At 70.5% G+C, this 56,958-nt stretch carries 46 protein-coding genes and 1 pseudogene (2 of these 47 cut by a window edge); 24 read left to right on the plus strand and 23 right to left on the minus strand.

The window, feature by feature from the left end; all coding sequences use genetic code 11:
* The 5 genes in view from cydB to ACYVLP_RS03935 are tightly spaced (at most 12 nt apart) and all read left to right on the plus strand, a layout consistent with a single transcriptional unit that may run on beyond the window.
* A protein-coding gene (gene cydB, locus ACYVLP_RS03915) for a cytochrome d ubiquinol oxidase subunit II (protein WP_460626027.1) crosses the window boundary here: on the plus strand, nt 1–141 show its final stretch. It extends 909 nt beyond the left edge of the window; the window shows 141 of its 1,050 coding nt (coding positions 910–1,050); the start codon falls outside the window, past its left edge; its stop codon occupies nt 139–141.
* A gap of 12 nt (nt 142–153) precedes the next feature.
* Nucleotides 154–1,863: a thiol reductant ABC exporter subunit CydD gene (cydD, locus tag ACYVLP_RS03920; protein WP_460626028.1), complete on the plus strand. Its 1,710-nt coding sequence runs from the start codon at nt 154–156 to the stop codon at nt 1,861–1,863.
* Nucleotides 1,860–3,803, plus strand: a complete 1,944-nt coding sequence (locus ACYVLP_RS03925) for an amino acid ABC transporter ATP-binding/permease protein (protein ID WP_460626029.1) — start codon at nt 1,860–1,862, stop codon at nt 3,801–3,803. The genes cydD and ACYVLP_RS03925 overlap by 4 nt, the downstream gene beginning before the upstream one ends.
* Nucleotides 3,804–3,815: 12 nt before the next feature.
* A complete protein-coding gene (locus ACYVLP_RS03930) occupies nt 3,816–4,262 on the plus strand; it encodes a BlaI/MecI/CopY family transcriptional regulator (protein ID WP_460626030.1) in 447 nt (148 codons plus the stop codon).
* A gap of 3 nt (nt 4,263–4,265) precedes the next feature.
* Entirely contained in the window at nt 4,266–5,159 is an 894-nt protein-coding gene (locus tag ACYVLP_RS03935; protein ID WP_460626031.1) for a M56 family metallopeptidase, read from the plus strand.
* 98 nt (nt 5,160–5,257) lie between these two features.
* Here the strand turns inward: ACYVLP_RS03935 and ACYVLP_RS03940 are convergent, their stop codons facing one another.
* On the minus strand, nt 5,258–5,629 hold the full coding sequence (locus ACYVLP_RS03940) for a hypothetical protein (protein WP_460626032.1): 372 nt from the start codon (nt 5,627–5,629) through the stop codon (nt 5,258–5,260).
* Complete coding sequence (locus ACYVLP_RS03945; RefSeq protein ID WP_460626033.1) at nt 5,626–5,934, minus strand: PadR family transcriptional regulator; 309 nt, start codon at nt 5,932–5,934, stop codon at nt 5,626–5,628. Before ACYVLP_RS03945 ends, ACYVLP_RS03940 begins: the two co-directional genes overlap by 4 nt.
* A gap of 180 nt (nt 5,935–6,114) precedes the next feature.
* On the opposite strand from ACYVLP_RS03945, the gene galE reads away from it, so the two are divergent.
* Entirely contained in the window at nt 6,115–7,131 is a 1,017-nt protein-coding gene (gene galE, locus ACYVLP_RS03950) for a UDP-glucose 4-epimerase GalE (protein WP_460626034.1), read from the plus strand.
* Nucleotides 7,132–7,330: 199 nt separating this feature from the next.
* Here the strand turns inward: galE and ACYVLP_RS03955 are convergent, their stop codons facing one another.
* Together ACYVLP_RS03955 and ACYVLP_RS03960 are read right to left on the minus strand one after the other, a co-directional pair.
* Nucleotides 7,331–8,698 carry an MFS transporter gene (locus ACYVLP_RS03955; protein ID WP_460626035.1) on the minus strand — a complete coding sequence of 456 codons (1,368 nt, stop codon included), beginning with the start codon at nt 8,696–8,698 and terminating at the stop codon, nt 7,331–7,333.
* Between the two features lie 9 nt (nt 8,699–8,707).
* Nucleotides 8,708–9,244 (minus strand): nuclear transport factor 2 family protein, encoded by a 537-nt coding sequence (locus tag ACYVLP_RS03960; RefSeq protein WP_460626036.1) that lies wholly within the window; start codon nt 9,242–9,244, stop codon nt 8,708–8,710.
* Between the two features lie 94 nt (nt 9,245–9,338).
* Between ACYVLP_RS03960 and ACYVLP_RS03965 the strand changes: the two genes are divergently transcribed.
* The 4 genes from ACYVLP_RS03965 to ACYVLP_RS03980 all read left to right on the plus strand — a co-directional run bounded on the left by ACYVLP_RS03965 (nt 9,339) and on the right by ACYVLP_RS03980 (nt 12,585).
* A complete protein-coding gene (locus tag ACYVLP_RS03965; RefSeq protein WP_460626037.1) occupies nt 9,339–9,863 on the plus strand; it encodes a low molecular weight protein-tyrosine-phosphatase in 525 nt (174 codons plus the stop codon).
* Between the two features lie 36 nt (nt 9,864–9,899).
* Nucleotides 9,900–10,676, plus strand: a complete 777-nt coding sequence (locus tag ACYVLP_RS03970) for a VOC family protein (protein WP_460626038.1) — start codon at nt 9,900–9,902, stop codon at nt 10,674–10,676.
* A gap of 128 nt (nt 10,677–10,804) precedes the next feature.
* On the plus strand, nt 10,805–12,217 hold the full coding sequence (gene purB, locus ACYVLP_RS03975) for an adenylosuccinate lyase (RefSeq protein ID WP_460626039.1): 1,413 nt from the start codon (nt 10,805–10,807) through the stop codon (nt 12,215–12,217).
* 5 nt (nt 12,218–12,222) lie between these two features.
* Entirely contained in the window at nt 12,223–12,585 is a 363-nt protein-coding gene (locus ACYVLP_RS03980) for a VOC family protein (protein WP_460626040.1), read from the plus strand.
* Nucleotides 12,586–12,632: 47 nt separating this feature from the next.
* On the opposite strand, the gene ACYVLP_RS03985 is transcribed toward ACYVLP_RS03980, so the two are convergent.
* Genes ACYVLP_RS03985 through ACYVLP_RS03995 form a run of 3 tightly spaced genes read right to left on the minus strand, consistent with a single transcriptional unit; the run spans nt 12,633 to nt 14,836 of the window.
* Nucleotides 12,633–13,238 (minus strand): hypothetical protein, encoded by a 606-nt coding sequence (locus tag ACYVLP_RS03985; protein WP_460626041.1) that lies wholly within the window; start codon nt 13,236–13,238, stop codon nt 12,633–12,635.
* Between the two features lie 2 nt (nt 13,239–13,240).
* A complete protein-coding gene (locus tag ACYVLP_RS03990; RefSeq protein WP_460626042.1) occupies nt 13,241–13,924 on the minus strand; it encodes a hypothetical protein in 684 nt (227 codons plus the stop codon).
* A gap of 21 nt (nt 13,925–13,945) precedes the next feature.
* On the minus strand, nt 13,946–14,836 hold the full coding sequence (locus ACYVLP_RS03995; protein ID WP_460626043.1) for a DUF2589 domain-containing protein: 891 nt from the start codon (nt 14,834–14,836) through the stop codon (nt 13,946–13,948).
* A 96-nt stretch (nt 14,837–14,932) separates the two neighbouring features.
* Between ACYVLP_RS03995 and ACYVLP_RS04000 the strand changes: the two genes are divergently transcribed.
* On the plus strand, nt 14,933–15,841 hold the full coding sequence (locus ACYVLP_RS04000) for a peptidoglycan-binding domain-containing protein (protein ID WP_460626044.1): 909 nt from the start codon (nt 14,933–14,935) through the stop codon (nt 15,839–15,841).
* A gap of 203 nt (nt 15,842–16,044) precedes the next feature.
* On the opposite strand, the pseudogene ACYVLP_RS04005 reads toward ACYVLP_RS04000, so the two are convergent.
* From ACYVLP_RS04005 to ACYVLP_RS04015, 3 genes and pseudogenes are all read right to left on the minus strand, one after another.
* Nucleotides 16,045–18,447, minus strand: a pseudogene (locus ACYVLP_RS04005) (heavy metal translocating P-type ATPase).
* Nucleotides 18,447–19,427, minus strand: coding sequence for a hypothetical protein (locus ACYVLP_RS04010; protein ID WP_460626045.1), 981 nt, complete (start codon nt 19,425–19,427; stop codon nt 18,447–18,449). Before ACYVLP_RS04010 ends, ACYVLP_RS04005 begins: the two are co-directional and overlap by 1 nt.
* Nucleotides 19,424–19,639, minus strand: coding sequence for a heavy-metal-associated domain-containing protein (locus ACYVLP_RS04015; RefSeq protein ID WP_460626046.1), 216 nt, complete (start codon nt 19,637–19,639; stop codon nt 19,424–19,426). The genes ACYVLP_RS04010 and ACYVLP_RS04015 overlap by 4 nt, the downstream gene beginning before the upstream one ends.
* A gap of 269 nt (nt 19,640–19,908) precedes the next feature.
* On the opposite strand from ACYVLP_RS04015, the gene ACYVLP_RS04020 reads away from it, so the two are divergent.
* From ACYVLP_RS04020 to ACYVLP_RS04035, 4 genes are read left to right on the plus strand one after another with little or no spacing between them, the layout of a single operon-like run.
* Complete coding sequence (locus ACYVLP_RS04020) at nt 19,909–20,319, plus strand: MmcQ/YjbR family DNA-binding protein (protein WP_460626047.1); 411 nt, start codon at nt 19,909–19,911, stop codon at nt 20,317–20,319.
* 50 nt (nt 20,320–20,369) lie between these two features.
* On the plus strand, nt 20,370–20,651 hold the full coding sequence (locus ACYVLP_RS04025) for a metal-sensitive transcriptional regulator (protein WP_452268093.1): 282 nt from the start codon (nt 20,370–20,372) through the stop codon (nt 20,649–20,651).
* A 38-nt stretch (nt 20,652–20,689) separates the two neighbouring features.
* Nucleotides 20,690–20,911, plus strand: a complete 222-nt coding sequence (locus ACYVLP_RS04030) for a heavy-metal-associated domain-containing protein (RefSeq protein WP_460626048.1) — start codon at nt 20,690–20,692, stop codon at nt 20,909–20,911.
* The gene (locus ACYVLP_RS04035) at nt 20,908–23,349 is read left to right on the plus strand and encodes a heavy metal translocating P-type ATPase (protein ID WP_460626049.1); all 2,442 of its coding nucleotides are present in this window, start codon (nt 20,908–20,910) and stop codon (nt 23,347–23,349) included. Before ACYVLP_RS04030 ends, ACYVLP_RS04035 begins: the two co-directional genes overlap by 4 nt.
* 80 nt (nt 23,350–23,429) lie before the next feature.
* On the opposite strand, the gene ACYVLP_RS04040 is transcribed toward ACYVLP_RS04035, so the two are convergent.
* Both ACYVLP_RS04040 and ACYVLP_RS04045 read right to left on the minus strand, forming a co-directional pair.
* On the minus strand, nt 23,430–24,065 hold the full coding sequence (locus ACYVLP_RS04040; RefSeq protein ID WP_452268096.1) for a VOC family protein: 636 nt from the start codon (nt 24,063–24,065) through the stop codon (nt 23,430–23,432).
* A 117-nt stretch (nt 24,066–24,182) separates the two neighbouring features.
* Nucleotides 24,183–25,070, minus strand: coding sequence for a TrmH family RNA methyltransferase (locus tag ACYVLP_RS04045; protein WP_460626050.1), 888 nt, complete (start codon nt 25,068–25,070; stop codon nt 24,183–24,185).
* A gap of 122 nt (nt 25,071–25,192) precedes the next feature.
* On the opposite strand from ACYVLP_RS04045, the gene ACYVLP_RS04050 reads away from it, so the two are divergent.
* The 4 genes from ACYVLP_RS04050 to ACYVLP_RS04065 all read left to right on the plus strand — a co-directional run bounded on the left by ACYVLP_RS04050 (nt 25,193) and on the right by ACYVLP_RS04065 (nt 29,673).
* Entirely contained in the window at nt 25,193–25,756 is a 564-nt protein-coding gene (locus ACYVLP_RS04050) for a cysteine hydrolase family protein (RefSeq protein WP_460626051.1), read from the plus strand.
* Nucleotides 25,757–25,876: 120 nt separating this feature from the next.
* On the plus strand, nt 25,877–26,347 hold the full coding sequence (locus tag ACYVLP_RS04055; protein ID WP_460626052.1) for a DUF6325 family protein: 471 nt from the start codon (nt 25,877–25,879) through the stop codon (nt 26,345–26,347).
* 56 nt (nt 26,348–26,403) lie between these two features.
* Complete coding sequence (locus ACYVLP_RS04060; protein WP_460626053.1) at nt 26,404–26,718, plus strand: SHOCT domain-containing protein; 315 nt, start codon at nt 26,404–26,406, stop codon at nt 26,716–26,718.
* Between the two features lie 207 nt (nt 26,719–26,925).
* The gene (locus ACYVLP_RS04065) at nt 26,926–29,673 is read left to right on the plus strand and encodes a LuxR C-terminal-related transcriptional regulator (RefSeq protein ID WP_460626054.1); all 2,748 of its coding nucleotides are present in this window, start codon (nt 26,926–26,928) and stop codon (nt 29,671–29,673) included.
* Here ACYVLP_RS04065 and ACYVLP_RS04070 read toward each other — a convergent pair.
* Nucleotides 29,670–29,873 carry a hypothetical protein gene (locus ACYVLP_RS04070; RefSeq protein WP_460626055.1) on the minus strand — a complete coding sequence of 68 codons (204 nt, stop codon included), beginning with the start codon at nt 29,871–29,873 and terminating at the stop codon, nt 29,670–29,672. The genes ACYVLP_RS04065 and ACYVLP_RS04070 overlap by 4 nt on opposite strands.
* The gene (locus ACYVLP_RS04075; RefSeq protein ID WP_460626056.1) at nt 29,873–30,400 is read right to left on the minus strand and encodes a DUF6325 family protein; all 528 of its coding nucleotides are present in this window, start codon (nt 30,398–30,400) and stop codon (nt 29,873–29,875) included. The genes ACYVLP_RS04070 and ACYVLP_RS04075 overlap by 1 nt, the downstream gene beginning before the upstream one ends.
* Nucleotides 30,401–30,638: 238 nt before the next feature.
* Between ACYVLP_RS04075 and ACYVLP_RS04080 the strand changes: the two genes are divergently transcribed.
* Nucleotides 30,639–31,370 carry a response regulator transcription factor gene (locus ACYVLP_RS04080; protein WP_460626057.1) on the plus strand — a complete coding sequence of 244 codons (732 nt, stop codon included), beginning with the start codon at nt 30,639–30,641 and terminating at the stop codon, nt 31,368–31,370.
* Nucleotides 31,370–32,806: a sensor histidine kinase gene (locus ACYVLP_RS04085; protein WP_460626058.1), complete on the plus strand. Its 1,437-nt coding sequence runs from the start codon at nt 31,370–31,372 to the stop codon at nt 32,804–32,806. Before ACYVLP_RS04080 ends, ACYVLP_RS04085 begins: the two co-directional genes overlap by 1 nt.
* Before the next feature lie 95 nt (nt 32,807–32,901).
* Here the strand turns inward: ACYVLP_RS04085 and ACYVLP_RS04090 are convergent, their stop codons facing one another.
* Nucleotides 32,902–33,477: a hypothetical protein gene (locus tag ACYVLP_RS04090; RefSeq protein WP_460626059.1), complete on the minus strand. Its 576-nt coding sequence runs from the start codon at nt 33,475–33,477 to the stop codon at nt 32,902–32,904.
* 99 nt (nt 33,478–33,576) lie between these two features.
* Nucleotides 33,577–34,818 (minus strand): RNA polymerase sigma factor, encoded by a 1,242-nt coding sequence (locus tag ACYVLP_RS04095; RefSeq protein WP_460626376.1) that lies wholly within the window; start codon nt 34,816–34,818, stop codon nt 33,577–33,579.
* Between the two features lie 215 nt (nt 34,819–35,033).
* On the opposite strand from ACYVLP_RS04095, the gene ACYVLP_RS04100 reads away from it, so the two are divergent.
* Nucleotides 35,034–37,853 (plus strand): ATP-binding protein, encoded by a 2,820-nt coding sequence (locus tag ACYVLP_RS04100; protein ID WP_460626060.1) that lies wholly within the window; start codon nt 35,034–35,036, stop codon nt 37,851–37,853.
* An 89-nt stretch (nt 37,854–37,942) separates the two neighbouring features.
* On the opposite strand, the gene ACYVLP_RS04105 is transcribed toward ACYVLP_RS04100, so the two are convergent.
* Nucleotides 37,943–47,428, minus strand: a complete 9,486-nt coding sequence (locus ACYVLP_RS04105; RefSeq protein WP_460626061.1) for a SpvB/TcaC N-terminal domain-containing protein — start codon at nt 47,426–47,428, stop codon at nt 37,943–37,945.
* A 447-nt stretch (nt 47,429–47,875) separates the two neighbouring features.
* Nucleotides 47,876–48,298 (minus strand): VOC family protein, encoded by a 423-nt coding sequence (locus ACYVLP_RS04110; RefSeq protein ID WP_460626062.1) that lies wholly within the window; start codon nt 48,296–48,298, stop codon nt 47,876–47,878.
* A gap of 148 nt (nt 48,299–48,446) precedes the next feature.
* On the opposite strand from ACYVLP_RS04110, the gene ACYVLP_RS04115 reads away from it, so the two are divergent.
* Entirely contained in the window at nt 48,447–50,498 is a 2,052-nt protein-coding gene (locus ACYVLP_RS04115) for a glycogen debranching protein (RefSeq protein WP_460626063.1), read from the plus strand.
* A 20-nt stretch (nt 50,499–50,518) separates the two neighbouring features.
* Here the strand turns inward: ACYVLP_RS04115 and ACYVLP_RS04120 are convergent, their stop codons facing one another.
* The 5 genes from ACYVLP_RS04120 to ACYVLP_RS04140 all read right to left on the minus strand — a co-directional run bounded on the left by ACYVLP_RS04120 (nt 50,519) and on the right by ACYVLP_RS04140 (nt 55,737).
* The gene (locus ACYVLP_RS04120; RefSeq protein WP_460626064.1) at nt 50,519–52,291 is read right to left on the minus strand and encodes a hypothetical protein; all 1,773 of its coding nucleotides are present in this window, start codon (nt 52,289–52,291) and stop codon (nt 50,519–50,521) included.
* Nucleotides 52,292–52,674: 383 nt separating this feature from the next.
* Complete coding sequence (locus ACYVLP_RS04125) at nt 52,675–53,256, minus strand: dihydrofolate reductase family protein (protein WP_460626065.1); 582 nt, start codon at nt 53,254–53,256, stop codon at nt 52,675–52,677.
* A gap of 9 nt (nt 53,257–53,265) precedes the next feature.
* The gene (locus tag ACYVLP_RS04130; protein ID WP_460626066.1) at nt 53,266–53,706 is read right to left on the minus strand and encodes a YciI family protein; all 441 of its coding nucleotides are present in this window, start codon (nt 53,704–53,706) and stop codon (nt 53,266–53,268) included.
* 101 nt (nt 53,707–53,807) lie between these two features.
* Complete coding sequence (locus ACYVLP_RS04135; protein ID WP_460626067.1) at nt 53,808–54,665, minus strand: HAD family hydrolase; 858 nt, start codon at nt 54,663–54,665, stop codon at nt 53,808–53,810.
* A gap of 100 nt (nt 54,666–54,765) precedes the next feature.
* The gene (locus ACYVLP_RS04140; protein ID WP_460626068.1) at nt 54,766–55,737 is read right to left on the minus strand and encodes a helix-turn-helix transcriptional regulator; all 972 of its coding nucleotides are present in this window, start codon (nt 55,735–55,737) and stop codon (nt 54,766–54,768) included.
* Nucleotides 55,738–55,798: 61 nt separating this feature from the next.
* On the opposite strand from ACYVLP_RS04140, the gene ACYVLP_RS04145 reads away from it, so the two are divergent.
* Nucleotides 55,799–56,958, plus strand: the 5' portion of a protein-coding gene (locus ACYVLP_RS04145) for an epoxide hydrolase family protein (protein ID WP_460626069.1). The gene runs 100 nt beyond the window's last position; 1,160 of the gene's 1,260 nt are visible here — the first part of the coding sequence; it begins with the start codon at nt 55,799–55,801; the stop codon falls past the right edge of the window.

The raw sequence follows: 56,958 nt of genomic DNA on the forward strand, positions 1-56,958 counted from the left end.
CTCAAGGTCATGACGATCGTGGCCCTGATCTTCACGCCGATCGTGCTGATCTACCAAGGGTGGACGTACTGGGTCTTCCGGAAGCGCTTGAGCACCAAGCACATTCCCGAGGACGCGCCGCTCGAGCCGGCGGCGCACTGAGGTAGCGCCGTCGTGAAGCCGTTCGACCCGCGACTCCTCCGGGCGGTCCCCGCCGCCCGGAGGCCCGTCGCTGTCCTCGCGGTGATGGGAGTGGTCAGCGGCCTCACGACGATCGCGACGGCCTTCGCCCTCTCGGCGGTGGTCGTCGCGGTCGTCGACGGCAGTGACCTGATCAAGCCGCTCGGGTGGCTCGTCGGGCTGTTCGCGGTCCGGGCACTCCTCGCGGCCGGCAACGAGTGGGTCTCGGCGTGGGCCGGGGTCTCCGTGTCGTCGGCGCTGCGCGCCGCTCTGCTGCGTCGCTGGGGGACGCTGGATGCCGACTCGCGCCTCGAGCCGGGTGCCGCCATCTCCCTGGCGACTGCAGGCACCGCGGCCGTGGAGCCGTATGCCGCCCGCTTCCTCCCGACGCTCGTGACGGCGTCCGTCGTGCCCGTCCTCGCCGTGGCGACGCTCTTCGTGGTCGACTGGCCGAGCGCCGTCGTGGTCGTGCTGACCCTGCCGCTGCTGCCCGTCTTCGCGGCGCTCATCGGCAAGGCTACGGCCGAGTCGACAGAGCGTCGGTGGTCAGCGCTCGCCTCGCTGTCGGGGCACTTCCTCGACGTGGTCCGTGGCCTGCCGACGCTGGTCACGTACGGCCGGGCGCGGCGACAGGTCGAGACGGTGAGCACGGTCAGCGAGCGCCACCGCCGGGCGACGATGGACACCCTCCGCATCGCCTTCCTGTCGTCGGCCGCGCTGGAGCTGCTCGCGACGATCTCGGTGGCGATCGTCGCCGTCATCGTCGGGCTCCGGCTGTCGCACGGGTCGATGACCCTCGGCGCGGGGCTCGTGGCGATCCTGCTGGCGCCCGAGGCGTTCTGGCCGGTGCGCCGCGTCGGTGCCGAGTTCCATGCGGCGGCGGATGGCGCCGTGGCGCTCGACGAGATCCTCGCCCAGCTCGAGCCCTTGGCGCCTCGCTCCGCTCCGGCGCGTGCCGCGGCGCCTGGTGGGCGTTGCCTTCCTCCACTGCGCTCGCTCGTTCCTCCCACGCAGAGCGTGGGACCCAGCTCGCTGCGCTACGTCCAGGCAACGCCGGCGCCGCGGCTCTATGCGACTTCGACGCCGGCACCGCGGCTCGGTGAGGTGCGCGTGCAGGGTCTGACCTATGCGTATTCCGCTGGGCTGGCTCCCGTCGTCCGCGACCTCGACCTCGTGGCCGGGCCTGGCTTGACGGTCGTCACCGGGCCGTCCGGTGCGGGGAAGACAACGCTGCTCGACCTGCTCGCCGGCCTGCGCCGGCCCACCTCGGGCGTGGTCGAGAGCCCGCCCGCCCACTATGTGACGCAGCGGCCCTTCCTCGCGGCCGGGTCGGTGCGCGACGCCCTGACCATCGGGCACCTGGCCACCGACGACCAGCTCTGGGAGGCGCTCCGAGCCGTCGAGGTCGACGGCACCGTGGCGGCACTGCCGGGCGGGCTGTCGGCGAGCCTCGGCGACGACGGGTTCGGCCTCTCGGCCGGTCAGCGGCAGCGTCTCGCTCTCGCTCGCGCCTGGCTGGCACCCGAGACCGTCCTGCTGCTCGACGAGCCGACCGCCCACCTCGATCCCGAGGGCGCGGAGCGGATCGCGCTCGTCATCGCCGAGCTGGCCGAGCGCCGCGTCGTCATCGCGGTCACCCACCGACCCGAGCTGCTCGCACACGCCGACCACCACCTCCGGCCGTTCGAGGTGGTCCCGACATGACTCCCCCCTTCGCAACACACCCGGTAGCCGCGAACATCGACGGAAATAACCAGCAGGGTCTGCGACTGCTCGGTGTGTTGCGCCGATCGAGGCTGCGGAGTCGGGTCTGGTGGCCGTCGTCCGGAACCGTCCGAGGCGGGCTTCTCGGCGGCATCGCCACCGCGGCGGGCATGGCCCTGACGGCGACCTCCGGCTGGCTCATCGTCCGGGCATCCGAGCAGCCCGTCATCCTCACTCTGCTGACGGCCATCGTCGCCGTCCGCGCGTTCGGCATGGCCCGGCCCGTGTTCCGCTACTGGGAGCGCCTCGTCAGCCACGACGCCGCCCTGGCGCTGCTCGCGCGTCGACGCACGGCGGCATACGGAGCACTGATCCCGCTGACGCCCGCCAGGCTGGGTCGGCGGCGCCGCTCCGATGTGCTGACCGGCGTCGTGGACGACCTCACGGACGTCGTCGACGCGCAGGTCCGAGTCACGGTGCCGGTCATCTCGACCGCGATGGCAGGCGGCATGGTCATCGCGCTCACGGCGGCGCTGGCTATGCCGGTCGGCCTCGTGCTCCTTGCCCTCGCCGTGGTCGTCGTGTTCGTCTGCGCGCTGGCCGCACATCTCGAGTCCCGTTCCCTTCCGGACCTGCTCGCCGCGCGCGCCGAGGTCACCCGAGTCGCCGAGCTGATGGCGACGCAGGCGAGCGAGCTGCGGGCCGTCGGCGGCTGGGGCACTGCGCTCGGTTGGCTCGACTCGGCCCACGACCGGCTCGCTCGGGTCACCCGGCGGATCAGCCTGGGCCGGGCCGTGGCGGCTGCCCTGTTCCTCGTGGCTGTGGGCGCCGCTGTCGCAACCTGTGCTGTCATCGCGCAGGGGCTGGCCGTGTCGGCACCGGTCAAGGCGCTCCTCGTGCTGGCCCCGGTTGCCGTGTCCGAGGCGATCACGCCGCTCGTCGACGCCATGCGCGCGCTCGCCCGCGCTCGGGGCAGCGAGCGCCGCATCGACGCGTTGCTCGACCTGCCTCCCGCCGTCAAGGACAGGACGGTCAGCACCGACGGTGAGGACCAGCAGGGCGAGGACCGGCCGGGCGAGGACCCGAGCGGCCGGGTGGTCCCGGTCCCAGGGAGTGTCGAGATCGTCACCCGAGGGGTGACCGCGTCGTGGGGTGCTCCCGGAGACGCGAGCCGCTCGGCGGTCGTCGCCGTCGGCGCCGCGCCCACCGACCTCGCGCCCACCGACCTCGCGCCCACCGACCTCGCGCCCACCGACCTCGCGCCCACCGACCTCGACCTACCGCCCGGCCGGCGCCTCGTCGTCACCGGACCCAACGGCAGTGGCAAGTCGACCTTGCTCGCCGTGCTCGCCCGCCAACTCGACCCCACGGGCGGGGAGTACCTCCTCGACGGCACGGACGCGCTCGACGAGCCCCTCGAGACCAGCCGGTCTCGGATCGCGTTCGTCGACGCCGAGACCCATGTCTTCGCCACCACATTGCGCAACAACCTCACCCTGGCCCGACCCGATGCGACCGACGCGGACATCCTGGTTGCGCTCGAGAGCGCCGGGCTCGGCGGCCTGGTGGCCGGTCTGCCCGACGGTCTCGACACGACCCTCGGGGCCGGCGGCCGAGGCCTCTCCGGAGGAGAGCGGGCTCGCCTCGGCATCGCCCGGGCCCACCTCAGCGGCCGTCCGGTCGTCCTGCTCGACGAGCCGGTCGCCCACCTCGACCCCCCGACGGCACATGCCGTCGTGGCGGATCTCACGCGCCGGACCGGCGTGTCCGAGGAACTCAGCACCCCTGCCCGAACGCTCGTCATGGTGACGCACCGTGACGAGGGCACAGACCTGTTCGACGAGATCCTCGAGCTGCATCACCCGGCATCAGGCACGATGCCGTCCACACCCGTGGTCGCCGCCGACCACGCGCACGAAGCCGACCCACCCCGTCGGTAGATTGGAACAGCCATGCCCAGCACCCCCCGCAACCGCCTCGGCGACCTCGAGCGCGCCGTCATGGAGAATCTCTGGAGCACATCCGAGATCCACCCCGAAGGCCGGACCGTCCGTGACGTCCACGACGACATCGGCGTCGACCGTGGTCTCGCCTACACGACCCTCATGACCGTGCTCGACCGGATGGCGAAGAAGGACCTCGTCCACCGCGAGCGCGACGGCCGCGCCTGGCGCTACACCCCCGCCTCGACGCGCGCCGAGCTCACCTCGGAGACCCTGCACCACACGCTCGGCGAGCTCGCGGGCGACACTCGGCGCAGCGCGCTGCTGCACTTCCTCGACGAGTCGACCCCGGAAGAGATCGACGAGCTCAAGGCGGCGCTCGCCGAGCTCGAGGCCCGGCGCCCCGACCCGGCCGGCGACGGGCATCACCGCGTCGGCCGAAGCACCTCAGCCTGACGCATGCTCGTCGTCGCCGCGCTCGTCGTGCTTGCCGCGCTGCTCGCATGGCCGGCGCCTCGCGCGCTGGCCGCTGCGACCGCACTGCGCCGCGAGCCGCGCGCGGCGCTCGTCCTGTGGCAGGCCACCGCGGTCGCGGCCGTCCTCGCCGCGCTGCTGGCGGCACCGGCCGCGATCCCCGCCATCGTCGGCCCGAGCACCTCGATCGCGGACCAGTGGCCCACCCTCGTCGTCGCCGCCGTCCTGACCGCCCTCGTCGCCGGCCGGCTGCTGCTGTCGGGTGACCGGGTCGGTCGCAACCTGCGTGCCGCGCGACGCCGTCACCGCGAGCTGGTCGACCTGCTGGGCGACGACCACCCGGGCGACCGGCACACGCGGGTGCTCGAGCACACGACGCCGACGGCATACTGCGTGCCTGGGGTCCACCGTCGAGTCGTGCTCACGCAGGGCACCATCGCGCGCCTCCGCCCGGACGAGCTGGATGCCGTGCTCGCCCACGAGCGGGCCCATCTCGGTGCGCGGCACGACCTCGTCATGGAGTTCTTCACGGTCGTCCACGAGGCGGTCCCGCGGTTCGTGCGCTCCGAGGCCGCGCTGCGCGAGGTGCACCTGCTCATCGAGGTTCTCGCCGACCGCGCGGCCGTGCGCCGGGCGGGCGTGCTGAGCACCGGTCGTGCCATCGTCGCGATGGCCGACGCCCCGAAGCCCACCGGCACGATGGCGATGCGCGAGAGCACCGCCGACGCCAAGGCCCGGATCGAGCTGCTCGATGCCGGGCGGATCGCCGGGCTCCCGCCAGCCGTCACGGCCACCGCGATGTATGCCGTCTCGATCTTCGTCGTCGCCGCACCCCTCGCCCTGTTCGCCCTCGGCATCGCCGACTTCGCGCTCTCCTGACCCGAGCGCCGGGCCGCTCACCACCCCGATTCCGGGCCCGGCCCTCGGGTCGAGGAGCACTTTCCTACGATCGAGCCGCCGGGGGTCTCCGGGTCAGATCACCCTCCGATCATCCCGGCCGTACCGGTGCTGATGTACTCCTTGCGACACCGGGCGCAGGCCATGTACCGGCCTCCGTCGTCGGCGCCGTACCACTTCCAGACGTGGTGGGTGTTCGTGCGGCAGGCGAGCGGAGGCTTCGCCACCGGCGCAGGCTGTGGACCCCCGTCGGTCAGGGCCGCATGCATCGAGTGACCCGACAGGGCCACGCCGACGGCATACCGCCACGCGGCCAGCCGCCCGAGGCCGTGCATCTCGGCGACGAGCTCGTCGTGGTATCGGTCGCGCTGCTCGGACGGCAGCCCGTGCGTCGCCCGCTCCATCGCTCTCACTGCAAACCTCACGGAACCCCGTGTCTGCTTCTTCCTCATGTCAAGCCCCCTTTGGGCACAGGAGCAAAGCCGGCCCTCGGCCGGCGCGCGGTTTCCATGGCTCGACGGGCCTGGGCCGCCCCAGACTCCGTCAGCCGGTAGTACCTGCGCGCCGGCCGCCCCTCCCGGCTTGGGTCGATGTCCTCCCACCTCGACTCGAGCCAGCCGACTCGTTCGAGGCGCGCAAGGATCGGGTGGACAGTGCCGCTCGGGAGCCCGGCGGCCTGCCCGATCTGTGAGCCGTACCAGTCCGCCGCGAGATCGCTCATCAGCACGCCCAGGACCAGCTGGGTCGCGAGAGTCATCCGCGGGGGCATAGTCGTACTCTACCTAGGGTCGATGGGTCTGCTCAAGGGATCGCGACCAACCCGGCCTACGCCGTCCAGCCCGGGCGGGACGGCGTAGGCGGTTCGCGAGTCCTGGCCCCCGACACCCAGCCGCGGCTGGATTCTGTAGGCCCCGGGGGCGTCGATAGGGTTGCGGGCATGCGCGTACTCGTCAGCGGCGGCGCCGGCTACATCGGCTCGCACACCGTGGTCCAGCTCGTCGCGGCAGGACATGACGTCCTCATCGTCGACAACTTCGCCAACAGCAAGCCCACGGTCGTCAACCGTCTCGAGGCCCTGACGGGCACCCACCTGCCGGTTCACGGCTTCGACCTGTGCGACGTCGACAAGACGGAGCACCTGTTCGCGCACGAGCAGATCGACGCCGTCATCCACTTCGCCGGCCTCAAGGCTGTCGGCGAGAGCGTGGACAAGCCGCTCGAGTACTACGAGAACAACCTCGGGTCCACCTTCTCGCTCGTGCGTGCGATGCGCCGCCACGGCGTCGACAAGCTGGTCTTCAGCTCCTCCGCAACGGTCTACGGCACCGACCAGGAGGCAGCGACCGAGGACCGCCGGACGTTCGCCACGAACCCGTACGGCTGGACGAAGGTGATGCAGGAGCAGGTGCTGCGCGATGTCGCCCTCGCCGACCCGTGGATGCGGATCGCCCTGCTGCGCTACTTCAACCCGATCGGTGCCCACGTGTCGGGCACTCTCGGTGAAGACCCGCAGGGCATCCCTAACAACCTCGTGCCCTACATCGCGCAGGTCGCGATCGGCCGCCGCGAGTACCTGTCGGTCTACGGCGACGACTACCCGACCAAGGACGGCACGGGCGAGCGCGACTACATCCATGTCGAGGACCTCGCCGCCGGCCACCTCGCCGCCCTGACCCGGCTCGGCACGATGGACGAGCCCGTCGGCACCTGGAACCTCGGGACCGGGCACGGGACCTCGGTGCTGGAGATGCTGCACGCCTTCGAGCGGGCTGTCGGGCGGGAGCTGCCCTACCGCGTGGTGGCGCGCCGGCCCGGCGATGTCGCAGTGTCGTTCGCCGACCCGAGCCGGGCTAACGCGGAGCTCGGCTGGACCGCCGAGCGGACCATCGACGACATGTGCGCCGACTCGTGGCGCTGGCAGAGCGCGAACCCGAACGGCTACCCCGACGCGTAACATTTGCGCCTCGCTTCGCTGCGGCGCGTGCCACGGCGCCTGGTAGGCGTCGCCTTCCTCCGCTCCGCTCGCTCGTTCCTCCCACGCAGAGCGTGGGACCCAGCTCGCTGCGCTGCGTCCAGGCAACGCCGGCGCCGCGGCTCTGCTGGCTGGCTCCTCGCGCCGCAGCGAAGCGAGGCTCAGACAGTTCAGCGCCAGATTATGGCTGGGGGTTCAGGGCGTCGTAGTCGCGGAACGAACGCACCCGCGCGACGGACAGCGTGACGAGGACGACGACGAGTATGCCGCCGACGACCGGGGGCACCCACGTGGCCGTCAGCGTCGCAAGCGTCCCGGCGAACATCTGCCCGAGCCTCGGACCTCCCGTCACGACGACGGTGAACACGCCCTGGGTGCGCCCGCGAAGGTGGTCGGGGACCGCGGCCTGAAGGATCGACGTCCGGAAGATCGCGCTGATGTTGTCGGACCCGCCGGCGATGGCCAGGAACAGGGCGGCAAGCGCCAGGGCGACGGCGTTGACGTCGCCGAAGTCCATCGACGCGACGGCGCTGCCGGTGAGCTGGATGACGGCGAGCACAAGGCCGAAGCCGACGATGGCCAGGCCGTAGGAGACGATCGCGTTGCGGATCGCCAGGCCCTGCCAGCGCAGCCCCGTGAGCCGACCGGAGACGAGGCTGGACAGGATGCCGCCGACGGCGAAGGCCGCGAGGAGCAGGCCGGCGGTGACCGAGCCGCCGCCGATGATGACCGCGCCGACGGCGGGCAACAGGACCATCGGCTGCCCGAACGTCATGGCGATGATGTCGACGACGAAGCTCATCCGGACGTTGGGCGCACGCCGCAGGTGAGCGAGGCCGTCCAGGACGGAGCGGAAGCCGCTCGCGACGTGATGCTCGCCCTCCGGCTTGATGCGCGGGAGGGTCCAGAGCCCGAAGAAGCCAGCGAGGAACAGCAGGACGTCGACGGTGTGGGTCCATGCGAACCCGGCCCGGGCCACGAGCACGCCCGCCACGCCGGGCCCGACGGTGACCATGACCCCGCCGGAGATGCCCATCAGGGCCGCCGCCTTCGGCAGCAGCTCGTTCGGCAGCAGCCGCGGCGTGATCGCCTGCCTCGTCGCCGAGGCGATGGTCGCGGCGACGGCGTTGACGGTGGTGATGATGTAGAACGGCCAGACCACCTCGACGTGGGCCCAGGCGATCGTGGCGAGGGCGATGGTGGAGAGCCAGGCCAGGGTCGAGGACAGGATCGCCACGGTGCGCCGGTCGAACCGGTCCGCGATGGCGCCGCCGTAGAGACCGGCCACGATCATCGGCAGCAGGCTGAACCACGCGACGAGCGACACCATGAAGGTGGAGTGCGTCAGGTCGTAGATGTGCAGTCCGACGGCGGTGTTCGTCACGAAGGTGCCGATGCCGGCCAGGGTGTTGCCGAACCAGAGCCTCGCGAAGGGCGGGCTGACCCGCAGCGGTGTGAGGTCGACGAAGTGTGACCGGTGCCCCGCGGCCGATGCGGTGCCCGACTCGTGCTCGGGCGGTGCGTCGGTCTCGGGGGGTCGTTCACTCACACGAGGAACCTACGCCACGGCCGCATGTGCCCCGAACTCGTGCCCAGAGGCCGGCTCGTCGACCGGCTCGGCCCCAAGGCCGGAGCCCAGGTCCGCCGTGTCCGCCGTGGCGGAGAAGCGGCCGGCATGCGCCACGTCGACCTCACGCAGCCGCGAGCCGTCCCGCACCCAGACCCAGCTGCCGTCGGCCTCCCGGCGCGCGACCTGGGTCTGCACCGTCCCGTCGGGCGAGGTCGACGTCGTCATCGCCAGGTCGCCGCACCGGATCACGCGTGCGGCGCGCCGCGCGGTGCCGGCATCCAGCGCCCCGGCATCCAGCGCCCCGGCCTCCGGCGCGTCGGCCTCCAGGGCGCCTGCACCCAGTGCAGCCGCGAACGCGGCGCGGATCGCCGCGTGCCCAGCCGCCTCGCGACCGCGCGGCAGACTCACGACGGCGTCAGCGGCATACAGCCTCAAGATCCCGTCGAGGTCGCCGTGCGCGACGCACTCGGCGAAGCGCAGCTCGAGGAGCTCGGGGGCAGGGACACCGGCGGCTGTCGTCGTCATGGCCACACCGTTGCACCCGCCACCGACACCCCGGCGACCCCCGCTGTCGGCAAGGAGGGCATCGCCTCTTGATCGGAGGTGTTGAATGGGGCTCATGTCGTCTCGCCCACTTCACGTCACGTTCGTGTGCAGCGGCAACATCTGCAGGTCGCCGATGGGCCACGTGATCCTTGAGCAGCTGGTCGACGATGCGGGCCTGAACGGCCGGGTGACGGTCACCTCGAGCGGCACCGGCGACTGGCACGTCGGAGAGCACGCCGACCCCCGCACCGTCTCGGTCCTCGCCGAGCACGGGTACGACGGATCCACCCACCGGGCACGGGAGTTCGACCCTGCAGAGTTCGACGACCTCGACCTGGTCCTCGCGTCCGACGAGGGTCACGTGCGCGCCCTGCAGCGGCTCGCGCGCACGCCCCACAACCGCGCGAAGATCAGACTGGTGCGAGAGTTCGACCCCGAGGCGGTCGCCGCCGGGACGCTCGAGACGAGCGACCCGTGGTACGGCGGCGACGAGCACTTCGCGCGGTGCTTCGACGAGGTCGAGGCCGCCTGCCATGGCATCCTCGACCACGTCAGGGAGCAGCTGAACCACGAACCAGAGCCCGAGAACCTGAGCTGAGCCAGACCAGAGCGAGACCAAGAGCGAGACCAGAACGTGAGTGTGCCCGACTACCCCTATGGAGCTCCCTGCTGGGTCGACCTGCTCGTGAGCGACGTCGACCGAGCGAAGACCTTCTATGCCGACCTCTTCGGGTGGCAGTGGCTGGCGGGGGACCCCGCGACCGGCGGCTACACCATGGCGCTGCTCGGGGGGCAGCCCGTTGCCGGGATCAGCCACAAGCCCGACAGCGCGCCGATCGCCAGCCAGTGGACGACCTACCTGCGGGTCGGTGACATCAACGCCGCCGCCGACGCCATCAACGCCCACGGCGGGCGCACCCTTGGACATCCCGTCGCCATCGGTGCCCTCTCCCGGACCCTCATCGCGCTCGACCCAGGTGGTGCGTACTTCGGCGTCTGGGAGCCGGGCGACCTGCCTGGATCCGGCGTCCTCGACGAGCCCGGCTCGCTGACGTGGAACGAGCTGCTCACGCGCGACTACGACCGGGTGCAGGCCTTCCAGCTCGGTGTCTTCGGGCACGAGTTCACCGACGAGACAGAGCCCGGCGGGCCGCGTTGGGCCACCGCGCACACGGGAGACGGCAACCCGGCATACGGCCTCTCCGAGATCGACAACGGGTGGCCGGCCGCGATCCCCGCCCACTGGGTCGCGTCGTTCGCCACCCACAACGTCGTGTCCGCGCTCGCCCGGGCCCTCGACCTCGGCGCCAAGCTCCTGCAGGGGCCCTTCGACGGCCCCTACGGCGTGGGCGCCGTCCTCTGCGGCCCCGAGGGCGAGGTCTTCTCGATCCTCGTGCCTGACCTCGACTGACGTCGACTCGCGTCGTCGCTGCCCGCGACACCGCTGGGTACGCCGTCGGCACCGTTGCGCTGATCGCCTCCCCGGCGGTCGGCTGGACGACGGCCAGCGCCGCGCGCACGCTCTGGGAGAATGCCGGCATGGCATCTCTCGCTGACGCGAACCCGCCCATCGCGCTCGGGGCGCTCGACGGCCGCTACCGCGGTGCAATTGCTCCGCTCGTCGACCACCTCTCCGAGGCAGCGCTCAACCGCGAGCGCGTCCATGTCGAGGTCGAGTGGCTCGTCTTCCAGACGACGCACGGCGTCGTTCCCGGGGTGCGCAAGCTGAGCGACGACGAGGTCCGCGCGCTACGAGCCGTCGTCGACGCCTTCGGGCCCGCGGAGGTCGCCGAGCTGGCCGAGATCGAGCGGGTCACCGTGCACGACGTCAAGGCGATCGAGTACTTCCTCAAGAAGCGCCTCGCCGAGATCGCGCCGGCACCCGAGGACCGGGGCCTGGCCGAGCTCATCCACTTCGGGTGCACGAGCGAGGACATCAACAACCTGTCGTACGCCCTGATGGTCCAGGGCGCGGTGAAGCACGTCTGGCTGCCCCGGGCGACCGCTCTCGTCGGCCAGCTCTCGACGATGGCGCGGGAGCTCAAGGACGTGCCGCTGCTCGCCCACACCCACGGCCAGCCCGCGACCCCGACGACGATGGGCAAGGAGCTCGCAGTCCTCGCACACCGGCTCCGCCGACAGCTGCGCCGGATCGGCGGACAGGAGTATCTCGGGAAGTTCAACGGCGCGACGGGCACCTTCGGGGCGCACGCGCTCGCCCTGCCCGACGTCGACTGGCCCGCGGTGTCGCGGGAGTTCGTCGAGGGGCTCGGCCTCACGTGGAACCCGCTCACGACCCAGATCGAGAGCCATGACTGGCAGGCCGAGCTGTATGCCGACATGGCACGCTTCAACCGCGTGCTGCACAACGTGTGCACCGACGTCTGGACCTACATCTCGATGGGGTACTTCGCCCAGGTCCGTGGGCAGGGCACGGTCGGCTCCTCGACGATGCCGCACAAGGTCAACCCGATCCGCTTCGAGAACGCCGAGGCCAACCTCGAGGTCTCCAACGCGCTGCTCGACGTGCTGGGCTCGACGCTCGTGCAGAGCCGCCTCCAGCGCGACCTCACCGACTCGTCCATGCAGCGCAACATCGGCACGGCCTTCGGCCACTCGCTGCTGGCTCTCGACAACGTCTCGCGCGGGCTGGCCGGGCTCGACGCTGTGCCCGAGGCCATGGCCGCAGATCTCGAGGCCAACTGGGAGGTGCTCGGCGAGCCGATCCAGTCCGCAATGAGGGCCCTTGGCGCACAAGGGGTTCCGGGCATGGAGGAGCCTTACGAGCGGCTCAAGGAGCTGACCCGCGGGCGACGGATCACAGGCGACGACCTCCGCGAGTTCGTCCGGGGCCTCGGGTTGCCGGCGGACGTCGAGGCTCGGTTCCTCGCGCTGACACCCCAGACCTACACGGCCCTTGCCGCCCGCCTCGTCGACGACTACCTCGGCTGACTCTCGTGCTCACGTCGCTGATCCCCAAGGTGTTCTACGACGACCTGAGCGTCGGGCTGGACCTGTTCGTGGACGGGATCGGCATGGAGGTGCTCCATAGGTCCGGGGACTTCGTGGTCGCCGGGCGCGATGCGTGCAAGGTCTACCTCGTCGAGGACGGGGAGTACGCCGCGAAGGACCGCCCGGAGCTGGCCATCGAGACGGACGCGATCGACGAGGTGTACGCCGACATCGTTGCGAGGCGGCCGGACCTGCTGCATCCGACCTACCCGTCGGGGGGTGGCATCATCCGGCGCGAGTACGGCGCCAGGGAGTTCGCGTTGCTCGACTCGACCACCGTGTGCGTCGTCTTCCGCGACTGGACCTGACCGGAGGCCGACTGATCGGCTGCGCGCTCGGGCGCGCGGGCTCGGGTTCAGCTCAAGGCCTGTAGCGCGCGGTCGAAGAAGACCAGTACGTCCGTCGTGCCGACCAGGGCCAGCAGGTGCGTGTACACGCCGGCCAGGTCAGCGTCTGCCCTGATGGTTCGTTGCAGACGGGTGAGTCTTCCGGGGCCTGCCTCCTGCTCGGTCTCATGACCCGCTTCGCGATCGGCTACTCGCTCAGTGGGGTCAGGGATCATCCCTTTGGCCTGCGCGATGGCGAGGACCTGTCGGGCGATGCGCTCTGCCTCCTGGAAGACCGCCTGCCGCTCGACGATCACGGTGTTGAGGACGTCGGTGCCACGCTGGAGTACCAGCGCTGCTGTCGCGTCACGAACCTTCCGCGGGCTGGGCCGACCCGAGATGTCGAGCTCCTCGAGTCGGACGCCCCTCGTGGCCTGGATCAGCACCGCGCGGCCCGTCGCGATCTGCGAGACGGCCGGGATCCGGTTGTTCTCCAAGGCGACCTCGCAGTCCTTCAGCCAGTGCTGCACCCCGTCTGCAAACTCGGAGTCACGCGCTTCGAGCTTGTCGACGAGGCCGGACACGCGCTGCAGCAGCGAGACGATCTCTTCGTACTGCATCAGGTTGAGGGCCACGGTCACTCCGGAGTGAGGCGGAAGCCGTCACCGTCGGGCTCCTCGAGGATCTCGTAGGCGTCCTCGGTCACGTTGAGCCGGATGCGAACGACATTCGCGCTGTCGGCCCTTGCTCTGATCTCTTCGGCACCGACGATGACCTCGACCGATGGCGACAGCATCCGTTTGCTGTCGAACAGCTGGTTCAAGGACGCGGCGGCAGACTCGGGGAAACCCTGGAGGTCCGGGGCCATCGCGGCGCCCTTCGCCGAAGCCTTCACCGTGTCGACCGCAGCATCGGCGACCCTGGTCGCCAGACCCTGCGGAGTGAGCAACCGGTGCTCGCCCTCGGCGAAGACCCTGTCCACCGCATCGACTGCTGCCGCGACCACGCTTGCGCTGTCGGGGCGAGGCAGCCTCAGACGCGACTCCGTCATGGCGCTCCGGACCGCCTTGGTCACCTCACCGGCGGTCGGCTTGGCGACCGACCAGCCCATGGCCTTCTCCTCGCCGACACCGATGTCCGCAATGAGCAGTGGAAGGTCGACGACCACCTCGGGCAGCCGGATGCGAGGGATGGACAGGAGCTTCATGACAGGGTCCGAGCTGTAGGCGCGCGCAATCCTCACTGCCTCGAGATCCGCCGCGGCCCGCGCCTGGGCCACATTGGACAGCAGCGCTCCGATGACCTCCCCAAGGGACGGCATGTCAGCCCACGTCAGGACGGCTCAGGCTTCGACCGCAGCAGGCGCCTTGACCGGCTGAGCCTTGATGGCATCCTCCAAGATGCCGAGCAGCTTCTCCATCCCCGCAGGCATCTCGTCCTGCGTCGCCCTGATGTGGACGGCCATCGAGTACGTTCGGTCGACCTTCGTGCCCGTCTGGGTGTTCTTCTGGTAGGACGTGGACACCTTCAGGTTGACCGACGCGACCGCGAAGAGCGGCGGGTACTTGACGGTGGTGTCGAGAGAGGCGTCGAACTTGAAGGTCTCGTCCGTCTTGACCTCCTCGACCGAGTTGATCTTGGCGTTGAAGTCGATGGTGGTCTCTTCGATCCGGATGAACGGGATCGGCAACATCGTGAGGATCGGCACCTCGAGGTGCATCGTCTGGAACTGGGCCGGCTGGGCAGCGGTCGCGGCCTGGAACGTCGCCGTCGCCGTCGCCGAGCTGCCCCCGGGAGACGCTTGGATGGTGATACTCGGAGCTGCCGTATAGCCGGTCCCGGGGTCGGTGATCGTGACCGAGGCGACCGCTCCCGCGGCGCCGAGCTGCGCGGTCAGGGCCAGGCCGGAACCGCCGCCACCGCTGGCGGTGACCGTGGGTGCGGTGGTGTAGCCGCTGCCGCCGTCCGTGACCTGGATGGCGCTGACCCGCGCAGCCACCGCTGGCTGGTAGGGCGCGACCTCTTTCGGATACTTGAACGATACATATATTGGATCGCCAGTCTGCGCCTTGGTCGGGTCGTCCGCACTCCCCGGTTTGAACCCCACCGCCTTGATGAAGTTCACCGAGCTCATCGCGGCTTGTGCCTGTGCATCGACGACGGCAATGAGGGGCCCGCCGAGCATCGAACGGAAGTCGATCGACGAGAGTTCTCGCCCTGGTTCGCTTGCCATGAATTCCCCCTGAATCGCTGTGTGGCTTGCTTCCCGCTGTAACAATCAACGTTACGGCGCTCGGATCCACGCGTCTGAAGAACAGGAAGAAATGACATGGCAGAAATCGAAGGATCCGTGGGACAGGGCGGTGACAACCTCGAGCGTGACGTGCGCACGGTGCAGGACCTGCTCAACCGGCAGGACCTGACACCCCTTCGGTCCTTGTCCGTGGATGGCCGCTCGGGACCACGCACCATCGAGGCGATCCGGCATTTCCAGACGCGCAGCCTCGGGATCCAGAGCCCTGACGGCCGCGTCGACCCGGACAGCAGGACGCTCCGGGCACTCGGCTCGGGGCCCGGGACCCGGGGATCCGGTGAGAACGCCGAGACGAGGGCGGTCGACCGCCAGATGCGTGCCGAGCGGGTCGACTCCCGGGTGCAGGAGACGGCGGTGACGACCCGCATCATCGACAACCTGGTCCCACGCTTCGGTTCGTTGCGGGCGAAGATCATCGGCGGGTATCTCTCTGACTCCGACCAGTTCTGGAAGGTCAACTACCACTGGGAGTACTTGCTCCAGATGGCGGAGCACGCCCTCACGCTCCCTCTCGACAAGCAGGACCGCGACGACGTGCAGAACATCCGCTCGAACCTCGTCGCGTGCGCCCCCGACCCGTCGTCGGGTTACACGTCGAGCCCGGTAGGCAAGCCCGAGGACCGCTCGAGCGCGGAGGACGCCTTCCGGCGCTACGAGGTGCTTCGTGGCGCCAAGGAGAGCTTCGGCAGGGTGACTGCGAGGGCAAACCTCAAGGAGAAGAGCAAGAAGAGCCCGACCACATTCGACCTCGCTGCCGCCCCGGTTGCCTCGCCGGGCAAGAGCAAGCACGGCTCGGGCTACGCGCTTGACATCGAGGGCGACAACAGCGGCATCAAGTCTCTGTGCCAAGGACTCGGAGCGACCTTGGTATTCGACGAAAAGAGCCACGTGCACGTCGAGTTCAAGAACGGGCTCGGTCGATAGGACTCAGAAACCACTCCTGTCCCGTGAGGCCACATCGCTACCGCGTCAATGCGTGACCTTTCAATTAGTGCGGGAAATGCGCACCGGTTCAGAAACGCCGGACGTCTGGTCGCCAGTCAGGTCGCCATCGGTGTTGCTATTGCGGCACCTACGGCGACCTGACTTGCGATGTGACGGGGCGCTCACTCGACGAGAAAGGGGGCTCACTCGACGTGGGGGGTGAAGCGCCGGAGACGGAGACTGTTCGACACGACGAAGACCGAGCTGAACGCCATCGCCGCGCCGGCGATCATCGGGTTGAGCAGGCCCGCCGCCGCCAGCGGAAGCGCGGCGATGTTGTACGCGAAGGCCCAGAACAGGTTGCCCTTGATCGTGGCCAGCGTCCGGCGCGAGAGCCGGATCGCGTCGGCGGCCACGCGCAGGTCGCCACGGACCAGCGTCAGGTCGCTCGCCTCGATCGCCACGTCGGTGCCGGTGCCCATCGCGAGCCCGAGGTCGGCCTGGGCCAGGGCTGCGGCGTCGTTGACGCCATCCCCGACCATGGCCACGACGAGGCCCTGCGCCTGCAAACCCGTGATGACGTCCACCTTCTCCGAGGGCAGCACCTCGGCGATGACATGGTCGGTCTCGATCCCGACCTCTGCGGCCACGGCGCGGGCGGCGCGCTCGTTGTCGCCGGTCAGCAGCACCGGTTGCAGACCGAGCGCCTAGAGGTCCGACACGGCGCGCGCCGACGTCGGCTTGACCTCGTCGCTGACGACCAGGACACCGCGAGCCGCACCGTCCCAGGCGACGACGACCGCCGTGCGACCGGCGGCCTGAGCTTCGTCGACGGCCCGCTCCAGCTCGGCCGGCAGCGCCACCGCCCAGTCCGCCACGAACCGCGGACGGCCCACGACGACCGCCGTCCCGGCGCCCGCGGCCGGACCGTCCGCCGCGCCTGCGGCCGCACCGTCCGCCGCGCCCACGCCGACCGGCGCGGCCACCACTCCCTGGACGCCGAGACCGTCGGTGGTCGCGAAACCGGTCACCGCCGGCAGCGACCCGAACCGGGCCCGGGCAGCCTTGGCGATGGCCGCCGCGATCGGGTGCTCGGACGCGTCCTCGACCGCCCCCGCGAGGCGCAGCACGTCGTCCGGCTGCTCGCCGTCCGTAGCCGCGACCGACTGCAGGACCATCCGGCCCGTCGTCACGGTCCCGGTCTTGTCGAGCACGATCGTGTCGACCCGCCGGGTCGACTCGAGCACCTCGGGGCCCTTGATGAGGATGCCGAGCTGGGCGCCGCGCCCCGTGCCGACCATCAGCGCTGTCGGGGTCGCGAGGCCGAGCGCGCACGGGCAGGCGATGATGAGCACGGCGACGGCAGCGGTGAAGGCCGCCGACGCACCGGCCCCGGTTCCGATCCAGTAGCCGAGCGTCGCCACCGCGAGCGCGATGACGATCGGCACGAAGATGCCGGAGACGCGGTCGGCCAGGCGCTGCACCGGCGCCTTGCCGTTCTGGGCGTCCTCGACGAGCCGGGCCATCTGCGCCAGCTGCGTGTCCGCCCCGACCCGGGTCGCCCGGACGACGAGCCGGCCCCCGGCGTTGACGGTCGACCCGACGACGGCATCGCCAGGACCCACCTCGACCGGCACCGACTCGCCCGTGAGCATCGAAGCGTCCACCGCCGAGGTGCCCTGTTCGACGACGCCGTCGGTCGCGACCTTCTCGCCGGGCCGGACGACGAACCGCATGTCGACCGCGAGCGAGCCCACCGGCATACGCTCCTCGGTCGGTCCGTGCGGCCCGTCGCGCAACACCGAGACCTCTTTGGCGCCCATCTCGAGCAGAGCCCGGAGTGCGGCGCCCGCCCGGCGCTTGGAGCGTGCCTCGACGTACCGGCCCGCGAGGATGAACGTCGTCACGCCGGCCGCGGCTTCGAGATAGATGTTCCCCGAGCCGTCGGTGCGGGCGATGGTCAGCTCGAACGGGTGGGTCATGCCAGGCATCCCGGCCGTGCCCCAGAAGAGCGCGTAGACCGACCACCCCAGCGCGGCGATGGTGCCGAGCGAGACGAGCGTGTCCATGGTCGTGGTGCCGTGGCGCAGGTTGGTCCAGGCCGCGCGGTGGAACGGCCAGCCGCCCCACACCACGACCGGGGCCGCGAGCGTCAGGGAGAGCCACTGCCAGCTCGTGAGCTGCAGGGCCGGGACCATCGCCATGGCAATGACCGGGACCGTGAGCAGCGTCGACACGACGAGCCGCTGCCGGAGCGAGCGCACGTGCTCGTATGCCGCCTGGCCGGGCTCCTCGCTCCCGTGGCCGTCCGCGCGGCCCCCGGTCACGCTGCGCTCGGCATCCTCGCGCTGCGAGGTGACGGGCGGGGGCACGGTCGCGCCGTATCCGGCCGCCTCGACGGTGCTCACGAGGTCGTCGAGCGACAGGGTGCCCGGGAACTGGACCTTGGCCTTCTCCGTGGCGTAGTTGACCGTCGCCGTGACGCCCTCGAGCCGGTTGAGCTTGCGCTCGATGCGGTTGGCGCACGACGCGCAGGTCATGCCCGTGATCTCGAGCTCGACCGCGTCGGTTGCCGCGGGCAGGTCGAGTGGGCTGGTCGTGGCCATCAGTGCCCTCCTCCGTGGCTGTCGGTGGTCGTCGTGGGCGCCGGGCCACCTTGTGGCGCAGCGCCACTCGCGCGGACCACGAAGGACGCGGTGCGCACGACGCCCTCGTGCTGGAAGTCGAGGTGCAGCCGGTAGGTGCCCGCACTCGGCGCGGTGGTGTGGAAGACGACGTCCGGGCCGGGGCGGGTCTGCCCGTCGCCGGGCTCGCCGTCGGGATGCACATGCAGGTATGCCAGGTCGCCGTCGCGGAGGGCGACGAGGTGGCCGTAGGCGCCGAGGTAGGGATCGAGGTCGGTGACCGGCTTGCCGTCCTTGGTGACCGACAGGGTGAGCCGTGCGTCCGCGCCGGCGACGAGGTCGCCCGCGAGCGTGACGGCATACCCGTCGACGTATGCCGTCCGCGACTCGGCGGGGGTGGGCACCGGCTGGAAGTCGCCGGCCACCGACAGGTCCGCGCCCAGGGTCAGGGGCGAGGCACCGGTGGCGGTGAAGTCGGCGAAGACACGCCACGTGCCCGGCTGTAGGTCGAGGCTGGTCGACCAGGTGCCGTCGGCGGCCAGCGTCGGGTGGACGTGCTGGAAGCCGGACTGGTCGCGGCGGACGGCGATGAGGTGCAGCCGCTTCTCGTGGGCGATGTCGAATGCCGTGACCGGCTTGCCGTCGGGCCCCGCGATCGTGAACGAGACCGGCACGCCGGCTCCGGCCGCGGCGGTGGGCGCCGAGAGCCGCAGGGCGTACCCCTGGTGGGCGACCGCGAGGCCGCCGGGCAGATCGCTGGTGGGCTGGTTCGGGGAGCCCATGGATGGAGAGCCGTGTCCGTGGGCGTCGGCACCGGACTGGTCGTGGCCCGCGGTCGCCGTGGTCGCCGGGGTGTCCGACCCGACGAGCGACCCGACGCCGAGTGCGACCGCGAAGACCGCGGCCAGCCCGACCGCGAACCCGGTGACCTTGGTCGTGGTCGACAGGTCGTCGATCCTCATGAGGCATCCGCCAGCGTGTAGCCGGCCTCCTCGACGGCGGCGCGGACCGACGCCGCATGGACCGGCGCGGTGCTCGTCACCGTGAGCTGCCCGGAAGCGAGGTCGACGACGACCTCGTGGACGCCCGGGATGGCCCCGACCTCCTCGGACACCGACGAGACGCAGTGCCCGCAGGTCATCCCGAGGACGGTGTAGGTGCTGGTCTGGCTCATGGTCGTGCCCCTTCGAGTCGGTGTGACGCACATCTCTTAATACCCCTAGGGGGTACCAGTGCACCCCACCATAGCGCGTCCTCGACATACCCGCTAGGGGTATCCCTGGCAGGCGTCGGCCCGGTCGGTAGGCGGGTTCGGCGCGATGTCAGGGCGCGCCGGACACGCGAGCGGAGCGAGCGCCAGCGAGCGAGTCGAGGAGGGAAGGCGCGCCGAACAGGGCGAGCGGAGCGAGCCAATGTGATGGTGCCGGGCTAACGTCCAGAGGCATGGCTCGCTCCCGCAAGGCAGGTCTGGCCGACATCGACGAGATCGCGCTCGCGCTGCCCGAGGTCACGCGGGACCCTCCGAGCGGGGGCCGGCCGTCGTACCAGGTCGGCGGCAAGGTGTTCGCCTTCGCGCGCGGCCCACGCAAGGACGCCTTCGACCCCGACACCGGCGAGCCCTACACCGACGTCCTCGCCTTCCAGTGCACCCCCGAGGACAAGCAGTCGATGGTCGCCGACGCGGACTCGCCGTGGTTCACGACGCCACACTGGAACGGGTACAACGCCGTGCTGCTCCTGGAGCGCGACCTCGGCCGCCTCACCGTGGCCGAGCTGCGCGAGGTGATCACCGACGCCTGGCTGAGACGGGCACCGAAACGGCTCGCCACCGCCTACCTCGCCGGCGAGCCATGACGGAGAAATACCCCGCCTGGGTATGATGTTGTCGTCCACGAGGAGGTGCCATGCCTGGATACACCGGCAGCAAGGACGACTACCTGAAGCGGCTGCGCCGTATCGAGGGGCAGGTGCGCGGCGTGCAGAAGATGGTCGACAGCGACACCTACTGCATCGACATCCTGACCCAGGTCAGCGCGATCACCAAGGCGCTGCAGGCGGTGAGCCTCGGCCTGCTCGAGGACCACGTCTCGCACTGCGTGGTGGACGCTGCCCGCGAGTCCGACGAGGCGGCCCAGATCAAGGTCCGCGAGGCGGCCGACGCGATCGCTCGCCTCGTGCGGAGCTGAGCCGTCTCCGGCACCCACCGACCGACCGAGGAGGACCCATGACCGTAAGCACCCTGGCCGAGATCACCGTCGCCGGCATGACGTGCGGGCACTGCACGGCCGCCGTGAGCGGCGAGCTGTCCGCGATCCCGGGCGTGACCGCCGTCATGGTCGACCTCCGCCCGGGGGCCGACTCTCCGGTGACCATCACGAGTGAGGGGCCGCTCGACCCATCCGTCATCGAGGCCGCCGTCGCCGAGGCAGGCTACGCGCTCCGATGAGCAACGGCGAGGCGCCGGTCAACCCGCCCAGGCCCGAGGCAGCCGAGCCCTCGGGGCAAGTCCGCCTCGCGATCACCGGGATGACCTGTGCGTCCTGCTCGGCCCGGATCGAGCGCAAGCTCGCCAAGGTCGCGGGCGTCAGGTCGGCGACCGTCAACCTCGCGACGGAGAAGGCGTTCGTCAACTACTCGGCCCCCGTCACCGCCGACCAGATCGTCGCCGAGGTGGAGAAGACCGGCTACGGCGCCCGCGTCCTGGACGACACCGGATCGGGCCACAGGCCGGCCGCCGGCGCCCTCCTCGAGAAGCTGCGTGCCTCCCAGGCGCCGCGCACCGGACCAGCCCGCGGGCAACCTGGTCACGCGAAGCGCTCTGAGCCCTCTGAGCCCTCTGAGCACTCGGGTCACCCTGGGCACGACGCGCACGCGGGACACGACGCGCACGCGGGACACGACGCGCAGGCTGGGCCCCGGCACCCCGACCACCCTGGGCATGGAGCGAGCCACCTCGACCACCCGCCTGCGCAGACGTCTCTCCGTCCCCGCCTTCTGGTCGCGGTCGCGCTCACGGTGCCGCTGGTCGTGCTCGGCATGCTGCTGCCCGACCATTCGGTGAGCGCCTGGCTGCAGCTCGTGCTCGCGACGCCCGTCGTCGTGTGGTGTGCCTGGCCGTTCCACCGCGCCGCGACCATCGCCGCGCGGCACGCCGGGTCCACGATGGACACCCTCGTCTCGATCGGCGTGCTCGCGGCATACGGCTACTCCCTGGTCGAGCTCGTCACCCACCCCGGCGGAGGCGGGACCCTGTACTTCGAGGTGGCGGCCGTCGTCACGACGTTCCTGCTTCTGGGGCGGTACCTCGAGGCGCGCGCGAGGGACTCCGGCAAGGAGGCGCTCCGCTCGCTCCTGGACCTCGGCGCCAAGGACGTCGCCGTGCTGCGCATCGACCCTCGGACCCGGACCACGAGCGAGCTGAGGATCCCGGTCGAGCAGCTCGTCGTCGGCGACCAGTTCCTGGTGCGGCCCGGCGAGAAGATCGCCACCGACGGGGTCGTGCTAGACGGCAACAGCGCGGTCGACGCCAGCCTGGTCACCGGCGAGTCGACGCCGGTCGACGTCACCCCGGGCGCCGAGGTGCCGGGCGGCTCGGTCAACACCACGGGCCGGCTCGTCATCGAGGCCAGGCGAGTCGGCTCCGACACGATGCTGGCCGGCATCCAGCGGCTCGTCGAGCAGGCCCAGACCGGCAAGGCGGACGTGCAGCGCCTGGCGGACAGGGTGTCCGCGGTCTTCGTGCCTGTCGTCCTCGTCGTCGCGCTCGGCACCTTCGTCGCGTGGCTGGTCACCGGCCACGACCTGGCCCGCGCCCTCGCGGTCGCGGTGACCGTGCTCATCATCGCCTGCCCGTGCGCCCTCGGCCTCGCCACTCCGACGGCCCTGCTCGTCGGCACCGGCCGGGGCGCGCAGCTCGGCACCCTCATCAAAGGCCCGCAGGTCCTCGAGAACACCCGCCGGGTCGACACCGTGGTGCTCGACAAGACCGGCACCGTGACCACCGGCGAGCTCCGGCTCAGCAGCATCGCCGTGCTCGGCCGGCTGTCGAAGAAGGCCGCACTCACCGCGGCCGCTGCGGTCGAGCAGGGCAGTGAGCACCCCATCGCCGGCGCGATCGTCTCGGGCGCGGCCCTGGCTCAGATCGACCTGCCCCGCATCCGCGACTTCTCCGCCAACCCGGGCGAGGGCGCCAGCGCGAGGATCAAGGACACCGAGGTCACGGTCGGCAAGGCCGCACTGTTCGAGACCGTCGACGCCGAGCTCCTCGAGCATGCGGCGGCGCACGCGGGGACGACGGTCTTCGTCGGGTGGGAGGGCATCGCACGGGCGGCGCTCACTGTCGAGGACACCGTCCGCGACAGCTCGAAGGCCGCGGTGCAGCGGCTGCGCGGCCTGGGTCTGACGCCTTACCTGCTCACCGGCGACGCGGCCGGCAACGCGCGGGGCGTCGCCGACGAGGTCGGCATCGACCCCGACAAGGTGCGCGCCGACGTGCTGCCCGCGGACAAGCACGAGGTGGTCAAGGCGCTGCAGGCCTCGGGGCGCGTCGTGGCCATGGTCGGAGACGGGGTGAACGACGCCGCCGCGCTCGCACAGGCCGACCTCGGCCTCGCCATGGGCTCGGGCACCGACGTCGCGATGGACTCCGCCGACATCGTCCTCGTCCGGTCCGACCTCGACGCCGTCGGTGACGCCATCGGCCTGTCCCGACAGACGCTCCGCGTGATCCAGCAGAACCTCGCGTGGGCCTTCGGGTACAACATCGCCGCGATCCCGGTGGCGGCGCTCGGCCTGCTCAACCCGATGATCGCGGGCGGGGCCATGGCCCTGTCGTCCGTGCTCGTCGTCACCAACTCACTGCGCCTCAAGCGCTACGGCCGCTGACGGCATACGCGGACATGCCGGACGGCGGCCGTCCCACGTAGGGAAACGGCCGCCGTCCGGATGCGAGCGACAGGTGCAGGTCAGATGGTGACCTTGCCGGCCGGGGTGTCGAAGGTGACCGAGAGCAGGCCCGGCGTGCCGTGCGGGGCGACGAACGTGAAGTCGATGCCGCCCTTGTCGAAGGTGTCCTCCGGACCGAGCCACTCGCGCACCCGCTTGGGGTCGCCGGCGATCTGGAGGTTGTCGATCGAGACGGACGTATCGGCACCGGCCGAAGGGTGGACCGTCATGTCGTCCCACTCGATGAAGTAGGGCACCTGCGGGTCGGCCATGAGGCCCTTGATGCCGAGCTGGCGCCACTTGAGCTCGGTGCCGTCCGGGCGGTGCCGGTTGCCGTCGACGGCGTCGCGGCCGAGGCGGCGCTCCACCTTGCTGATGTCGTCGACCGCGACGACCCAGCCGAGCCACCCGCCGCCGGCTTCCGACCGGGCCCGGACGGCCTGGCCGAAGGGCGCCTTGTCGGAGGCCGGGTGGTCAAGCACCTCGACGACCTCGACATAGTGGTCCTTGGCCAGCGGGAAGATCACGTTGCGGGTGCCGAACCGGGGGTGCACACCGCCGTCGACGGGGGCCACGCCGATCAGCCTGGACAAACGGTCGGCCGTGGCCTTCAGGCCTCCGGCCTCCGCTGCATACGACACATGGTCAACTCGCATACAGAACATCGTGACACACCCATTGGGGTGCTCTTGACCACCCCTCCCCTGCCCCGCCCGGCCCCCGCCTCTGGTCGAGTGAGCGCCCCGTCCCACCCGTGACGGCGGATGCCCGCCTCAGGTCCGTGACTCGGGGGACGGAGCGCTCACTCGACCTGCGAGGTTCCGCTGGCGCACTGCCTCGTAGAGGACGATGGCCGCGGAGGCGGCTACGTTGAGGCTGTTCGCCTTGCCGTGCATGGGGATTCGAACCAGCTGGTCGGCTGCTGCAAGGAGCGTGGCGTCGGCGCCGTGCTTCTCGGCGCCCACGGCGACGGCGACGCGCCCGGTCAGGTCGACGTCGGTGTGGAGCTGGTCCGTCTCCGGCGTGGTCACGATGAGGCGCACGTCATGGGCCTTGAGCCAGTCGAGCGCCTCGGCCGTCGTGCCGCTCGCGACCGGCACCGCGAAGACCGTTCCCTTGCTCGCGCGCACGACGTTGGGGTTGCCCCAGTCGGTGACGGGGTCGGCGGCGACGACTGCGTCGACGCCGGCCGCGTCGGCGGTCCGCAGCATCGCTCCGAGGTTGCCGGGCTTCTCGACGCCCTGGGACAGCAGCGTCAGATGGTCGGGCCCGTCGACCTGAAGGTCGGCCACGGGGCCGCCGACTGCCTGGACCACGGCGAGCAGGCCGTCGGGGCCCTCACGGTAGGACACCTTCTCGAATGCCGGTCGAGCCAGGTGCACGATCTCGACCCGGTCGGCGCGCAGCCGGTCGATCAGGTCGGACTGCTGGCCGATGTGCTGCGAGCCGGCCCGCCCGGCGTCGCTGAAGAGCTCCTCGCAGACGTAGACCGCGACCGGCCGCACCCCTGCCGACAGCGCGAGACCGATCTCCTCGTAGCCCTCGACGAGGGTCTGCGCGGTCTCCTCGCGCGTGCGCCGGCGACGCAGCGACAGCAGACCCTTGAGGCGCGGGTTGGACGCGGAGGTGATGGTGAGCTCGCGAGCGGGGGGCGTCGTCATGGCAGGCCCAGCATCGCACCCCTTGGGAGTGTCGGGGGTCTCTCCTAGCGTGGACCCACGGGCCGGCGCCGTCGCGGCGCCTGCCGGAGCCCACCCGAGCGCACCCCAAGCAGGAGGATCTCGTGACTTCGCTCAGCGACCGACCCAACACTGCGCTGCTCGTCGTCGACGTGCAGAACGATGTCGTCGGCAACGCGTGGAACCGCGACGGCGTCATCGCCAACATCAACGCGCTCGTCGACAAGGCACGCGCGCAGAACGTCCCCGTCATCTGGGTCCAGCACTCCGACGAGGGTATGCCGCAGGGTTCGCCGGGGTGGGAGTACGTCCCCGAGCTCGCCCGGCTGGCCGAGGAGCCCCTGGTCCACAAGGAGTACAACGACTCGTTCGAGGACACGGACCTCGAGGAGCGCCTCGCCGAGCACCAGGTCGGCCGCCTGGTCGTCACCGGCGCGCAGACCGACGCATGCATCCGGTCGACGCTGCACGGCGCCCTCGTTCGGGGGTACGACGCAACCCTCGTCGGCGACGCCCACACGACGGAGGACCTTCGCCAGTGGGGCATCCCGGTCAGCCCCGAGCAGGTCATCGCGCACACGAACGCCTACTGGTCGGAGTCCAAGGCCAAGGGCCGCAAAGGTGGCACGGTCCCCACCGCGGAGGTGGACTTCTTCGCCGAGGCCTGACGGGGCCTCCGGGGCTGGTGCGGTCCTCGGCGCAACCCACCCCGCTGGGGGTGGACGCGAACCACCCGGCCCGGTGGCAGCGTCGTCTGCATCGTCCAAAGGCACGGCGGGAGGAAAGTCATGACCGATGCACTAGTAGGGCCGATCGACTATCTGGCGGTGGAGTTCCCGGCGGCCAGGCTCGAAGGCAAGGCGATGCAGGCCATCGTCGATCTCGTGGAGGCAGGGATCATCCGCGTCCTCGACATGCGGGTTGCGGTCGTCGACGCCGACGGCGTCATGAGCGCCGTGGCGCTCTCCGATCTCGACGGTGACGGGATCCTCGACCTCGCGGTCTTCGAGGGCATCGAGTCCGGGCTGCTCGGCGACGACGACCTCCAGGAGTCGGCTTCGCTCATCGCGCCGGGCAACGGCGTCGGCCTCATCGTGTACGAGAACACGTGGGCGGGGCCCTTCGTCGCCGCACTGCGTGAGGTGGGCGCGGAGGTCATCTCCAGCGGCCGCATCCCGGCCACCGAGGTCCTCGACGCGCTCGACCAGCTCGAGGCCGCCGAGGGAGCCTCCGAGGCCGGACAACCGGAACCGGTCTGAACCAACCCGCGATCGAGTGGAACACGAGAGGAACTGACATGGGCCTGATAGGTGGAATGGCACGCACGGCCGTCGTCGCGGGCACGGCGACAGCCGTCTCGAACCGCGTCTCCCGGCGCCAGGCAGGTCGCTGGGCTGCACAGGACCAGCAGCAGTACGAGCACGAGCAGTACCAGCAGCAGCAAGCACAGCAGCAGTACCAGCAGCAGTACGCCCCACCGCCGCCGCCGCCGCCTGCTCCTGCGGCCCCCGCCGGCGGCGGGACCGACGACATGATCGCCCAGCTGGAGAAGCTCGGGCAGCTCAAGGCGGCGGGCATCCTCACGGACGCCGAGTTCGAGGCCCAGAAGGCCAAGCTGCTCGCCGGCTGACCATCGCTGACCATCGCTGACCACCGCTGACCACCGCTGACCACCGCGCTGACCGGTTGAGCGCCGGTTCGTCCGGCTCGTCACTCACCCCCAGCGGGTGAGTGAGGTCCCGACCGCGCCAGAAGTGCTGCGCACCCGGCGTCCCCCTGGTTACCGTGCCAGGAGGACGCCGGGTCACGCATGTCTGGGGTGCATCGGGAGGGTCACGTGGATCGATCCACACCGTCGAGCTCGCTGGTTCAGCGCGGGCGCTTCGACTCGCCCTTCTTCAGGTCCAAGTTCCGCGTGCCGTCGACGCCTGACCACTTCGTCACCCGTCCGCGCCTGACCGAGCTGCTCGACGAGCTCGCCGACCTTCCGGTCACCGCCCTGGTCGCACCGGCGGGAGCCGGCAAGACCGCGCTGGCCGCCGACTGGGTGCGTCGCGGTGCGCGCCGTGCCGCGTGGCTCGCCCTCGATGACGCCGACGGGGAGCCGGCCCAGTTCTGGGCCTCGATGATGGCCGCCCTCGACGCGCTGGCGGCGGGAGTGGCCGACCGGGCGCTGCCGCTGGTGCGCAGGACCGGTGGCCTCGAGGACGCCCTGCGCGTGCTGGGTGAGGACCTCGAGCTCGCCGACCCACCTCCGGCGGTTCTCGTCATCGATGATCTGCACCATCTGGGCGAGGACGCCGTGAGCCGGGCCACGCTCGTCTCGTTCGTGGAGCACCGCCCGCCGTGGCTGCACCTGATGCTGCTCAGCCGACACCACCTGGCCCTGCCCGTGGACCGCCTGCGGGCTCGCGGCGAGCTGGCCGACATCGCCTTCGACGTCCTGCGCTTCTCGGACACCGAGGCCACCGAGATGCTGACCGGCCTGTGCCCGTCTGTGCCGCGTGAAGTCCTCGTGGAGGTCGCCGACCGCTCGGGCGGGTGGGCAGCCGCCCTGCAGCTGGCGGCCCTGGCCATCCGGGTGAACCGCGTGCCGCACGGCACCGACGCATCCGACAGGTCTGCGCCTGCACCCGGCTCGGACCGGCTGATCGACCACTACGTCTGGCACGAGGTGCTCGAGGGCGAGCACGAGGACATGATCGACCTGCTCCTACGCATCTCGGTCGTCGACCGGGTCAACTTCGGCCTCGCCGAGGCACTGAGCGGTCGCAGCGATGCCGGCGACCTGCTCATGGAGGCCGAGTCGAGGGGTCTGTTCGTGACCAGCCTCGACGCAGGCGGCTGGTTCGAGGTGCACAGCCTGGTCCGCGAGATGCTGCTCGCCGAGCTGGGGCGCCGCTGGCCGGAGCGGCTGCTCGAGCAGCACGCCCGCGCGGCGCACTGGTTCGAGAGCGTCGGCGACGAGCCGGCAGCGCTCGAGCAGTGGCTCGAGGCCGGCGAGCCGCGACAGGCCCTGCGCCTGCTGTCCGACATCGCCGTCAGCCTGGTCGACGCGGGCCGCAGGTCGGTCATCCGCCGGGTCGTCGCAGACATCCCAGCGGAGGTGTCGAGCGCGGACCTGGACTCGATGGTCCGGTTCGCCTGGTGCCAGCTGATGGTCGACCGTCGGGGATTCCTCGACGCTCTCGCGCGGGCCGAGCTCGCCGCGAGCGTGCGCACGCCCGGCACTGCCGACGCGGTCAACAGCGCCGGAGCGGGCGCCATCGAGGTGCTCCAGTCGGCTGCCGCCCTCGTCAACGGCGACTGGCGGGCCGGAGAGGACGCCGCCCGCGACGCCCTGGCGGCATTCGGCACCGGAGCACCCGGACACCCGCTCGGCCGCTTCGCGTGGGGGCTGGTCGCGCACGGCATCGCACTCGACGAACGGTGGGACGACGACGGCCCCGAGGTCGGCGAGGTGCGGGTCCAGGTCGGAGCGGACCCGGAGCGCCGGCTGGCCCACGAAGGGGCGCGGGCCGTCGGCCTCGTCCTCGCCGGCCACCCGCTCGACTCGCTGCGCGTCGCTGCCGGCATCCGGCACGTCACCCAGGCCGGGGACCGGGCCTCGCTGCGCACCGAGCTCGACCTTGCCGGCGCCATCGCGGCGCGCGAGCTCGGGGACCGCGAACGCGCCGAGTCAGCCTTGCACGCGCTCGCCGACCAGCCGGCATACCCGAGCACCTTCGTCCAGGTCCTGGCGCTCCTCGAGCTCGTGGCCGCGCGGGTCGCCGACGACGACCTCGCGGCGGCCGACGCGCTGTTCCAGCGCTGTCGCGAGCTGTGCCAGGAGCAGTTCGCCGGGGCGGGCGCGATGACGTGGCTGGCCGGCGCAGGGGCCGCGCTGGCGCTGGCCGGGGATGACGTCGACGCCGCCGAGCACTGGGCGGAGGGGGTCGGCGACCCCTTCTGGGGGCCGCTCTGGGCTGCCCGCATCGACACCGCACGCGGGAGGTATGCCGCCGCGACCGACGCGCTCGAGACCGCCGTTCCGCGGTGTGCCCGGCACCGCGTGGTGCGCGGGCTGGTCCTCGCGCGTGCCACGGTCGACGACCGGGAGCGGGCGCTCAAGGCCGTCGAGGCGGCCATCGAGCTTGCGGCGGAGCATGGCATGCTTCGCACCGTCGCGTCCGAGGCCGGCGGCCTCGTCGACCTCGTCGAGCTCTCGGCCTGGCGGGTGCCGGACGGGTGGATGGACCGGTTCCGGCGGGCGGTCGTGCTCGGGCACGAGGAGGCGGCGACGCCGCTGCCACGACTCGTCGAGGGGCTCACGGACCGCGAGCGCGACGTGCTGCGCCTGCTGCCGAGCCGGCTGACCCTGCGTGAGATCGCCTCGGAGCTGTTCGTCTCGCAGAACACGCTGAAGTTCCACCTGCGCGTCATCTACCGCAAGCTCGGCGTCAACTCCCGGGCCGAGGCGGTCGAGCAGGCGCGGCGGTTCCGGCTGCTGTCCGGGGGCGGCGGGTCAAGCGGGCCGGCCGGCTCGGCGGGGCCGCAGGGCGGCACCTCAGCCACCATGCGCGCCTATGGCAGGCACCTGCGCTAGGACCCGACGATCTTGGCCTGTTGACGCTCGAACTCCTCCTCCGACAGCAGGCCGCGGTCGACCAGGTCGAGCAGCTCCCGCACCTGGTCGACGCGGCTGGGCACGGGGGACGGAGCCGCGTCGTCGCGACGGTCGAGGTCCGGCGCATCGCGCAGCAGGTCGGCGTGACGACGACGCGACGTGCCGGGCCGGGAATCCATCAGACCTCCTCGTTCTCGAGGTCGAAGCGCGCGTGCGATCGACGCGACTGCTCGAGACGGTGCCGCGGGATGCGCTCGCCGCCGAGGATCTGGCCGCCGCTCCTCCGCGCAGCGTCCGCGAGCTGTTGAGCCCAGCGGTCCTCGGCCACGACGATGAGCGCCGACGATCCCGCCGGCATCCCCCGGCACGCGAGAGCGATGTCGTCGTCGCTGAGCAACCCGGCCGCCCCCGGCGCGCTCCCGTCGGCGCCGTGCAGGCGCCGCAGCCCCGGCAGGTACTCCGGCTCGACGACCGACACCCGCCCGGCGACGTCGGAGGTCACGCCGACGACGTCGAGAATCCTGATCTGGGACGTGATGACGAGGCGCTCGAGGGCGTCGGCCACGGGGACCGCCGAGGAGAGCTCCGGCAGCGCGACGACCACGTACTCCACCAGGTCCAGATCTGGCGCGCTGTCTGGTGTGCTGTCTGGTGTGGCATCCGGTGTGTTCCGGGCCGGCGAGCCCCGCCCCTCGTCGCCTGTCATCGCAAACCTCCAGACAATGCAGGCGGCGCGCAGAGGTCGCACGAGCCGCTCGTCGAGCCGTCCTGCCCTGAGCTCCGTCGGTTGGTGGCGCCATGCTGTCCGCTGGGCGGGTAGTCGCACACCACCCTTACCGGGGTAGGCGGTCCTGATGGCCCTGAGGCCCTGAGGCCTTGAGGTCTTGACACGATCCTGACATCGGCGTGATGTGCCCGGGTCCGGGCGTCACTACGCTCGCACCGTGTCCACCGACCGGCCGGGTGCGGCCTCGCAGCAGCGTGGCCTCGTGCTTGTCGCCGAGGACGAGCCCGCCATCGCGGACGTCCTGCGCCTCAACCTGCGCGCGGCCGGCTACGGCGTCGAGGTCGTCGCCGACGGCCAGGCCGCTCTCGAGGCCGTGCACGACCTGCGCCCGAGCGCGGTCGTCCTCGACATCGGCCTGCCGACACTCGACGGCATCGAGGTGTGCCGTCGCCTGCGCGGCAGCGGTGACTGGACGCCCGTGCTGTTCGTGACGGCTCGCGACGACGAGATCGACCGGATCCTCGGCATCGAGCTCGGGGCCGACGACTACATCACCAAGCCGTTCTCTCCGAGGGAGCTGGTGGCCCGGCTCGGCGGGGTGCTTCGACGCGTCCGGGGTGACGCGGTGGTGCCCGAGGTGCTCACGCACGGACCGCTGCACGTCGACCTTGCCAGACACGAGGTCCGCGTGGCCGGGCGCGACGTGGCGCTGACCGCGACCGAGTTCGACCTGCTCGTCCACCTGATGCGCCGTCCCGGCGTCGTCTTCACCAGGGAGCAGCTGCTCAGCGACGTCTGGGGGTACGCCTCGACGGCCGGTGGCCGGACCGTGGACGTGCATGTGGCCCAGGTGCGCGCGAAGCTCGGAGACGCCAGCCCGATCCGCACCGTGCGCTCGGTCGGGTATGCCGCCGAGCGCGCTCACCGGGACGAGGCGGAGCAGGGCTGATGGCGTCGCGAGGCTCCCTCTCGCGCCGGATCACTCTGCTCGCGGTGGGGATCGCGATCCTCACAGCGCTGCTCGCCGGGGCGCTCGCGGTCGGGTTGACCCGGTCACCGGCGGACGAGTCGGCGCGCGGCACCCTGGCACGGATCGCGGACGGAGCCGCGGTGCGCGCGGACACGGGCGCAGCGGCCCTGGTGTCCCAGGCTCGGGCGGTGCGGACCCTGCGGGTGCTGGGGATCGAGTCGGCAAGCGTCGGAGAGGGCGGGGCGGTCACATCGACGAGCGCCCTCGCCCGGCTGGCCCTCACCCCGGCCCGACAGCGCGCGCTGCTCGCAGGCCACCCGGTGTCGGCCCGCGATGACATCGAGGGGGCCCGGGTCCTCGTCGAGGGTCGCCCGACGGATGCAGGCGGCATACTGCTCGTGCAGCGACAGTCGGATGCGACCGCCGCGTCCGACCTGCTCGTGCGGCGCGTCCTGCTCGCCCTGGCGATCGCGGCGGTCGTCGCGGTCGTCGTCAGCGCCGCGGTCGCGCGGCGCCTGTCTGGCCCGCTGCGGCGGACTGCGGATGCAGCGCACGCCCTCGCTGCCGGACGCCGCGACGTCGCGGTCCCGGTGGAGGGGCCCCACGAGGTCGCCGAGGTCGCGAGCGCCCTCAACACCCTCACCGGCTCGCTGTCGAGGTCGGAGGGCCGTCAGCGCGACTTCCTCCTGTCGGTGTCGCACGACCTGCGCACACCCCTGACGGGGATCAGCGGGTATGCCGAGTCGCTCGCGAGCGGGGTCGTGCCGCCTGAGGACGCCCCGCGAGTCGGCGCGGTAGTGCTTACCGAGGCCAAGCGCCTCGAACGGCTGGTCGGCGACCTGCTCGACCTGGCCCGTCTGGGCTCGGACCAGCCGAGGTTCGCCCCTGAGCGGGTGGACCTGGTGGCCGTCGGCGGTGAGGTGGCGGACGTCTGGTCGCGGCGGTGCGGTGCGGTCGGCGTTCCCTTCTCGTACGTCCATGGTGTGTCCGAGGCCTGGACGACGACCGACCCCGCGCGGGTCCGCCAGCTCGTGGACGGCCTGCTGGAGAACGCGCTCCGGGTCACGCCGTCGGGCCGCCCGATCGTGGTCGAGATCCGGATGGACGGCTCGGGCTGGGCCGCCGCGGCCGTCGTCGAGGTGCGTGACGGCGGACCGGGCCTGACCGACGACGACATCGCGGTCGCCTTCGAGCCGTCCGTGCTCCACGACCGGTACCGCGGCATCCGGCCCGTCGGGACCGGACTGGGCCTGGCCATCGTCGGGCGCCTGGCGACCCTGCTCGGCGGCACCGTCGAGGCCGGCCACGCCGCCGAGGGCGGCGCCCGGTTCACGCTCCGGCTCCCCACCCGGGCGCCCACCTCCGCGCCCACCTCCGCGCCCACCTCCGGGTCGATGTACTACCGCGTCGAATAGGCCGCGCTGACACATCGACCGAGTCTGGGTTGGGCGTGGGAGGGCGGCCCCTCCGCCGCGACCGGCCCGTCTCCGGTCGCGGCGGGAAGCCACCCTCAGCTCGTCGCGCCAGGGGAGGAAGAGCTCGACGGCCGGGGCGTCCCACTGTGGAAGACGATGAGACGGGCCGTCGGGTTCGTCGCGCCGACGCCGGTGACGAGGGCCCTGTCGCCCGCCGTGACGGCGTCGATGGTCGAGGCCGACCCCCTGCCTGCGACCCGCACCCGGACCTTCGTGTCGGGGGTGACGGAGTAGGTGAGGGTGAAGCCGTCCTTGGCCTTGACCGTGATCGACGTGCTCGACACCGAGGTGACCTGGCCGCGCACGGCCTGGTGCGTGACCGTCCCGTTCGCGCCATCGGTGACCCACGTGGCGTGCAGGGCGCGAAGCATTCGGGCGCGCAGGCCGACACGGTCGGCCGCACCGACGTCTGGCCCGTCGCTCTGGGCCGGGACCTCCGTCGCGGCGGCGACCAGATCGATCGTGTCGCTGTCGGCGCCGGCCTGCTGCGCCTGCGCCTGCCCCACGTCGGGGTCCCCCGGCGCCGGCTTGGCGCAGCCGCTCAACGTCACCGCGCCGACGCCGAGCACGAGCGCGCTCATCGCGGTGGCGGTGGCCCTTCTGATGGTCATGACTGCCTCCCGGGTGCTTCGTCCATGGCTCCAGCCTGGGCCAGCGAGGTCAACGGACGGCACGAGGAGTGTTCGGATCGTGTTCGGTCTGCGGGAACGTCACTCCTCGCCGGCGGCTCGGCGACGCAGCAGGGCCTTCTCGGCGTCGTTCTGTGCCATCTCGGCGGCCCTGGCGAACTCCGCGCGCGCCTCCTCGTCGCGACCGAGCTTGCGCAGCAGGTCTCCTCGGACGCTCGGCAGCAGGTGGTAGTCGGCCAGCGCCTGCGACTCGACCAGCCCGTCGACGACCTCGAGGGCGGGAGCCGGGCCAACGGCATACGACATCGCGACCGCGCGGTTGAGCTCGATGACCGGGGAGGGGCGGATCTCGCCCAGGCGCCCGTAGAGCCTGACGATCTGGCCCCAGTCGGTCGCCTCGGGAGTGCGCGCCCGCGCGTGACACGCGGCGATCGCCGCTTGCAAGACGTACGGCCCCGTGGCGCCGCTGGTGGAGCCGGCGTCCGGAATGCCGCTCAGCTCGGTCGCGCGGTCGAGCGCGGCGAGCGCGTGGCGGATGAGCGCCCAGTCCCACTTCGTGCGGTCCTGGTCGAGCAGCAGGACGGGCTCGCCGTCCCGTCCGATCCGGGCTCGGGTGCGCGAAGCCTGGATCTCCATGAGGGCGAGCAGGCCCAGGACCTCCGGCTCCTTGGGCGCCAGCGCGGACAGCACCCGGCCGAGCCTGATGGCCTCCTCCATGAGGTCGCCGCGCACCCAGTCGCGGCCCGACGTTGCGGCATACCCCTCGTTGAAGATGAGGTAGACCACCTCGAGGACCGACGCGAGCCGGGGCCCGAGGTCGGCGCCCGAGGGCACCTCGATCGTGACGCCGTCCTGGCTGAGCGTCTTCTTGGCGCGGGAGATGCGCTGCCCGATCGTGGTCTCGGACGTCAGGAAGGCGCGAGCGATCTCGCGAGTCGTCAGACCGCCGATCATCCTCAGCGTCAACGAGATTCGCGCCTGGGCCGTGAGGACAGGGTGGCAGGCGGCGAAGATCAGGCCGAGGACGTCGTCATCGATGTCCTCGAGCGCTGCGTCGAAGTCGGCCTCGGCGAGGTCGGCCACCCGCAGCTCCTCGGCGTGGCCCACCTGCTGCAGCTTGCTCGCGAGGTTGACGTCCCGCCTGATCCGGTCGATCGCGCGGCGCCGGGCGGTAGAGGTCAGCCACGCTCCGGGCTTGTCGGGTATGCCGTCGCGGGGCCACTGCTCCAGCGCCTGGACGAAGGCGTCCTGCGCGAGGTCCTCCGCGAGGCCGACGTCGCCCACGAGCCGGGCGACCAAGGCCGTCACCTTGGCAGCCTCCATGCGCCAGACCGCCTCGAGCGTGCGGCGGACGTCGTCGGCCTGCGGTGCGGCCTGTCGGGCGGGGGAGGACACCCGCCCACTCTTGCACGAGGCGGTGTCAGCGCTGCCGCGGTCGCCCTCGGGACGGTCAAGGCGGCCCGGCCCGGCCCGGCCCAGCCCGGCGGCATACGGAAGGTTCCGGCTCTGCGGCAGGGAGGCCGCGCGATACTGGCCAGGTGGCCGAGCCGGGAGCCCTCGTCGGGCGCGCCGAGGAACGGGCGGTGCTCCGGCACTGGTTTGACGAAGCCATGTCCGGCGCCGGGCGCCTCGTCCTGGTCAGCGCCTCCGCCGGCATCGGGAAGACCCGGCTCGCAGAGGACCTCGCCGCCTCGGCGGGGGTCGACGTCGGGTGGGGGGCCGCGCTCGACGACTCGGCGATGCCGCCGCTATGGCTGTGGACGCGGGCGCTGCGGGCCTTTCCCGGACCGTCGGAGTCGTTGAGAGCCGCGCTCCACGTCGGGGCGGTCGACCGTGCCGCTGCCGATGCCGCGGCGGCCGAGTTCGCCGCTCACACCATGACCATCGACGCGATCGAGGAGCATGCGCGCACCACAGGCGGACTGTTGCTCGTCCTGGAGGACCTGCACTGGGCGGACGACTCGAGCCTGCGCCTCCTCGACCGGCTCGCCGCTGTCGTGCGCCGGTTCCCGGTGCTCGTGGTGGCGACGCAGCGACGCTCGGCCTCGGCCGGGCTCGCAGCCGCTCTGCCGGGGCTGCTGGCCAGACCCGGCACCGAGATCCTGCACCTGTCCGGCATCTCCGGCGACCAGGCGGGCGAGCTCGTCTCGCAGGTTGTCGTCGGCGCGGACGCACAGGTCGTTCAGGCGGTCGCCGAGCAGGTGGGCGGCAACCCGCTGTACCTGCGCACGATCGCGCGCGTGGCACCGGACCTCCTACGACAGCCCAGCTCGGCCACCCAGGTGCTGGCGCGAGTGCCCGAGCTGCGGGACCTGGTCGCGCACGCGTTGAGCGGCCTCGGTCCGGGCGTCGCGTTGGCACAGGCGCTGACCATCCTCGGTGAGGAGGCCGACCTGTCCCTCCTCGCTGAGCTGACATCGGTCAGCGCGCCGATGGATGCGCTCGCACCCGTCGTCACCGCTGGACTGGTCGAGCGGGTCGGCGATCGGGTTCGCTTCTCCCACGGGCTGATTCGTGAAGCAGTCTATACGGCGATCCATCCTCACCGACGGGTCGAGCTGCACACGCGGGCAGCGCAGGCACTCGAGCGGCGGGTCACCGACGATGCCGCCCTCGCCGGCGAGATCGCGCGCCACTGGTGGCAGACCGACCAACCGGCCGCAGCCCTGCCGTGGGCCATGGCTGCTGCCGACACGGCGGCCAACGCAGGCGCGTACGCGCTGGCGGCGGCGCAGGTGCGCCGGACGCTCGACTTCATCGACACCAACCCGGGCGCCGACGTCGCGCTCGACGTGGTCTCCGTGCTGCTCGACCTGGCCCGGTACAGCTACCTGGCCGGTGACCTCGTCACGAGCCTCGGCGCGTGTGAGCGCATGACCGTCGAGGCGACGCGACGAGAGGACTGGGTCGCCGTGGCACACGCCGCTCTCGTCATCCTGGGCGTCAACGACCCGCAGCTCACGGTCACCCTCGGGGGGATGGCGGCCGACGCGCTGCGCCACCTCGACGAGTCAGGCAGCGAGGACCTTGCTCTGCGCGCGCGGCTCGAGGCGCAGCTGGCGGTGACCTCGGCCGATGCCGACGCCATGGTGCGCTGGGCCTCGCTCGCCCTGGAACACGCGATCCGAAGTGGCGACCCTGACGCTGAGCTGGATGCGCTTGCAGCCCAGTGGCCCTTGCTCCACCAGCCGGGTCAGGGCGCGCGCCGGCTGGAGGCCGGTCTCCGGCTGATCGCGTTGGCCGAGACGACGGGCCGGCCGCTGGCAGCCCTGTGGGGTCACACGTGGAGCGTGGACGGCGCGATGGAGCTCTGTGACCTGGCCTCAGCCCGGGCGCACAAGGCCGAGATCGACGCGATGGCGCACCGGCTGCGGCTGCCAATCGTGCGGTGGCACTCCTTGCGCATCGAGGCGGCCTGGGCCGCGATGCACGGTGACTTCGCGCGCGCCGAGCAGTGCTCGGACGAGGCCCTCGAGCTGAGCCGCCAGCTCAACGACGTGTCCGGGGTGGGGATCCACATCGCGTTCGTGCTGGCGACGGCGAACCTCCGTGGGGTCGAACGGATCCTGCCGGCCGAGCTCATGGATGTCGTCGAACGCGCTCCGGCTCTGCCGGTCGTGCAGTCGACCCGCGTCATGGCCCTCTGGTCCGCCGGGCGCCGGGACGAGGCGGCGGTCGCCTTCCGCGCCCTGCCGCTGCGGGACATCGACCCACGGGTGCCCACGTCGCTGGCGATGGCGCTGTACGGGACCGAGCTGGCTCTGCACCTGAACGACCTGGACGCGTGCCAGGTGATGGCGGACCTGCTCGGCACTTTCCACGCGGCGACGCCGACGATCGGGTCGGGAACCGTCGTGTGGTACGGCTCCACAGCCCGCAGTCTCGGGCGCCTTCTGCTCGCGCTGGGCTCGACGGCCGAGGCGATCTGCCTGCTGGAGGACGGGCTTGCCGTCGACGAGTCGATGGGCGCGCGACCCTACGTGGCGCTCGGCCGGTGGGCGCTGGCCACCGGTCTGGCTCGGCGCCGGGGGCCGGCCGACCTGCGGCGGGCGACCGAGCTGGCCCGTCTCGCCCAGTCCGAGGCGGTCCGGCTCGACATGGCCGGCCTGCGGCGGGACGCCGCGGCCCTGCTGGGACAGCTGGCCGCCCTGGGCGGCGGTCCATGGGCCTCAGGGCGCCTCACCGCCCGGGAGAGCGAGATCGCCGCGCTGGTCGTGGAAGCCAAGTCCAACCGGGCGATCGCCGAGGAGCTCTTCCTGTCCGAGCGCACCGTGGAGGGGCACGTCCGGAACATCCTCGCGAAGGTGGGTGCCACCTCCCGCACCGAGCTGATCCGCCACTTCCTCAGCAGCAGCTGAGCTCCGTCGCGCACCTCGCGGGTCGATGTAGGTGGTCGCGCGATGCCGCGACCACCTACATCGACCGAGAGCTCACCTGGGTCCGGCGGCTACTTCGTGGCTCCTTCCGAGCTGACCGTCTGCGCACCCGCCACCTGGGCCGGCTGGCTCGGCGCCTGACCGGTCGTCGCGGTCGTCCCGCTGCCGCCGCCGGTGCTCACGGAGGCGCCGTTCGACCCGCCGGTCGACGTGGAGGGTGGCGACGCCGACCCGCCGTCAGCCTTGCCAGTGCCGCCGACGCCGTTGGCCTTGGCCGCCGAGGTCTGGGCCGTGCCCGTGGTGTCGGCCTGGTTGTCCTGCACGGGTTTCGAGGGTTGCGGGGTCGCGCCGGCCCCCTTGTCCTCGGCCTTGTAGATCACGGCGCGCTTCCCGATGGCGAAGCCGAGCTTGACCTGCTTGAGCTTGCCGTCCTCGATCTCGAACTCCAACAGGGGCCTGGCGTCCAGCCGGTCGAAGATCTTGGCCTGCCGGTGCTGGTACGTGTTGTAGTTCTTGAGCCAGCCCAGCCCCTGCCGACCGATGGCCGTGTCTCCGTTCTTCGCGAAGAACTTCAGCAGCTTCGTCGTCTGCGCCTGCGTGATCGGGTCGCCGTCCGGCTTGAGCGACTGGATCGTGCGCAGCACGTCGAGAGCATCCAGGTTGGCCGACTTCGAGGCACGGCCGTCCGTGTCGACGTTGGACGACGGGTTGGACTGGGCGTAGGAGTAGACCGACGTCTGAGCCGGGTTCTGCACCAGCGCGAGCGGGTCGTCGGTGAGGATCGGGTCCACGGTGAGGAACCTCGCCTGGTCGGTCGAGTACCAGCGGTCACCGAAGTTGATGATCCGGTGGTCCTCGTCGGTGTAGCCGCCTGCATACTGCCACGGCGTCCGGAAGATCGTGCTGTCCTCCTTGATCCACACCTGTCCGGTCGGGAAGTACTCCTGGTGCTGGAAGACCTTCCCGTCGAGGCCCGTCACGATGTTCGTGCTGCCCTGCAGATCCTTGTGCAGCCAGTACTGCCGAGTCTCGTACTTGTTGCCGTCCTCGGCGAACTGCACTGCGAGACGGTCGTTTCCGGCCCAGATGTTCTTGGACATCGTGCCGTTGCGGACCGTGACCCACGGGTTCACGTAGTACGTGACGCCCTGCTCCTTGATCTCGGTCGCGAGCTGCCCGGCATAGTCGTAGACGTAGTCGGTCTGCTTGCGCCCGGTCCCCTTGGGGTTGTGGTCGACGATCTCGGTCAGCTTGCCCGCCCAGTCCCACGTGAGGTCACGGATCATGTCGGGGTTGGTGACCCGCGTCTGCTCGCCGTCGGAGTCGTACTCGTACTTCTCGGTCTTCTTGGTCACCGAGTCGAGCACCGAGGTCGCCTGGTGGGGCTTGCCCGGGTCGTACGTGTATGCCGTCCGGTCGAACGTGGTGGCCGGCTGGACGACCTCCTTGCACTTGGTCGTGCATCCCGTGACGATCGTCCAGTCCCGCTGGGTCATCCGGGTGACCTTGCTCGTCGCGTCGTCGAGGCTGGCCGACCAGGTGAACTTCCGCGTCGTCTTGGGCGCGTAGTCCCACGTGCCGTCCGCGGCTGTGAGCCGGTAGCGCCCGTCGTACGTGAAGTTCTGGACGGTCGGCCCGCCGAACAGCGAGGGCAGGTCCTCCGGCAGGTCGTTGACCGTCTTCTTCACGTTGCCGACCAGGTCGTACCAGTACCGCTGGTCCTGCAGCTCGCGCGTGCCGTCGGGCGACATGGCGAGCTGGCGGGTCAGCCGGCGGGTGTCCTCGTCGCGGAAGGTGGTGTTGACGACGCCGTTGCCGTTCTTGCGCAGTGCCGTCTGGCCGTAGACGTCGTACTCCTGGTCGTCGAGGTACTTGTAGAGACATGGCACGGCGACGTCCGCGGTGACAGCGGCCCCCGCAGTGTGCGCCGCGGCGGTCGGCGTGAGGAGCGTGCCGTTGATGCCGCGGTCGACCGTGTAGTCGAACGTTCCGGCCACCGCTCCGGGCACCCGGGCCGTCACCCGCATCTGCTCGCCGTCGACCTTGATCGTGAACGGCAGGGTCGGGTTGAAGGCTGAGGCCGGGTCCGCGTGCGGCGGCTCCGTCACGGTGATCGTCGTCTGGGTGGCGTCGATCGCCGAGGTGAGCGTGCCGAGCGCGGTGCAGTCCTTGAGGCCGACCACCCGGTCGAGGCGGCCGCCGGCGTCGTAGTCGTTCCTGACGACCTCGCCGTCGGGCAGGCTCACCGTCGCGAGACGACCGAGCCAGTCGTTGTCGTAGTCGGTCGTGAACGGCCCCTTGTTGGGGTGCGGTCCGGTCATCGTCGTGACGTCCTTGGCCAGGCGGCCGTTGACGTCATAGGCGAACGTCTGGTTTCGCGCCTTGTCGACGACATGCACGAGTCGGCCGGCCCCATTGCCTGCGGACGAGTGGCCGAGATAGCCGCCGTAGTCGAGCGTGATCGGCGCCTCGTCGGGATAGGTGATCGACGTGAGCAGCCCGAAGTCGTAGCCGAAGACGGTGTGGACGCCGTTCGACTCGCGCAGCACCGGACTCTGCTCGGACGTCTTGTTGCCGGCCAGGTCATACGTCCACTGGACGAGACCACCGTCGGGCGTCATCGTCGAGGTCCGCCGGCCGAGCAGGTCGTAGGTGTGCGTGGTCGTGAGGTTGCCCGGCGAGGAGACTGTCAGCAGCTGCCCGATCCGGTCGTACAGGTAGGTCGTGCGCTGCGCGACCCCGTCCTTGGTCCTGTCCTCGCTGAGCAGGATGTTGTCGTGGGCGTCGAGCCACGACTTCGTGTGCCGGCCCTGCGGGTCGGTCTCGTCGCTCGTGCGCACCACGCCGTAGGGCGGGAGCGACTCGAAGCCGTATGCCGTCGCCGTCGTCGCGCCGTCGGAGCGTCGCTCGCTGGTGACCCGGTCGAGGGCGTCGAAGGTCGTGATCGTCGCGCGGTCGTACTTCGGGTCGGTCGGGTCGACGGGGTAGTCGGCCAGCGTCTTGCCGGTCTGCAGGAACGGCTTCCACTGATGGACGGTGCGACCGAGGCCGTCGACGTCCGAGCGACCTTCGGCGGCAAAGCCTTGACCGGTGGTGTTCGCCACGGGGTCGTAGACGACCGCGTCACGCTTGCGCCCGGTGATGCGTCCCGACCCGTCGACGTAGGTCGCCGTGTCGATCGTCGTGCCCGGGTTGAACTCGTCGCTGTGCTTGACGGTCGCGAACGGGTAGCTCGCGTCGTCAGGGTGGTAGTCGTACGTGGCGACTCCGTTGTCCGGCGACGTGACCGTCTTGACGCGGCTGAACGCGTCGTAGGTGTACGTCGTCGTGTTGCCGTTCGCGTCGGTGCGGGAGGCGACCCGGCCCGTGGGCCCGTCGAACACCGCCGAGGACTCGTTGCCCCTGGCGTTACCCGTCGGCAGCACGTCGTCCTCGATGAAGTCCCTTGCCGTGTCGGCGGGGTCGGTGCCGTCCGGGTCGCCCGAGCCCTGCAGCTCGAAGTCCGTCACGTCGGCGACGTTCGCGTGGTTCTTGTCGTCGTAGACGTACTTGACGGCATACCTGTTGCCGTCGGCGTCCGGTGGCATGACGATCCGGTCGTAGCTGCCCCAGGAGTCGTACGTCAGGAGTGTCTCGGCATACACGGCGGGGTCGGCGCCCGACGCGGGCGTGAGCAGCTCGCGCTGCACCGTCACCGAGTTGTTGTCGCAGTATGCCGTGTGACCCTGGCGGGATCGCAGGACCTTCCCGTTGGGGTCCTTGACCGTGATGGCGACCGGCTGGCTGTCCCACGTCTGACAGTTCGTGGCGTCCCAGTAGGGCGACACGGCCGTTGGCGTCTCGTGCAGGTCCGCACCACAGCCGAAGAACGTGTTGAGGTCGTCGGATGCGCTCGTGGTGCACCTTGCGTACTCGATCGTCGCGATCGTGTCGTCGTCCGTCGTTCCCGGCAGGCCGGAGTCGACGACCGTGACCGGGTTGCCGAGCCGGTCGTACGCGTAGGTCATGGTCGTGGTCTGGGACAGGACTCCGCCTGTGTACCAGTCCTGCTGGACCTTGCTGACCTCGGGCGTCGCCCGCGTGGCCAACAGCTGCTCGATGGTCCGACCGGACAGGTCGAGGGCGGCATACCCACCACCCGAGGGCGCGTCCTGGTCGAGGTCGTACAGGGACCAGGTCGTCCGGGTGCGCTGCATGGTCTTGCCCGTCGACTCGTCTCCGTCGTACAGCGTCGTCTCGTACTCCAGCCCGGACTCCCAGACCGACGCGTTGTGGTACTTGTGCACGGTCGTGCGCACCGTGTCGGTCTTGACGGGCGTGTTGACGTCGGTGTGGTCCCACGCGGTGTAGTGCTCGGTGACGGTGACCTTGTCGTAGCCGCGGTCGGTGCGCTGGATGAAGTCGGTCGGGTTGGAGCCGTACGAGATCGTCGTGTGGCGCTCGGCGGTGCCGTCTGCGCCTCGGCTCGAGGACACCTTGACGTCGTCCATCACCCACTGGCTCTCGGGGTGGCTCGTGGTGTTGCCGTCCCGGTGGTAGTCGAGGGTGAACGTGCCGCGCATCGGGGTGGTCACCTTCTCGAGCAGGTTCGTGCGTCCCTGCGTGTTCAGCGCGACCTTGATGTCGGACGAGCTCTTGACGCGAGACACGGTGTCGGCGTAGCCGTCGCCGTTGACGTCGGTCAGGTCGATGTCGGTCGCGGTCATGCTGTTCTCGAAGTGGCCACCCGGGTTGAGGATGAGGTAGCAGGCCACCGCGCACAGCGGGATGCCGACGGTGACGTCGGCGCCACCACCGAGGCTCTCCGAGGAGTCCTGCCTGATCTGGCTCGCCTCCTGGGAGTCGAAGATCCCCACGACCTTGTAGGTGGACTTCTGGTGCGTGCCGTAGACCTGCTGGTCGGTCAGACCGGTGCCGTTGCTGAAGGCGATCTTGACGTCGCCACCGGAGCGGTACACCGCATCGAGCAGGCCGTCACCGTTGATGTCGTCCCAGGAGACCTCGGGCAGGTCGACGTTGGAGTTCTTGGCGATACCGCCGGAGAAGCCGCCGTTGTCGATGTTGAAGCCGAAGCTCGCCCCGATGGAGCCGCTGTAGGAGTTGGTCGAGCTGAACGCGCTGACGGTCCAACGGAACTCGGGTGTGAACGAGTGGCCCAGGTTGAGCCGGACGCGGATCTCGTCGGCGTCGACCTTGATGCGGTCAGGCAGGCCGTCGCCGTTGATGTCGGCGATGGTCTGCTGCACCGGGATGGTCTCGTCCCGCGGCACCTTCTTCAGCGCGTCGTCGTCCTGGTGCTCGTTCTGGGTGGTCGGGTTCGTGAAGCTGGCACCTCCACCGATGGAGCCGCCGATGTTGGCGCCGTACTCCGTGTCGGAGCCGCCGTTGCTCTTGCCGGCCGAGCCACCCTTCGTGGAGTTGGTCGTCCCCTTGTAGTTGCCGCTCACGGTGATCGGCGAGCCGCCGAAGCTGCCGGAGACGCCGATCGTCGTCGCCGTGTTGACCGTGTCGACACCGCCGCCGGTGCAGGCGACGCGCGCATTGGCGGGGCCGCACTCCTGGGTGCCGCGGGGGTTCGTGTACGTGATCGAGTCGGGTCGCACCGTGTCCGGGAACCCGTCGCCGTTCATGTCCATGAAGTCGACGAGGCTGCGGCTCCACCCGGCGGCGAAGCTGCCGCCCAACGGGCCGATGCCGGCCATGAGCATGAAGATCGGGCCGGTCTCACCGAGCAGGTTCGGAGCCGAGATGGTCCCGGCACTCGCGGGGCCCGTGAGCGGCAGGTCGTCGCCCGGGCGCGACGAGCCCGTCCGGCCTGCGTCCGCGGCGAAGATCTTGGCACGCGGGCCCTCCCACCGCTGCTCCAGCGTGGTCGGGTCCAGGATCGGACGGAACGCGAACGCGTCCGGCACCTGCTCGGTCATCTTGTCGGTGTCGACCGGCGGCGGCGTGCCGCTGCCCGGCGGGTAGTTGCCGAACCCGGTGTCGTTCACAGAGGTGTCGGACGGGCAGGCGCCGCCGTAGAGGGCCTGACACGCGTCGTTCTTGTTGTCGAACGGCTTGCCGTTCGCGGCGGTGTCGATGAAGGCGGACTCGTCGATGTTCTGGGTGGCCTTGGCGCCCTTGGCCGTGTAGCCGGCAGCCCCCCAGCCCCGGTACGGGATCGGGAAGAAGCCTTGGGACCCGGCCCAGTTCAGGGTCTCGGGCACGTCCTCGGACTTGGCCACCGAGCTGTCGGTCCAGGTGACGAGGAGGTTGGTGTTGCTGATGTTCGCCGACACGCCCGCGTTGCGAATGGTCACGTCGAACCAGTACTTCGTCCCGTTGGCAAGACTGATGTCCGGCAGGTCGCGGTTGATCGTCTGCGATCCGGAGCCGACGGTGAACCGCGCCTTGTAGTACATCCCGGCGGCCGTCTTGGCCGTGACGACGATCTCGCCGCCCGGGTTGTCGCTGCCGAGCGAGGCGTTGAGGTGCGGGGTGACGGTCCGGCCCAGGTCAGAGGTCCACGCCGTCGCGGGCGCGGTCAGCGAGTTGCGCGGGTAGACGTCGATGTCCATGTGAGGCGAGATGTCGGTCTTCGTGGCGTCGCACTCGCCGCTGACGACGAAGCACAGCCGCGCCGCCTTGGTCCAGGTGATCGCGGTCAGGTCGATCGGGGTGTCGACAGCGAGGCGGGCCGACACGGCGTCGAGCGCCGTCACGACACCCTTGGAGTCGACGACGGGTGCGGCGAACGTGGGGGACGCAGTGATGCTGAAGTAGCCCGTCTCGTCCTCGCCGATCGTACGCACGCGCTGGTTGGCCAGGGCCTGTGTCGCGAAGCAGCCGAAGCTCGTCGACTGGTCGGCGACGCACCACTGGGCACCGTTCTGCGTGACGGTCTTGACCCTGGGCTGATCGACGGCTCCGCCAGAGGTGATCGGCGTGACCGTCATCGTCGCCTGCGAGATGGTGTTGCTCGCGCTGCGGACGAGCAGCTGCGGCACCAGGTCGTCCGTAGTCGCCTTCGTCTTGTGCAGGGCGGTCGAGAAGCTCGCCGTGCCACCGTTGCCGACACCGCTGAACAGGTCTGGACGACCTGCGAGCGTGAAGTCGTCGCCGAGCGAGTAGGCCCGCTGGTTGAGGCCGTTGGCATCGGGAACCGACCCACCGGCATACGTGATCGTCGCCTGCCAGGTGACCACGTCGCCGTTGCCCTTGTCGCGCGAGCCGGCGCGGAAGTAGATCGACTGGCCCTTGACGACGGGGATCGAGAGCGTGTCAGGCGACCAGGTCGGCGACGCCTTGGTCACAGTCGCCGTGGCGAAGGCGGTGTTGGTCCGCTGAATGGCGAGCCGGGCGCTGCCGGGCGCGTCGTCCCCGGGGGTCAGCGTCGCGGAGGCGTCGACCGAGACGGTGCCGCTGAACGGCGCGGTCCAGCGACGGACGGTGTCGACCGGCGGGATGGCGTCACGCAGCCGGTCCACCATGTCCGCGAAGGCCGGGTCGCTCACCGGAACGGTCTGCGAGGCGAGGGGGACTCGCGTCTGGGCAGAGGACGAGTCGAAGTGCGGCAGGCAGGCCTCGACCCCGGTCTTGCCCGGCGTGCACTCGAGGTGGTTGAACAGCACCGAGTTGCCCTTGACGAGGTCTGGCAGCCCGTCGCCGTTGGCGTCGGTGAAGTAGCTGTCGACCCAGCTCCAGCTCCCACCGATGTTGAAGACGCCGTAGACGCCGAAGTACGCCTCCGGTCCGCCCGCGATCCCGATCGACCGCTGGATGGGCAGGCGCTGGAACCCGTCCAGCTCGTGCATCTCGCCGAAGGTGACCGTGGCCCTGCGCGCCGTGCCGGGCGTGGTCGTGTTGAGCTGGTACCGGATCATCTTCTCGTCCGTGCCCGGCTCCTGCGTCAGGTTCGTCGTCTTGCGGTAGACCTTGTCGGGCAGTCCGTCTCCGTTGAGGTCCATGAACTCGATGACCGACTCGCCCGTCGAGCCGTTCATCGAGAAGGAGCCGCCGGCAGAGCCGGTCTTGTTGGGCGCCGCCGGGTTGAACCCGATGTAGATGTGGCCGTCGCCCGCGTTCGTCGCGGACGAGCCGAGACCGCTGAGGTTGTTGGTGATGTAGTCCGGTGTGCCACCCGGGCTGGTCGGGTTGGCACCTGTCTCCCAGCGGGCCTCGGTGTCGAAGCCGCTCTTCGCGGTAGCGATGTCGTCGTAGTAGTCGAACGTGTGGTCAAGACCTGTCGTGGGGCAGGCCGCGAGGCCGTGACAGCCGATCTGGGTGATCTTGCGCAGCCGGGACTTGCCGAAGTGCGGATCGGCGTCGTACGTCAGCTGGTAGCGGGTGACGATCTCGCCGGTCTTGCGGTAGACGACGTCGATGTGGTCGAGCAGGTCCTGGTCGAGGTCGAGGACGCCGCCCGTGCCGTCGAGCACCGCGTCCGTCCGGCCACCGGGCGTGCGCACGAACCGGACCTCGTAGGCCGGGTCCTCGGGCTCCTCGCTCGCCGTGCTCGCGGCGGTGTACAGGATCTTGCTGAGGTAGATGTGCTTCGGGCAGGCCTGTCCGCTCGGGCAGCTCTCGTTGCCCCCGAGGGCCTTCCATCCGGTGGGCTGGGTCTCGTCGCGCTTGTACGTCACGGTGACGTACTCGTAGCGGTGCATGTTGACACCGATGTCGCGGGTGGCCGTGAGGAACCACCGGACGCCGTTGCCGGCGTTGCCGGCCCCGTCGGTGAGGATGCCGCTCGCGTCGCGGGTGCGGTCGTTGATGCCCTTGAGCTGGCCGGCCTCCCCGTTCGGGCCGCCGGCGTCGGGGACGCCGCCGTACCAGCGGATGTTGCCCTGCTTGTCCCGGACCTCCCAGAAGTAGTTGTCCGGCTTGGTGCCGTGCCTGATGATCTGCTCGTAGTCCGTCTCGACGCGGCGGGTGAAGTCCTGCCGCTCGGCGATGCGCGGGTCGAGGACCGCCTTGGCGGCGTTCGGCATGAGGGCGTCGCCGTCGAGGGTGTACGACTCGCTCTCGACGTTGCCGCAGGGCGGGCTCTTGACGGACCCGTCGCAGAAGCGCGGCGCACCGAAGGAGGTGTCGACCGCGATCTCCGGCGGTGCGAGATCCCAGCCGAGCCCGGTCCACGAGGAGCCGCCCTCGGAGCTGTAGGACAGGGCGAGCTTCGGCGTGAAGCCACGCCCCTGCGGCAGCACGAGCGGGTAGCTCGTCTCGGCCGTGCCGCTCGAGTTCGCCTCCGGCACATCGACCTGCGCCATTCCCTCCGTCGGGTTCGCGTAGAGCAGGTCCGTCGTCGTCGCCTCGCCCAGCTCCTTCGGCGACGTCGGGGCGATGCCGGGCAGGGTGGACTCCATCATCCCGCCGAGCGGCGTGCCACCGGACGCGCCGGGCACGCCGAACGTCAGCGCGAGAACCGTGGCCGTGACGGCCGCCCACGCCGTTCGTGCGCCCGTATGCCGGCCGAACACTCCCGCTCGGCCCGCGCGGTCCCCACCGTCATCGCTTCGTCGTCCACCTCCCTCGACGAACGTGCGGTCGTTGGACGATGACAGGCGACGAAACATGGCGACTACCCCTGGCTATATACCGGCTCACGGGCTCATCGGGCGACGAGCCCCGAGTGACGACAACGTGGTGTGGAGGAGCGGTGAGCTGGTCCTGCACGTCCCTAACGGGACTGGTGTGGTCGGCGGGGCGGCCATTGAGCGACGGGCACGTCCGGCGTCGGCCAGATCGGCGTTCGGCGGTACGGACCCACGCTATTTGGGGCACCCGCTGCTGTCCGCGGAACGGAGAAAGTCACCGTTTCCGGCGTGACGCTCCTTTCTGGGCACCCAGATGTGCGAATTGACGCACCGCTCTGGGTGAGCCGACGGAGTGAGGAGCGGCGGGGACCCATTCGTCCTTGGTCAGACGAAGCGCGTTTCGCTCGACCTCGATCCGCCGCGCACCAGTGGTCTTGCCGGTGCTCGGGAGTCCAACCGTCAGGAACAGGGTTGGATGCCTCATGGTCAACGGGCGGCAGCGGACGGGCCGGAGTCGACCCGGGCCGCCTCGTCGGACGTGAGCAGCACGACGTTGCCATCGGGGTCATCGACCATCGCAGCGTACGGGCCGGCGGTCTGCGTGGGCGGCATACGGCCGGGATGGCCGGCGGCGACGAGGTCAGCCCAACGCTGGTCGACGACGGCGTTCTCGCCCACATAGAACTCGAGGAGCTGCTGGTAGCCCCCAGCCGGGCGGGCCCACGCTGGGTCGTAGGTGGCCGCGAACGATGTCGTCAGCAGCAGACTGACGCCGCTGCCCATGCGATGAATGACGACAGGTCGACCAGGCAGTGGATCCGGGACATCGAGACCAAGGTCGCGATAGAACGCGATCGACGTCGCGAGGTCGCGGACCTCGAGGATCAGCATGCTGAGCTGGATCTCCATCTGCACACTTTCCCAGGCCGGCATCGGGAAGTCCGCTCGCGGTGCGATGGTTGTCGACCTGACCCTGGATCCGCCCGTACGCTGAAACTCCTGCCGGGCCGCCCGCTTCCCAGGCGGTGTTGGCGCCTTCCGGAGCTGGGAGACCGCGATGACACAGCACCTGGGCAACCTGAGCACCATCGAGGCCTGGGAGCGCGAAGAGGGCGCACCTGCTCCGCTCGGGGCGACCTGGGTGGATTCGGAACAGGCGTGGAACTTCGCGCTGTACTCGCGAGCGGCCAGCAGCGTGACCCTCCTGGTCTACAGCGCCGATGACGTGACGACGCCGATTCTGGAGCTTCCGCATGACCCTTTAGTGCACAAGACCGGTCGGATCTGGCACTGCATGATCAGCGCCTCGCGCGTACCGGGCGCGAGGTACTACGCCTACAAGGTCGACGGGCCTTCCGGCGGCCGCGACCGCTTCGTGCCGGCCAAGGTGCTCAGCGATCCCTACGCACATCGGCTGTACTTCCCACCGGCCTTCTCCCGTGAGGCTGCACGCGGTGACGGGCCGAACGACGGGATGGCCGTGCTCGGCCTGCTGCCCAGCCCGGAGCAAAGCGCGGGCCCGGCGCCCCACCCGGCGCCACGGCATACCCATGACACGGTCGTCTACGAAGCTCACGTCAAGGGTTTCACGGCTCGGGAGAACAGCGGGGTGACGGCCGCGCACCGGGGCACGTTCAGCGGGCTGATCGAGAAGATCCCCTATCTGACCGAGCTCGGCATCACCGTCCTCGAGCTGCTCCCCGTGCACCAGTTCGACCCCCAGGAGGGCAACTACTGGGGGTACATGACGATGAACTTCTTTGCCCCGCATCACGCCTACGCCATCCAGGACCCCGCGGCCGAGTTCCGCGAGATGGTCGCCGCCATGCACGCCGCCGGGATCGAGGTGTGGCTGGATGTGGTCTACAACCACACCTGCGAAGGGGACCCGTCCGGGCCGACCTACAACCTGCGTGCGATCGACAACGACTCCTACTACATCGTTGCCGAGGACGGCTCGTACGTGGATGACTCCGGCTGCGGCAACACCACACAGGGAGCCGATCCGGCAATGCGAGCGCTCGTGGTCCGCAGCCTGCGGCACTGGGCAGGGCTGGGCGTCGACGGGTTCCGGTTCGACCTGGCGTCCATCCTGGCCCGGGACGCCGAGGGGGGTTTCGACCCGACCGCGGCTCCGCCCCTGATCAGCGAGATCGGGGTCCTTGCCGCACAGCAGGACGTCAAGGTGGTCGCCGAGGCGTGGGACATGGGCGCCTATCTGCTCGGGCGCTCCTTCCCGGGCATCATGTGGCGGCAGTGGAACGGCCGCTTCCGCGATGACCTCCGCGGCTTCGTCAAGGGCGATGACGGCCTCGTGCCGGCGCTGATGACCCGGGTCTACGGCAGCTCCGACTTGTTCCCCGACGGCCCCGGCGACGTCTATCGCCCGTACCAGAGCATCAACTTCATCACCGCTCACGACGGCTTCTGCCTGTACGACCTGGTGTCCTACAACGAGCGGCACAACGAGGCCAACGGCCATGGCGGCACTGACGGCTCGAGCGACAACCGGAGCTGGAACTGCGGGTGGGAGGGCGACGAAGGCCTCCCCGACGCTGTGCGGGACCTTCGGCTGCGGCAGATGAAGAACTTCTTCGCGCTGATGATGCTGAGCAACGGCGTGCCGATGGTCGTGGCCGGGGACGAGTTCGCCAACACCCAGCACGGCAACAACAACCCCTACAACCAGGACAACGAGACCACCTGGCTGGACTGGGATCGGCTCACCACCAACCGGGAGCTGTTCGACTTCGCGAAAGGAATGATCGCGCTGCGCAAGTCCCGGCGCAGCATCGCGCGAAGCCGGTTCTGGCGCAACGACGTTCGCTGGTTCGGCACTACTGGCGCGCCGGACCTCTCGCCCCAGTCACACACCGTGGCCTGGCATCTGTCTGGGGCGACCTACGACGAGGACGACCTGTACGTCATGGTCAATGCCTACTCTGAGCCACTGGAGTTCACCGTCCAGGTGCCGGGCTCCTGGCGGGTGCTGGCCGACACCAGTGCGAGCCGGCCGCCGGACCTCTCGCCCAGCGGTCCTGCGGTGACCGAAGGACCTCTGAGCGTGCAGGCGCGGTCGATCGTGGTGCTCAGCGGCCGGCCGGCGTGACCGGCCGCACGCTCCGACCCTTAGCGCACATACACAGGCGGGTTCACAACGACGGTTTGCTGGACCTGGGGTGCCGCCTCGTATGCGTCGTTGCCGGCCTGGTCGGCGTCGATGACGCAGCGACCGGGCCCGGTGTAGTCCACCTTCGTGACGTCGGCGCTGTCCATTTCGCATGCACCGGTGTCGCTGGAGGGGTCCACACTGAACACCACGCGAATGCCTGAGTCCCCGCCAGTGGCGGACAGGGTCGCCGTGTCCCCCGGATATGGGGAGTCCGGCCCGGTAACCGTCATGTCGATCGACTGAGGAATCTTGGCGACCTGGATCGTGCGCTTGACCTGGGGCGCGGGCGCATAGGTGTCGTTGCCTTCCTGGCTGGCGTCGATGACGCAGCGACCCGCGCCGGTGTAGCTCACCTTCGTGCCGTTGGCCCCGGACACTGCACACACCCCGGGATCGCTGGAGGGGTCCACGCTGAACCTCACAGGGTTGCCTGACCTGCCGCCCGTTGCGGAGAGCTTCGCCGAGTTGGTCACCTGAGCCTGCACCGGAGCCGTGAAGGAGATCGACTGGGCCGTCCTGGCTACCTTGATCGTCCGCTGGACCTGGTGGGCGGGCGCATACGTGCCCTTGCCGGCCTGGTTTGCGTCGATGACGCAGCGACCCGCGCCGGTGTAGCTCACCCTCTTGCCGTTGGCCCCGGACACTGCACACACCCCGGGGTCGCTGGAAGGGTCAACGCTGAACACGACGACATTGCCTGACCTGCCGCCTTTGGCGGACAGCGTCGCCGACTGGCCCACCTGACCCAGCGCTGGAGCGGTGAAAGAGATCGCCTGCTGATGTCTGGGCACCGCGATCACGCTGACTGACTGCTGGGCCTGGGGTGCGGCCAGATAGCTGTCGTTGCCGGCCTGGTCGGCGTCGATGACGCAGGTGCCGGCCTTTCGGAACGTGACGGTGGAACTGGAGACGGAACATATCTGAGCGCTCGAAGGGTCGATGGTGAAGATGACCGGTTTTCCCGAGCCACCGCCGATCGCCTCCACGTGGTACGTCTGACCGGGGGCGGGACCGGTCGGTGACGCGGAGGTGAACGTGATCGACTGTCGGGCCAGATCTGTTGCGCCGCCGAACGCGATCGAGAGCCCGGTCCCGATCGCCGCTCCGGTGAGCAGGACAGCCGAGGTGACGACGCGCTTGCGGGAGAGGACCACTCTCTTCGCCTGCAGTTGCAGGTGGATCACGGAGACGCCCTCGGCGCTCACTTCGAGCTCGAACTCGCCGCCACGCGATCCCGCCGGCGGAACGAACTTCTCGGAGAACTCGAACGGCCCCTTCTCCGCGTCGAGCTCGAACTCCCACCCCTGCGACCAGTCGGAGCCGTGGTGGGAGACGGAGACCTTGACATCGATGCTGGCGATCCCGCAGTTCTCGAGGGACAGAGTGAGGGTGCCACTCGGCCAGGTGGCGAACGTGGGCTCTGCGGTGAGACGGAGGCACGGCTTGATGATGAGCGTGCATCGACTCTCGGCCCGTCCAGGCATTCCAGATCTCGGCCAGGAAAGGTAGAGGGGATAGGTGCCGTAGGGGAACCGCCGCGTGGGGTGGATCTGGAGGGTGTACTGCGGAGGGTGCGTCTCACTGGTACGAACGATGTGAGCCCAAGCCGGGTCGAACTTCGGGTTGTCCGAGGCCACCTCAAAGTCATGAATGGACGGAGCCGGCTCCCCTGAATACACGGTAAAGGGGAAGCGGGCGGTCTCCCCCGGCACGATCTGGCGCTCAGCCACCTCGAGAACGACATCAGGTGCAAGCCCACCTGTCCGAGTACCTTTGCCATTGACCTTCATGGCCCACCTCCATAGCCAGGCAGAGGTACGACGGCGGGCTCTCAGCCTCGATACGTCCGTGCTGCCAAACATTCGCGGGTGCCTTCGCCCCCACTCATGAAGACGCGTACGCAGGCCTCGTGATACGGCCTCCGAGGCTCGCACCCGAGGGGAGACCGACCAGCGCGGCCGTCAGTCGATGGCGAGGCTCGACGATGGTCCCTGGATGGCGTGCTCCGCCCGCCATCCGACCTGAGGCTCCGAGCCTAGCGACGGTCGCGACGGTCGCGACGGTCGCGACGTCGAGCCGCGACCGCCGGCCGGCGGCACCGATGCTGCGAACGTCAGGCGCGCGCCATCGTCACGTGGGTGACACCGAGAGCGTGCGCCTCGGACACCCGGTTGAACCCGGCCAGCCGCTCGTCCTGGCTCTCGAAGCAACGGACGCCCTCGCCCAGGAAGGTGTGTGCGATGACGAGGCGCAGCTCGTCGACGACTCCGGCGTGCACAGCATGACGCAGCGTCGTCGGGCCGCCGAGGATCACGACGTCACGGTCGCCCGCCGCCTCCTGCGCGGCGCGCACTGCGGCGACGACGGCGGCCTCGCCCGTCACCAGAGTGAACGTGCTCCCGCCGTCGACGACGATCGGGTCGCCCGGGCGATGCGTCGGCACGAAGACCGGGAGCAGGTCGAACGTGCCGGGTCCCCAGATCTTCAGGCCGACGCCGAGCATGGTGCGCCCCAGGACGACAGCACCCGCGCCCTCGAACGTCGCCGCACCGACCTTCTGGTTGACCGGGTCGTCGCCCGTCATCCACTCGTGGAGCCGCTCCCCGCGCCTGCCGAGGGGGTGCTCGTCACTGGTGTCGAGACCGGCCCCGAAGCCGTCGAGGCTGATCGACAACGAACCGCGGACCCTCCCCATGACGGGCCCTCAGCCCCGGGCCGCGTTGCGGGCGGCCTCTTCGCGCATCCGCTCCTCACGCTCGCGCAGCTCCGGCGTGAACTCCTCGCCGAAGTCCTCAGGCGAGTAGACCTGACGCAGCTCGAGGTACTGGCCCGGGTCGGGAACGCACGACGTGGGCCACTTCTTGAGCCACTCGAGGGCCTCGTCGCGCGAGCTCACGTCGATGATCGTGAATCCCGCGACGAGCTCCTTCGCCTCGGCGAACGGCCCGTCGGTGACGACCCAGTCACCGCTCTCCCACGTGAGGCGGGAACCCTTGTTCGTCGGGTGCAGACCCTGCCCGTCGACGAAGACGCCGGCCCTGAGCATCTCCTCGTTGTACGACTGCATGTCCGCGAACTGCTGCTCGGTGCCCATGCTTCCCTGTTCGGAGGCAGGGGAGGCCGGGACGATGATCATGAAGCGCATTGCGTACTCCTTCGTTTCGTTCTCCGAGGCCGAAAGGGCCCTGGTCACCCCTACGTCGAACGACCCCCGCCGCCTTCGACACGAACCGAACGACGTACTTCCTACAGCTCCAGTCGTGCGGTGGCGCCAGACGGCACGCCCTCCCGGAAGGCCGCACCGTCGCGAGCCGCCTGCCCGATCGCCTCGAGGATCGGGACCAGGCCGTCGTCGTCGACGTGTCCCGTCACCTCGTCGGCGACCGCCTGGACCTCAGCAGGTGCGTTGCCCATCGCCACGCCCCACGCCGCCCAGTGCAGCATCTCCATGTCGTTGCGCTGGTCGCCGCAGGCGACGGTGTGGATCGGCTCGACGTGAAGGCGTCGCCGCACCAGCTCGAGGGCACTGGCCTTGGACACCCCCTCGGGGTTGATGTCGAGCCACGCTGACCACCCCACGGCATACGACACCTCGTGCAGGCCCGCCCGCTCCACGAGCTCCATGAACTCCTCGGCGCTGGCCTCGGGCTGGCGCAGGGTGACGCGGGTGACCGGGTGCTCGACGAGCTCCTCCCAGGACACGACACGCGAGGCCCCCATGAGCTCGCCCTCGGGGAACGGCCTGCTCACCTTGAAGCCCACACCGAGCTCCTCGACAGCGACGATCGCGTCGGGCAGGGCGACCCGCATCTTCTCGAGCACGCCCTTGGGGTCGAACGTGACGGTGTCGATGATCGTGAACCCGTCGGGCGTCGCGGGGTCGAGCTGAAGGGTCACCGCGCCGTTCGAGCACACCGCGAACCCGTGTCGCAGGTCGAGTTCCTCGAGGACCGGCGTCGTGGCGATGATGGACCGACCGGTCGCGACCACGACCTCGACGTCGTTGGGCAGTGCGCGGACGGCCTCGCTGACGCGCGGCGACAGCTCACCCATGTGGTTGAGCGTGGTGCCGTCGAGGTCGAGCGCGAGCATTCGGCGTGACATGCCCCAACGCTATCTGGCGGACGAGACACGCCCGATGGACCCAGCCGACGTATGCCGTCCCGCCGGCTCAGGGGGCAGCGGCGCCCCGTCGGCGGGTCGGTCAGCGCGACGCCGCCCGCGACAGCCGAGCGGCAAGCAGCCGGAGCGCCTCGCCGAGCTCAGGGGCCGCCGCGACGTCGAACGTGAAGTCGGCGTCGAGCATCGCCAGGTGCATCGCGAGCTGCATCGCCGAGTCACTGCCCACCTCGACCCGGCAGGTGGCGGCGTCGACCTCGTGCACCGGCACGGACTGGGGCAGCCGGCGGGCGACCTGAGCGGCCGGAGCCTGCACGACGACGGAGGCACGGTAGGCCCAGGCCGCCGTCGAGATGCCCGCCGCGACTCGCCTCTCGACCTCCGCGTCGGACAGCTCTCGGGCCACGAAACGAGGACCCGCGGGCAGGTGCAGCCGCATCCGGTCAACCCGGAACGTCCGCCAGTCATGCTTGTCGACGTCGTGGGCCAGGAGGTAGTACTGCCGCCTCGAGCTGACGAGGCGGTGTGGCTCGACGACCCGTCGGCTCCCCGTGCCCCGATGGGTCTCATAGTCGAACCGCAGCCGTTCGTGGTCACGGCAGGCGGCCGCGATCGCCATGAGCACGTCGGGGTCCACAGGTCGCGCGTCCGTCGGGCTGTCGGGCGGGAGCGGCACGATGGAGGCCGACAGGGTCGAGACGCGCCTCCGCAGGTGCGACGGCAAGAGCGGCTCGAGCTTGGTCAACGCGCGCACCGAGGTCTCGTCGATCCCCTGAACCGGCCCGACCGCGGCCGTGCGCAGACCGATCGCGACCGCCACCGCCTCGTCGTCGTCGAGCAGCAGGGGCGGCACGGACGCTCCCACGCCCAGCCGGTACCCGCCACCGACCCCGGGCACGGCATCGACGGCATACCCGAGGGCGCGCAGGCGCTCGACGTCGGTGCGCACCGTACGGTCCGTGACGCCGAGCCGCTCGGCGAGCTGGGGACCGGTCCAGTCCCGCCGCGACTGGAGCAGGCCGAGGAGCTTGAGCAGCCTCGCTGACGTCTCGAACATGCGCAAAGTCTGTCGCAGATTGCGGAAGAAAGTCTTCCGCGATCCTTCCTAGCGTGAAGGCATGAACACCGACAGGAGCACCACGCCAACCACGCCAACCACCTCGAGCACCGACATCCGACCCTTCCGGATCGACATCCCGCAGCCCGACCTCGACGATCTCGTCGCGCGGTTGGGCAGCACCCGCTGGCCCGCGGACCGGGCCGGCGACGAACCCGAAGACTGGAGTCGAGGGGTGCCCCCGGCATACCTGCACCGACTCGCCGAGTACTGGCGGAACGAGTTTGACTGGCGCTCAGTTGAATCCGCACTCAACGAGCTCGACCAGTTCACGACAGAGATCGACGGCCAGACGATCCACTTCTTCCACGTCAGGTCGCCTGAACCGGATGCGGTCCCGTTGCTGCTGACGCACGGCTGGCCGAGCTCGCCCGTCGAGTTCACCCGCGTCGTCGGTCCACTCACCGACCCGGCCTCCCATGGCGGCGACGCCTCAGACGCGTTCCACCTCGTCATCCCGTCCCTGCCCGGCTACGGGTTCTCGACGCCCCTGGGGCCCGCGGGCTTCAACCTCTTCGCCGTTGCCCAGGCATGGGCCGAGCTCATGCGGCGGCTGGGGTACGACCGGTATGCGGTCCACGGCACCGATGTGGGATCCGGCGTGGCCGGGATGCTGCCCATCGTCGACCCCGGACGGGTCATCGGCGTGCACCTCAGCGGGACGGGCGCCGCCGCGCCCTTCGACCCACCTCTCGAGGTCGAGACCCTCACCGGGGCCGATCGCGATCGGGCCTTGCGGCACAATGCATTTCGCGAAGACGGGACCGGCTACCTCGCGATCCAGTCGACCCGTCCGCAGACTCTCGCCTACGCACTCACCGACTCGCCGGTCGGACAGCTGGCGTGGATCGTCGAGAAGTTCCATGAGTGGACGGACCCCGCGAACATCGAGCCGGACCAGGCCGTCGACAGGGACCAGCTGCTGACCAACGTCAGTCTGTACTGGTTCACCAGGTCCGGCGCGTCGACAGCGCACGCGGTCTACGAAGGGATGCGCGCCTGGCGGGCCTTCGCGGCCCAGCAGGCCACAGCGGCCGGCGAGTCCGAGGGCTCGGGGTCTGGCGGAGGCTGGGACGCGCCCGCGGGGCCGCCGACCGGTGTCGCGGTGTTCGCCGCGGACACGACGATCCGCAGCCTGCTCGACCGGGACGGCACGATCGG

The organism is Intrasporangium mesophilum (genome assembly GCF_054783095.1).

Excerpts from the sequence above, each read along its gene's own strand:
- ACYVLP_RS04055 (WP_460626052.1), top strand. The coding sequence starts at position 25,877 with ATGACCGATGCACTAGTAGGGCCGATCGACTATCTGGCGGTGGAGTTC.
- ACYVLP_RS04140 (WP_460626068.1), bottom strand. The coding sequence starts at position 55,737 with ATGTTCGAGACGTCAGCGAGGCTGCTCAAGCTCCTCGGCCTGCTCCAG.
- ACYVLP_RS04130 (WP_460626066.1), bottom strand. The coding sequence starts at position 53,706 with ATGCGCTTCATGATCATCGTCCCGGCCTCCCCTGCCTCCGAACAGGGA.
- ACYVLP_RS04000 (WP_460626044.1), top strand. The coding sequence starts at position 14,933 with ATGGCAGAAATCGAAGGATCCGTGGGACAGGGCGGTGACAACCTCGAG.
- purB (WP_460626039.1), top strand. The coding sequence starts at position 10,805 with ATGGCATCTCTCGCTGACGCGAACCCGCCCATCGCGCTCGGGGCGCTC.
- ACYVLP_RS04030 (WP_460626048.1), top strand. The coding sequence starts at position 20,690 with ATGACCGTAAGCACCCTGGCCGAGATCACCGTCGCCGGCATGACGTGC.
- ACYVLP_RS04090 (WP_460626059.1), bottom strand. The coding sequence starts at position 33,477 with ATGACCATCAGAAGGGCCACCGCCACCGCGATGAGCGCGCTCGTGCTC.
- ACYVLP_RS03995 (WP_460626043.1), bottom strand. The coding sequence starts at position 14,836 with ATGGCAAGCGAACCAGGGCGAGAACTCTCGTCGATCGACTTCCGTTCG.
- ACYVLP_RS04105 (WP_460626061.1), bottom strand. The coding sequence starts at position 47,428 with ATGTTTCGTCGCCTGTCATCGTCCAACGACCGCACGTTCGTCGAGGGA.
- ACYVLP_RS03965 (WP_460626037.1), top strand. The coding sequence starts at position 9,339 with ATGTCGTCTCGCCCACTTCACGTCACGTTCGTGTGCAGCGGCAACATC.
- ACYVLP_RS04070 (WP_460626055.1), bottom strand. The coding sequence starts at position 29,873 with ATGGATTCCCGGCCCGGCACGTCGCGTCGTCGTCACGCCGACCTGCTG.
- ACYVLP_RS04135 (WP_460626067.1), bottom strand. The coding sequence starts at position 54,665 with ATGTCACGCCGAATGCTCGCGCTCGACCTCGACGGCACCACGCTCAAC.
- ACYVLP_RS03940 (WP_460626032.1), bottom strand. The coding sequence starts at position 5,629 with ATGAGGAAGAAGCAGACACGGGGTTCCGTGAGGTTTGCAGTGAGAGCG.
- ACYVLP_RS04085 (WP_460626058.1), top strand. The coding sequence starts at position 31,370 with ATGGCGTCGCGAGGCTCCCTCTCGCGCCGGATCACTCTGCTCGCGGTG.
- ACYVLP_RS04045 (WP_460626050.1), bottom strand. The coding sequence starts at position 25,070 with ATGACGACGCCCCCCGCTCGCGAGCTCACCATCACCTCCGCGTCCAAC.
- ACYVLP_RS04095 (WP_460626376.1), bottom strand. The coding sequence starts at position 34,818 with ATGGAGGCTGCCAAGGTGACGGCCTTGGTCGCCCGGCTCGTGGGCGAC.
- galE (WP_460626034.1), top strand. The coding sequence starts at position 6,115 with ATGCGCGTACTCGTCAGCGGCGGCGCCGGCTACATCGGCTCGCACACC.
- ACYVLP_RS04010 (WP_460626045.1), bottom strand. The coding sequence starts at position 19,427 with ATGAGGATCGACGACCTGTCGACCACGACCAAGGTCACCGGGTTCGCG.
- ACYVLP_RS04060 (WP_460626053.1), top strand. The coding sequence starts at position 26,404 with ATGGCACGCACGGCCGTCGTCGCGGGCACGGCGACAGCCGTCTCGAAC.
- ACYVLP_RS04040 (WP_452268096.1), bottom strand. The coding sequence starts at position 24,065 with ATGCGAGTTGACCATGTGTCGTATGCAGCGGAGGCCGGAGGCCTGAAG.
- ACYVLP_RS04015 (WP_460626046.1), bottom strand. The coding sequence starts at position 19,639 with ATGAGCCAGACCAGCACCTACACCGTCCTCGGGATGACCTGCGGGCAC.
- ACYVLP_RS04125 (WP_460626065.1), bottom strand. The coding sequence starts at position 53,256 with ATGGGGAGGGTCCGCGGTTCGTTGTCGATCAGCCTCGACGGCTTCGGG.
- ACYVLP_RS03945 (WP_460626033.1), bottom strand. The coding sequence starts at position 5,934 with ATGACTCTCGCGACCCAGCTGGTCCTGGGCGTGCTGATGAGCGATCTC.
- ACYVLP_RS03960 (WP_460626036.1), bottom strand. The coding sequence starts at position 9,244 with ATGACGACGACAGCCGCCGGTGTCCCTGCCCCCGAGCTCCTCGAGCTG.
- ACYVLP_RS03935 (WP_460626031.1), top strand. The coding sequence starts at position 4,266 with ATGCTCGTCGTCGCCGCGCTCGTCGTGCTTGCCGCGCTGCTCGCATGG.
- ACYVLP_RS04115 (WP_460626063.1), top strand. The coding sequence starts at position 48,447 with ATGACACAGCACCTGGGCAACCTGAGCACCATCGAGGCCTGGGAGCGC.
- ACYVLP_RS04075 (WP_460626056.1), bottom strand. The coding sequence starts at position 30,400 with ATGACAGGCGACGAGGGGCGGGGCTCGCCGGCCCGGAACACACCGGAT.
- ACYVLP_RS04035 (WP_460626049.1), top strand. The coding sequence starts at position 20,908 with ATGAGCAACGGCGAGGCGCCGGTCAACCCGCCCAGGCCCGAGGCAGCC.
- ACYVLP_RS04020 (WP_460626047.1), top strand. The coding sequence starts at position 19,909 with ATGGCTCGCTCCCGCAAGGCAGGTCTGGCCGACATCGACGAGATCGCG.
- ACYVLP_RS03925 (WP_460626029.1), top strand. The coding sequence starts at position 1,860 with ATGACTCCCCCCTTCGCAACACACCCGGTAGCCGCGAACATCGACGGA.
- ACYVLP_RS03930 (WP_460626030.1), top strand. The coding sequence starts at position 3,816 with ATGCCCAGCACCCCCCGCAACCGCCTCGGCGACCTCGAGCGCGCCGTC.
- ACYVLP_RS04110 (WP_460626062.1), bottom strand. The coding sequence starts at position 48,298 with ATGGAGATCCAGCTCAGCATGCTGATCCTCGAGGTCCGCGACCTCGCG.
- ACYVLP_RS04025 (WP_452268093.1), top strand. The coding sequence starts at position 20,370 with ATGCCTGGATACACCGGCAGCAAGGACGACTACCTGAAGCGGCTGCGC.
- ACYVLP_RS03990 (WP_460626042.1), bottom strand. The coding sequence starts at position 13,924 with ATGCCGTCCCTTGGGGAGGTCATCGGAGCGCTGCTGTCCAATGTGGCC.